Source organism: Flavobacterium fluvii, assembly GCF_900129545.1.
In the GTDB taxonomy this organism is placed as follows: Bacteria; Bacteroidota; Bacteroidia; order Flavobacteriales; family Flavobacteriaceae; genus Flavobacterium; species Flavobacterium fluvii.
Window position 1 is genome coordinate 1 of record NZ_FQWB01000001.1, and the last position, 57671, is coordinate 57671.

A 57671-nucleotide genomic window follows, 5' to 3' on the forward strand; every position below is an offset into this window, starting at 1 on the left:
ATCAGTTTGCCAGTGTTTATAAGAACTTCTGCGTCATTGCGGGTGCAAAAGTAGTCACTCTTTTCGATTAAACAATACCTTTTCCAATCTTTTTTAAAAGTATTTTTTAACCCTCTGGTTTTTCGGGTTTTACAACACCACTTTTTTGGATGTTTCTGGATTTACAATGGGACCTTTTGGAGATTTAGACCGTTTTGGGGCGTTTGGACCCAAATCAAACGCCGACAAAGACAAATTCACCAAGAAAAATCAGCCACCAAAACGGATTTTTCTTCTCCAAAATAGTCCTAAAAGACGATTCGATCACTATTGCACGCAGATTTTGCAGATTCTCGCAGATTGAAAAACCCAGAAAAGAAGCGAATTTTTATAAATTGGTTTCTTTTCTGGATTGCTTTTCGATGCTATGAGAAGAATGAACCGATTTCCTATATATACATTAAAGGAGAAACGTCTTTACAAAAACAACTGCCCTAGCCCCGATAGTAGTGAAAATCCTTGTGTGCCGGCTTTCGGCACAAAAGATTGCAACGGATAGCGGGAAATAGCTCCAGAAAAAATCTAATCGAAACGAATGGCTTTTACTGGAGATATTTTGGTTATTATATAGGAAGGAATTAATAACACCAAGAAACAAACCGTGATGGTAAGTAAATTCAAAAGCACAATATATCCCCAGTTAAGATAAACTGGCGCTTGGTTGACGTAATAATTCTCGGGATTGAGTTGGATGATTCCAAAATACTGTTGAAGTAGCAACAAGGAAATTCCGATTAGATTGCCCCAAAACAGTCCTCTTATTATAAGGTAGAGGGCGTTGTAGAGAAATGTTTTTCGGACTGACCAGTTGTTTGCACCCAATGCTTTTAATATTCCTATCATTTGGGTGCGTTCGAGAATGAGTACCAATAATGCGACTACCATATTAATAGTCGCTACCAGAATCATTACTGCCAATATAATGATGATATTGAAATCGAAGAGTTTGAGCCATTCGAAAATGTAACTGTATTTTTCGATTATGGTTTTGGTGTCTAATGTTGACGATGTTTGCTCATAGACTTTTTTGCCTATTGCTTCTATATTATTGAAATCGTTGACAAAAACTTCGAATGCTCCAACTTCGTTTGGCTTCCATTTGTTCATTCGTTGAATGTGACGAATGTCTCCTATTATATAGGTAGCGTCGAATTCCTGAAATCCAGAGTTGAACAGTCCCGTGATTTTGAATCTTCTACTATTGGGTAATTGGTTTTGATCTTCCTTTATAAAAAAGGTATTGAAGGAATCACCTACTTTTAGGTTTAACCTGTTTGCCAAAAACTGGGAAATGACTACTTCCTGATCGATTCCTTTTGAAAAATCCGGCAATTTTCCAGAAACGATGTACTCCTTTATATTATTCCATTGGTAATCTGTCCCGACTCCTTTGAAAATTATTCCTTCGAAAGCGGTTTCGGTTCTAATGATTCCGGCTTTGCTGGCAATGGCCTGAATATGGGTTACTTCAGGAACTGAATTGAATTTTGGGTAAAAATCCTGTTTTTTGGAAATAGGAACGAGTGTCACTTCGGATTGATTGTTATCGTAATTCGAAATAATAACGTGTCCATTGAAAGCTGAAACTTTCTCACGAATTTTTTGTTGCAGTCCAATTCCTGTTGCCACTGATACAATCATCATAATCATTCCGATGGCAATAGCAGAAATTGCAATTTTTATTATTGGTGCCGATATACTGCTTTTATAATGTTTAGCAGTTATGAGTCGTTTGGCTATGAAATATTCTAAATTCAATTTGGTATGGATTTGCTTCGCTTATGTCAAAAGTACAGTTTAAAGGCTAATTGGTAATTATCAAGCTATAGAATTTTATAAAATCAGGACAGTTTTAATTTTACAAAGGCATTTTCTTCTTCATTTCTTCTACAATATTAAAAGCTGCTGGGCAAATCGCAACGTTTTTCAAAGTCAAATCAGAAATTTGCTGAAACTTTTTTCTGTCGGTGTGTGGAAATTCACGACAGGCTTTTGGACGAACGTCATAAATAAAACAAGTATTGTCGTTATCCAAAAAAGTACAAGGCACACTTTGCAGTACATAATCTTTGTCCTCGTCTATTCGTAAATATTGGTCAATAAATTGTTGTGGCTTTTGTCGCAGGTGTTTTGAAACACGTTCAATGTCGGCAGAAGTAAATAATGGGCCTGTGGTTTTGCAACAATTGGCACATTGTAAACAATCTGTTTTCCTGAATTCAGCATCGTGCAAATCCTGCATTATGTAATCCAAGTTTTTTGGAGCCTTCTTTTTCAGCTTGTCGAAATACTTTTTGTTTTCGATATGCTTATCTTTGGCTTCTTTAGGAAGATTGTTTAAAATTTTGTCCATTTGTGGATTTGGTTATTCGTTTGTTCGAAAAATCAGACTGCAAATTTACTCAAATCAAATAAACAATTACCCAAATTAACATATCAACTAAAATGAAAGACCTTTTCGGAAAAGCCATACTCGATTTTCAAACCAATAATTCTCCCGAGGATTTAATTACCGAAACGTCCATTTCTGAAGCTGACGAAATGAGTGTTGGGTATCTTTTTCGAAGCTATGACGAAATGCCAAAACTAGAACAAAAAGCATTGCAATTGGCAAAAGGAAAAGTTCTTGATGTGGGTTGCGGAGCTGGAAGTCATAGTCTGACTTTGCAAAATGACCGTAATCTTGAGGTAACTTCGATAGATATTTCTCCAAATGCTATTCAAACTTGTAAGCTTCGGGGGTTGAAAAATGTCAAAGTTCAAAATATACTGACATTGGAAAATGAAAAATTCGATACCATTTTATTATTAATGAATGGTACCGGAATTTTTGGAACTTTGAAAGACACTCCTCTATTTCTCCAAAAACTAAAATCCTTATTGAATCCTGGAGGTCAAATCTTGATTGACAGTTCTGATATTATTTATATGTTTGACCAAGATGAAGACGGCGCATACGAAGTTCCTGCCAATGGTTATTACGGAGAACTGACTTTCACTGTGTCTTATAAAAACGAAACCGAAGAAACTTTCCCTTGGCTTTATCTTGATTATAATACTTTGCAAAATGCGGCTTTCGCCAATGGTTTACAATGTGAATTGATTCTGGAAGGAGAACATTACGATTATTTAGCGAGACTTTTTATTTAGAAAAAAGATGAAAGATGCTAGATGAAAGACATGAAAGTGGGGATTCTTATTGAATTTTATATTTCAATCAAATCCGTTGTCACAATTATATCTTGCAAAGCTCTGTATAAAATATCCAAATCTTCCTGAGAATTATAGGCGTTTATAGAATAGCGTATAAAATAATTTCCGTTCAGAGGCATTACCGGAATTTCGATTTTGTATTTATTGAAAAGTAATTCTTTTAATGCCAGAGGATTCGAAGTTTTCACAGGAACACTTGCCATTTGCACTAAAAATTCATCCGTAATTGGACAAATAGGTTTTGTATTAAGCAAATCGCAAAAACGCTGGTAATTATTCAAGACTATACTTCTACATTCTTTTGCTTTGGTTTTCCAATCATTTTCTTCAAGAAAGTCAATCACTTTTGGCGCACATAGAAATGCCGAAATATCTCTTGTGCCTTGAAATTCCTGATAATCTAAAAACTGGCTTTCTCCTGGACTAACACTTTCATAGCCCCAACCGACTATTAACGGATCCAACATTTCCTGAAAACTCTTTTTTACATACAGAAAAGAACTTCCTTTTGGAGCCAACATCCATTTGTGTAGCGTTCCAGTATAAAAATCAGGATTCAATTCCGTGATATTCAAATCCATTTGACCCGTAACGTGTGCTCCGTCAATAATGGTAATCAATCCCAATTCACGGGCTTTATCGCAAATTTCCTTTACAGGAAAAATCAAAGCCGTAGCACTTGAAATCTGGTTTAGGAATATAATTTTAGTTTTTGAAGTGTACCCGTTCCAGAATTCTTCCAATATTTGTTCTTTCGAAACTACTGGAAGTGAAATGTTTTGGCGAATGTATTTGGCTCCAGATCTTTTGCAATAGAAATTCCAGGTTCTGTCCATTGCTCCATATTCGTGATTTGTACTGAGAATCTCGTCACCTTCTTTCAAATCCAGACTTCGCATAATCGTATTGACTGCAAAAGTTGGATTGTGTGTAAAAAAGAAATCATTGGCATTGCAACCAATATACTTGGCCAAACTTTCTTTGGCTATTTTTAAATATGCTGCCTGTTTTTTTAAAATGAAATAAACGGGTTCATTTTCCAATTCCAATTGAAAACGTTGGTATTCCTCAAAAACTGGTTTTGGACAAGCACCAAAAGAACCGTGATTTAAAAAGGTAATGTTGGAATCGAGAAGGAATTGGGATTTCATTTAAAATTGATTTTTTGTAAATATAAAAAATCCCAAACAAAGTTTGGGATAAAAATTATCTAGAAGTTATATTAATTGGCAAACTAAAAGTACATTTAACAGGCTTTCCATCCAGTTCTGCGGGTTTCCATTTCGGACACATTTTCAAAACACGAATTGCTTCTCTTCCTGTTCCGTACCCTATATCTCTTAAAACTCTAATATCAACAAGACTTCCATCAACATCAACAGCAAAAGTCACATAAACTTTACCCGCCAATCCTTCTACTTTAGGGATTTGGTAATTTTTGGCAATAAATGCGTATATTCCATTCATTCCTCCTGGAAATTCAGGCTTCGATTCAATTGGGTTTTGTATCGAAATTGGCAAACTATAAGAACATCTAACTTTTCGACCATTTTGCACTCCCGGAATCCAATTTGGACATTTTGACAAAACTCTTATTGCTTCTTCTCCCGTGCCATAACCTATTTCTTTCAAAACTTTAATTTCTGTAACACTGCCGTCTTTTTCAATTATAAAGCTCACATAAATTTTGCCTTTTAATCCAGGAGTCGGAGGAGATTTGTAATTTTCGCCAATGAATTTATAAAACTCTTTAATTCCTCCAGGGAATTCGGGTTTTATTTCAATTCCGGCAGTATCATAAAGATTGTCGTTTGAAATAATTGGTGTTTCTTGGGCTGAAACTATCCGAATGACAAAAAAAGCTAATATTACGTATAGTAAGTTCTTCATATTTAAGGAATGTTCAAGTATTTATGCGTCTGCAACGATACTCTCCATTTTGGATTATTCATTACATAATCAACAATAAGCGGTGTCATTTCTTCTTTTTTGCTCCATTCGGGTTGGAGGAATAATATGGCGTTTTTATTGACTTTTTCGGCTTGTTCTTCGGCGAAAACAAAGTCGTGTTTGTTGTAAATAATCACTTTTAGTTCGTGGGCTTTGTCATAAACAGTTTGAGTCGGCAATTTGTTTTTCTTTGGCGAAAGACAAATCCAGTCCCATTGTCCGCTAAGTTCGTAAGCTCCCGAAGTTTCAATATGCACTTTCAGATTTTGATCTTTTAGCTTTTGTGTCAACAAAGTCATATCCCAAGTCAAAGGTTCGCCTCCTGTAACCACGACAGTATCGGCATATTTACTGGCATTGGCTACAATTAAATCAATACTTGTTGGCGGATGCAATTCGGCATTCCAGCTTTCCTTTACGTCACACCAATGGCAACCCACATCACAACCGCCAATTCTTATAAAATAAGCTGCTGTTCCTGTATGAAATCCTTCACCTTGAATAGTATAAAATTCCTCCATCAAGGGAAGCATTGCTCCTTTGTTAACTTCTAATTGTATTTCTTTTGATAACATTTCTTTAATTTAAAAGTGCAAAGATAGTGAATTTAAAACGTTGAGCTCTTCACATAAAAAAACCGATAGCTTTTTAAAACTATCGGTTTTGTATCTCAAATCAAATTCTGCTTATTTCAACAACTTCAATGATTCAGTTGCATAGCTATTTGTAGGATCTAAAGTAAGTGTTTTATTAAAATATTCCGCTGCTTTCACTTTATCTGTATTGGCATAACTGGCTGCAATAGTATTATAAGATTCTATAATTCTCTTTAATACTGTTGGTTTTGCCATTTCTTCAGGGCCTTTTTCAGCAACTTTAGCGACGTATTCTTCATAATATTTTATAGTCATCGGATCATTTCCCATCAAACTATTTGTTCTTCCTCTATAAAAATAGCCATCTAAATAGGTTGGAGAAGCCACTGTTACTTTTTCAAAAGCCAAATCCGCTTTTTGCAAAGCTGCTGCATCAGGAATTACGTCTTTTTTGTTATTGGCATAATAAACTGACAATCCGTAATAGATATTATCCTCTACATAATTCTTAAACTCGGGATCTGTCGTTCCAATTTCAAATATGGCGGCAGCCTCTTTGAATAATTTCAAAGTAAAGATTTTTTTACCAACCTCATTCAATTCTTCTATAATCGAAGGCTCCATTTCTACAGCTTTCTTAATGTCGGCCATACCTGAATCATACAAAACTGGATCAATTGACAATCCGTCAGCACTCAATCCTTTTTTAAATTTAGCTGTACCTAAATACAAATAGTCTTTTGAGATAACTTTATTATTTGGATTAGCAATAAAACTCTCCAATGATTTAATTGCAACTTCAGCATTTCCATTTTCATAAGCTGAATATCCTAAATAACGAAAGATTCTAGGATTTACCTTGTCCATCTCAATCATTTTATTGGCCTCGATTTCAAGAGCTTTATAATCTTTCACAAGAACAAGAAAGTCAGCGTGACGCATTCTAGAGTGCAATGACTGATCTGTAAGGCTTAAATATTTTTCATAATATTTAATGGCCGTTTGCATGTATTCCTCAGATTTCGAAGGCTTGTTTCTTCCCCATTTGTAATAGGTCTCAGCCATTTCTCTGTAAACCGGCCCGTAATTTGGGTTGATGGCAATAACCTCATTTAATGCTTTTATGGCTTCGTCATAAGATTTGGCTCCTTTCAACAAAACACCTAATTGCATTTTTGCTCTTAAAAGTGTAGGGTCAATTTGGAATGCATTTCTATAAGCCACATAAGCATCATTTTGATTCTTGTCACTATTATAAGCATCTCCTAGCGCTAATTGAACATTTGCATCATTAGGATTAATTTCTTTAGCTTTATTTAAGACTTCAATCGCTTTTTTGAAATTAGGTTTTGTAGAATAAGTATAAGCTCTACCAATAGCTATCAAACCTTCAACATCTTTCTTTTTCGCATCTTTAATGGCTAATGCGAAATTTGCTTCTGCACCAACTGTATTTCCTTTGTCCAAATCTATTACCCCTAAGCCAACATAATTCAGTTTAGCACCATCAGTACCTGCCAATCCCTTGTCATAAGCAATTTTTGCAGAATCTGTTTCTGATTGGATAAGATACACATTACCTAATAAAAAATTGGCTCTTCCATCTATTGGACTAGCTTTAAGTATCGACTTCAACATCGATTTTGCATTTTCATACTGCTCTCCATCAATCGCCTTTCTTGCTTGGGCTATATCTTGTGCATTACCAAAAGATACCGAAGCCATAAAAGCAACACTAAAAATTTTAAATTTATTCATCGATATTATATTAATTTTATTTTTTTTCATTACTAATTTCATTTCTAATAATAATTTTTCTTCCTGGAACCCTTGCAGGCATCAATCCTGATTTCAAAATAATTCTTTGTCCGATGTCCCCGGCAACGAATGAAGCAAACCCCATTCCTAATCCTGAATATCCTTGACCATTGATAATATACAAATCACGTGCCAAAGGATATTTTGCTTCAGCTATATTGTTTTGGCTTGGTGCATAATATTTTTTTCCTGAAATAGCTTTAACGCTCAACACATTTACTTTATCCACAAATGGCTGCATTTCCGGCATCGGTTGGGTCAACCAATTTAACCCCAAAACACCAATCATTCCTTTATTTTGGGCAACAAACTTAATTACCTCATCATTTGTTTTAAATGAATAAACCCCTTTTTCAGGAATTGATTTAATCCCTGCCAAACTATTCATGTAATGTACCGTACTTGAATTTGGGTCATCAAACACAAGTCCTTTAATCTTGGAACTTGTTTTGCCTTGCATAAACTCAACTACTTCTTTTAAATCAATCAAAGTGTCATTATTGCTTTTGTTTGAAATAAAGACAATTGCGTCGGTCGCAAATTTAGTGATTTTTGGAGTAATTTTTTTTTGCGAAAAGATTTTATTTTCCTCATCCGTCAAATTCCTTGTCAAAACAGCTATTCCCGACTTTGCATTAAATAAAGAAAGAACTATTTCTGATTCTGATTTTGAAACCAATTTGATTTTAGCATCATAACTACTTTCAAAAACATCTACCTGATCCTCCAAAATTGGAAATAATGTTTCATCAACAAAAACTGTCGCCGAGCCTTTTAATATGGATTCTTTATTTGCAATTTTCTGTCCTTTTTGATTACACATCACAAACAAGAAACTAACAAAAACAAGAACAAAAACCTTGTTCATTTTACGCATAACTAATCTTCATTTGAATTTAAAAATCTAAAAAACCTCAAGAAAGAATAAACAATCAAAACAATACCAAAAGCGACTCTATATTTAAACGCCATAATCAATGGAAAATTATTAGAAAAAATATTCTCCCAAAAAATAAACATAAGACCCAAACACAAATATAGAGAAAAAAACAAAATTCCTATAACGAGAAGAAATCGCTCTTTGGGCGATTTCTTCTGAAAATTATTTAACGAATTTTTTAACATTATTCCGTTTTTATTGCAATTGGCAAACTGTAAGTACATCTTACTTTTTTCCCGTTTTGCTCTCCTGGACTCCATTTTGGACAAGCTTTCAATACTCTAATAGCTTCTTTTCCAGTTCCGTAACCAATATCTCTAAGCACTTTGATATCCGTTAGCGAACCGTCTTTTTCAACCACAAAAGTAACATAAACTTTCCCATTAAGACCTTCTTCGTCAGGGAATTGGTAATTTTTCTCAACAAATTTATAAAACTTTTCGATTCCTCCTGGAAATTCGGGTTTTACCTCGATACCTGCAGTGTTATAAACCGTATTGTCTTCTTCCACAACAGCTTCAGTTCCATGTCCAGTAGGCATGTCAACAGTTAATTCTGCATCTGGATTTCCTTTGATGGCTTCTTTACCAATGTTTTTATCTTTAAGATCTTCAACCTTTGCAATCTCTTCAACTACATCCTCTGCTTTCGCCACTACCGGTTTCACAAATTTAACTTGATCTACTTTTGGTGCAGGTGGAGGAGGTGGTGGAAGATTTGGATCTTTCGGTTTTTCCTTTTTAGGAGGCATCTTCACAGTTCTAATCTTCGTATCTATGGTTACGTCCTCACTGCTATCTGGAATCATACGGATAAGTGTCGGTATGCTAACAAGAAAAGCAAAAACCAATGTTCCAATGATAAAAGATCTTACCGTGTTTTTGGTAATTGATCTCCTTAAATCATAAGCACCATACTTTTTATTACGTCCTTCGAAAACTATTTCAAGCCATTGATTTTTTAATAAATCTAATTTCATATTTCTTAATTATTAGGTTATTGGGTCATAAGAATGCTTCTTATTTTCCTTCTAACAATTTTAATTCCGCTGGTGAAAAATCGTTTACAATGGCATAAGTTGGCACTTCAACAATCCCCATTTCATCTAATATATCAACCAAGTTTCGGTAATTCGATTTTTTACCTGGTTTGATAATCACAATCATTCCTTTTTTAGGATCTCCAGTATATTTCAAAACAGATGCTTTTCTATTCAGCAATTCTTTACGAATACCCTCTTTACCATAAGTAAAATCTTTAGGCGTACCCCCAGCAACTGGAGTTTCCAACAAACCTACATAACGAACCAACTTGTTGTCTTTTCCCAACAAGATAGTCATGGTACGGTTTTCATCTACTTTTATGTCTACATTTTTATCATCATCTTTTTCTTTATCGGGCAATCCCAATTCCATCGCTTTTGGTTTAGACAAGGTGGTAGTCAACATAAAGAACGTAATCAGCAAGAAAGCCAAATCCACCATGGCAGTTAAATCTACCTTTGAATTTTGCTTTTTACTCCTTACTTTTTTATCCTTACCACCGCCACCGTCGCCTGTATTTAATTCAGCCATTTTAGTGTGTATTTTTTAATTAAAAATTCTTTCCTCTTAAGCCAGTAACTAAACTAAAGCTGTTAACTCCTTGGTCTTGCAAAATATCCATCACTTTTTTAATAGAAGGATATTCTTCTTTGGAATCTCCTTTTATGGCAATTTCCAATTCTTTGTCATTGATGTCTATATTAGCCTGACGAGCAATTTTAAGCCAGTCTGCTAATTGATTATCAAGCGAATCTTTTGGAATACCTGGTTGATCCGCTTTAATCCTATCAGCACTTTTCATTTCGATGATGCTTTTAAGACTTGCAATATCAACCCCAAAACCTTCCATTAATGAAAATTCAGTTTTGTTTTCATCTGTAAATTCTAAACCATATTTTTCAGCCATTTTTTCAAGAGTTTGAATACGAACTTCTTTCCCTTTTATGTCAAAAAATACTTTTCCTTTACCGATAGTCAAAGTAGCCAAATTTGACTCTGGCAACTTCGATTGTACAGTCGATGCAGGCATATCTACAGGCAGTGCTTCCGGTACTTTGGCCGTGGCGGTCAAAATAAAAAAAGTAAGCAAAAGAAAAGCCACATCACACATAGCCGTCATATCAATAGACGCTGCTTTTTTGGACGTTTTTACAGCCATTAATTTTAAATTTAAATCAATAAGAATACAAAGCGATTACACTTAAGTATAACGCATTATCCTTAAAAATTATTACTAATTATTTTTGAGTCCCTCTGAAGTGTCTGTAAGTATTCACGATTGTATTACCAGCCTCATCGATAGAATAAGTCAAAGTATCAATTTTTGAAGTAAACAAGTTGTAAACAATAATCGCCAAAGCAGAAGTAGAAATTCCTGTAGCTGTATTAATAAGTGCCTCAGAAATACCATTTGCCAACATCGCTTGGTCTGGAGTTCCTGAACTAGCCAATGCACCAAACGCTTTAATCATACCAGTTACAGTTCCCAACAATCCTGCAAGAGTTCCCAAAGAAACTAATGTAGAAAGAATAGTCATGTGTTTTTCCAACATTGGCATTTCAAGAGAAGTGGCCTCTTCAATTTCTTTATGGATAGTTTCTGCTGCAGCTTCGCTATCTAATCCTTCTTTTTTAACGTCTTGGTATTTAACCAAAGCTGATCTAATTGCATTAGCAACAGAACCTTGTTGTTTGTCACAAGCCACGATTGCTCCGTCGATATCACCAGTTTTGATGCTTTTTTGAACATCAGACATAAATTTGTCAAGATTTGCTTTACCTGCTGCTTTTGAAATTACTGCAAAACGCTCAAATGAAAATACAATCACCATTAATAATAATCCCATCAAAACTGGTACAATTGGACCTCCTTTGTATACCATTGCTAAATAATTTCCTGGAAGTGGATGACCAGTATTTACTCCTCCTTCAAAATTTGCTCCATCTCCCATAATGAATGTCCAGATCAACCACCCTGCAAAAATACAAGATACAATAATGATTGCTGAAATCACTCCTCCTAAACCTGAACCACTTTCTTTTTTAACATTTGCCATTTTCTTAATTTTTAATAATTTTAATAATTTATTTTTTTGTTATAAAAAACTTTGTTGAAGAGCAAATTTATATTTTTAGTTGAAATAAAAAAACTTTTTTTAATATTATTCCAATTAATTTAACTTTACTCAAAAAAAGTCAATTTCCCGTTTTTGCATTAAAATCAAAAACTTGACGTTAATCACAATTTTTACAATAAAAATAGCATTTTTAGGTTTTAAATAAAGTGTATTTTTAACACTTTTTAAAAAATAATTAAATTCAAATATTTTTATTTTCCCTAATATAAAAAGCCTACTTTTTAACAAAAACCACCTGTTTATAAGTGTAAAAAATAATATCTTGCAATACATTCTAATCCAAAACAATTATGAGCAGTAAAGAAGATTTCATAAAACAAATTAATGACGGCTATCTTTCAAAAGGAGAAAGTCTAATTCTTGGAAGCGCATTACTCGACGGCGATGTTTTGGGCGATGCCCAAATAAAAGTTCCCTTAAAAACCCTAAACCGTCACGGATTGATTGCAGGAGCAACCGGAACAGGAAAAACCAAAACCATCCAGGTGCTATCCGAACAACTATCATCATTTGGAATTCCAGTCTTGATGATGGACATCAAAGGAGATTTTAGCGGCATTGCCAAAGAAGGAGAAGAAAAATCATTTATCACGGAACGTCACGCCAAAATCAACATCCCATATAAAGTAGCCAGTTTTCCGGTAGAACTAATGACTTTATCCGAACAAAACGGTGTTCGTCTTCGTTCGACCGTTTCTGAATTTGGCCCGGTTCTTTTTTCAAGAATTCTCGATTTGAATGACACCCAAGCTGGCGTGATATCCGTAATTTTCAAATATTGCGACGACAACAAGATGCCCCTTCTGGATTTGAAAGACATCAAAAAAGTAATCAATTATATAACCGAGGAAGGAAAAGACGAAATCGAAGAAAGTTACGGCAAGATTTCAACTTCGACAACGGGGACAATTCTTAGAAAAATAATCGAACTCGAACAACAAGGAGCCGATTTATTTTTTGGAGAAATGTCTTTTGAAATAGATGATTTAATGCGCATTGACGAAAATGGTAAAGGATACGTCAACATCATCCGCTTGACGGATATACAAGACAAACCCAAACTGTTTTCGACATTTATGTTGAGTTTATTGGCCGAAATCTACAATCAAATGCCCGAAAAAGGAGATGCTGACCAACCCGAATTGGTTATTTTTATTGACGAAGCGCATTTAATTTTCAAGGAAGCCAGCAAAACCTTGTTGGAACAAATAGAAACCATCGTAAAACTGATTCGCTCCAAAGGCGTTGGAATTTATTTTATAACCCAAAATCCAATGGATGTCCCGAGTGGTGTTTTAGCACAATTAGGGTTGAAAATTCAGCATGCCTTGAGAGCTTTCACGGCCAATGACAGACAAGCCATCAAGCAAACGGCAGACAATTACCCTTCATCTGATTTTTATAAAACAGATGAATTATTGACCAGCCTCGGAATTGGCGAAGCATTGGTTACTGCCTTGAGTGAAAAAGGAACTCCAACTCCACTTGCCGCAACAATGCTCCGTACACCAATGAGCAGAATGGATGTTTTGACGGAAAGCGAAATTCAGGAAATCAACGGCAAATCGAAATTGGTTAAGAAATACAGTGAGCTTATTGACAGAGAAAGCGCTTACGAAATGCTCAACAAAAAAATTGCTGTTGTAGAACAGGAAGTTGCCCAACAACAGGAAGAAAAAGCGGCCGAAAAAGAAGAAAAGCAATCTGGAGAAACTACAGGTGCAGTAACTAAATCCGTCATAAAAGTGCTGACCAGCGCCACATTTATTCGAGGTGCTTTTAGTGTTTTAAGCAAATTGTTGAGAAAATAACTCCAATGGCAAAAATCAATTCCAATACTATTCGTTTTAAATGAAAGGATACGCAACAATAGGATTACTCATATTATCAAATGTATTCATGACCTTGGCTTGGTACGGGCATTTGAAATTCAAGGAACTCAAATGGTTTGAAAACGCCGGATTGATAACCATTGTCCTCATCAGTTGGAGTTTGGCATTATTTGAATATTGCTTTCAAGTTCCGGCAAACCGAATAGGTTACGAAGGCAATGGCGGCCCATTTTCCTTGCTACAACTCAAAGTGATTCAAGAAGTGATTACCTTGGTCATCTTCGTGGGTTTTTCGTTGTTGTATTTCAAGAATGAAACCTTCAGATGGAATCATTTTGTTGGGTTCGTATTTTTGGTCTTGGCCGTTTATTTTATATTCAAAAAATAAAAAATGAAAAAATATTTTATCCAAAAAGCTCCATTCGTCGTTCCAACAACAGATGGAAAACTAATCGAAGAACATCACGGAATTCCCACCACGAAAAATCCAGCTATTTCCATAGCACACATGATTGCGCCTCCGCATTGGAAAGAACCGTTTCAAACTCCGGAATTTGAAGAATACACTTATATCATTTCGGGTAAAAAACAATTCATTATCGAAGACGAAACCGTTATTCTCGAAGCAGGACAATCCATTAAAATAGAAAAAAACACTCGTGTACAATACTCCAATCCTTTTGAAGAACCTTGTGAATACATAGCCATTTGCACACCTGCTTTTGATTTCACGAAAGTGCATCGGGAAGAAGAATAAATTAACGATAAAACCATTTATTCCGGAAGGAAAACCAACTTTGCTGAAGTCTTGATGATTTCTTCCTTGTTCAATTTCATTTTCCTGAACTTTCCTGAATTGTACATTTCTGCTTGATCTTTATAATGTTTGCTAAATGGATTTCCGGATTGTCCAGTGGGCAAAATACTCATACTGTTTTCTATATCTGAAAAATCAATAACTCTTCGAGTTGAAGGCCCAGCAGTCACAGCATAGTTTCCATCATCGTTAAAACTAAACACCAAATTATTGATTACCTCGTTGGAACCCGGAACTTCAAAAGGGCCAACATTAAAAAGTCCTCTCAACGCTGCAACCTTCCCTAATGGATGCTGGTGTTCCAGAGAATGAACTTTATTCCAAGTCCATTTATTTATGTCTTTTCCAAGTTGCTTTTCAAGGGATGCAATTGCTTCGTGAAAAGAATTGGAAAGAATATCAGCCCTTGACTCTTTTTTGTTTTTTGTTGTCACATCATCCCACCAAATCGAGTTTTCATTTTTACTTTGCGGCTCAATAATTTGTTTAAAAAGATGAATACTTAAAAGCATTTTAAAATCCGTTTCTCCCAGCTCGTCTTGAAAAGTATTTTTCAAATAATCGTTAATCCATTTATTGTAAATAACCGGTGCCAAATCTTTTAAATCATTCGAACCCTTCCATTTTTTTAAAATAAAAATTGCCTTTTTTTCATTTTCCGAAAGCGTTTTTTGCTTTATTGTCGAAATCAAATTAGCCACAATAGTTGTTGCTGTCGCAGAGGTATTATCATTCATCATTTGCCCCACCTCTTCTTTTGTCCAGTTATTTTTTGGCTCCAACAATCTCAATATTCTCTTGGCTCTATCTTTCGGCAAATAATAGCCCGGATATAAATAACCATCAACTGCCTCGGGCTGGTTATTGGAAGAATAAATGTAATTCCAGGTTGGATTGATGGCGTGCGGATTCTTGGAGAAATCCAAAAATTCTTTTTTGTCGTCAATGCCGTTGGCACCATTTAAAATAAAATTTGGATTGACGGATTTGTCCAATTTATACAACTTTCCGGAGGTATTCCATGCGATATTCCCTTTGGCATCGCCGTACATTACATTCAATCCCGGCGCGGCGATCAAAGAAACTCCTTTTCGAAAATCCTCCAAATTTCTGGAATGCGAAAGCGAATAAACCGCTTCAAGCAAATGATTGGGCTGTTGGGTATAAATCCAAGACATCGCAACAGGTTTCGTGCCCTTGATTCCATCCAATAAATCATTCATTATTGGCCCGTGTTGGGTTTCTCGTATTTCTAAAACCAAGTCGGTCGAATCTTTAACTTTAATTGTTTTCTTTCTTATTTTATACTCCTGGAATCCGTTTGCCGTCTTGTATTGATTTTTATCTTCTGGATTGTCCTCTTCTTGAAACAAATCGACATCATCGTTCTCGAACATCGTCAATCCGTATGCATACTGGCGATTGTGTCCCAAAAGCGGAAATGGTGTTCCAGCCAAATAACAACCGTAAATCTCATAATCAGGCGTCACAATATGGGCTTCATACCATGTGCAGGGTTGCGAAAAACCTATGTGTGGATCATTGGCAAAAAGAACCTTTCCATTCTTGGTTTTCTGTGGCGCAATAACCCAACTGTTGCTGCCGATAAAAGCCGGAACAGGAGTGCTTTCTAGCAAACTGGTCAACGATTTGGAGATTTTGGCATACTCGATGGCTTTGCCGTCAAAGTTTTTGATTTGGGTAGTTCCCAATGAACCGTCCAAACCAAAATCTTTTAAATATTCCGCACCTAATTTGTCTCGAATTTCGGTCATCAACGGGTCTGTTTTCTGGGCCATTGCAAAACTAAAAGACATGTATCCAAAAATATTATAGACGTCTTTCAAGGTGAATTTGTCTTTCCTTAACCCCAACAATTGAAATTCTATTGGTGTTTTTCCTTCTTCCAAATATTGGTTTATGCCATCAATATAAGCCAAGGCCAGTTGATAAGGCTCCGAGTTTTTATCCAATTTAGCGATTGCTTTTTCGGAGTTTTCGTCAATACCCAAACCTGCGAAAAAAGAATCCACTTTTACTAATTTCGAGCCAAACATTTCCGACAATCTTCCCGGAGCAATACGGCGCATCAATTCCATTTGCCACAAACGCTCTTGGGCGTGCACATAACCCAAAGTTGTCATGGCCTCTTTCTGGGAATCCGCATAAATATGTGGAACACCGAAATCGTCAAAATAGACAGTGGTTTGTTTTTGAATATTCTTTAAATGTAGTTCTCCTTCATATTTTGGCTTTTGAGATAACACATAAACAACAGATCCGATGCCTAAAACAACAACCAACATAAGCAAAACAAGTAATGTGTTTTTTATTCCTTTTTTCATATTGGAAATAATTAAGTAATCTATTTTAAAAATCTAAATTTATTGTTTTAAATCTAATTTTCACAAATGTCCCTAACTAAAAAATCATCATTGAAAATATTCCCTTTTAGCAATGTTTTTTTTTATGAAGAAGTATTACTGAATCTTTGAAAAAATTCTAATATTAGATTGATTTTTGCACAAAAAAAGAGGGTTTGGAATATTGAATTCCAAACCCTCTTTGTCAAAAAAATATTTTTTTTATTATTTTTTGCTGCCATCAATTATGGCTCCTGTTCCGGCTCCAACTCCTGCACCTGCAAGCCCTCCAATTATAGCACCCTGTCCTTTTTTCTTGCTAATGATAGCTCCAGTTGCAGCTCCAACACCAGCTCCTATTACCGCACCTTTCGCCGCTCCACTCCATCCTTTCTTTTTAGCAGGAGTTGTAGTTGTATGGGTCGCAGGTTGATTTATCACGGTTACCTTTTGAGGAATCTCTTTTTCTTCTTTAATCTTTGTGATTTCCAATTGCATGGAATCAATTGTTTTCTGTTTAATGAATTCCGTTTGCATTGAATCTATAGTGGCCTTTTTGGCTTTATCGATATCTGCTTTTTGTTGATTTTGACAAGAAACAAATACTAGGGTCAAAAATATAATAGATAGTGTTTTCATAATTAAAAATTTTAAATTTAATACAAAGTAACACTTAAAAAGAACAATGAGAATTATATAATTTCGTAGTTCCTTTATATAATTTACAGAAAAATCAATTAGTATAGGACATAAAAAAATCTCGCCATTGCTGACGAGATTTTAGATTGCTTCATTCTTCGCAATGACTAGATGATCAACATCGCATCACCGTAAGAATAAAATTTATATTCTTCTTTGATGGCTTCTTCGTAAGCTTTCTTCATTAAATCGTGTCCACAGAAAGCAGAAATCATCATTAATAAAGTTGATTTCGGCGTATGAAAATTAGTAATCATACACGTAGCCACGCTGAAATCGTGTGGAGGGAAAATGAATTTATTCGTCCAACCGTCAAAAGGATTCAAGGTTCTTTGTGAGGAAACCGAGCTTTCTATAGCACGCATGGATGTAGTTCCCACAGCACAAATACGCTTTCTTTTTGCTTTGGCATCATTGACAACGTCACAGGCTTCTTGAGTAATTTTCAACTCTTCGGAATCCATTTTGTGTTTTGACAAATCTTCAACCTCAACCGGGTTAAAAGTTCCCAAACCAACGTGAAGCGTTACTTCGGCAAATTTCACTCCTTTGATTTCCAGTTTTTTCAACAAATGTTTAGAAAAGTGTAAACCAGCAGTTGGTGCCGCAACAGCTCCTTCCTCTTTGGCATAAATCGTTTGGTAACGATCGGCGTCTTCTGGAGTTACGTCTCTGCTGATGTATTTAGGAATTGGAGTTTCTCCAAGTTCTGTCAATTTATTTCTAAATTCTTCATACGAACCGTCATATAGAAAACGTAATGTTCTACCACGAGAGGTTGTATTGTCAATTACTTCGGCAACCAATGAATCGTCATCGCCAAAATACAATTTGTTTCCAATCCTGATTTTACGTGCTGGATCTACCAATACATCCCAAAGTCTTTGTTCTGCATTCAATTCCCTAAGCAAGAAAACTTCGATTCTAGCTCCAGTTTTTTCTTTATTCCCATACAAACGTGCTGGAAAAACTTTAGTGTTATTCAGAATCAGGACGTCACCTTCATCAAAATAATCGATAACATCTTTAAACGTTTTGTGTTCTATCGTTTGTTTTTTGCGATCAATAACCATTAAACGAGATTCGTCTCTGTTTTCTGCTGGAAATTCTGCAAGAAGTTCTTTTGGTAAATTGAATTGAAAATGTGATAATTTCATTTGAAAAAGTTATGGGTTATGGATTATCAATTACGAGTTTTGAGTTCATAATTTTAAATCGTGTGCAAATATACGATTGTGAGATAGGCGTTGTCAAGTGTTTCGAGGTTTATTTTTCTTTTCACCGCAAAGACGCCAAGTCACAAAGCTTTATATTTCAGAAATTTGAAAACCAAGATTTTCCAAATCGTTCCAAAAATCAGGGTACGATTTCGAAACCACTTCGGCATTTTCGACAATGATAGGCACTTTTAAAGCCAATGGTGCGAATGCCATTGCCATTCTGTGATCGTTATAAGTGGCAATTTTTACGTTCGAATTAATCTCCTTTGAAGCGACCAGAGTCAAACTATCATTCGTCACGGAAATATTGGCTCCCAATTTTGTCAATTCAATTCGAAGCGCTTCCAGCCTGTCGGTTTCTTTAATTTTCAACGTATGAAGTCCTGTCAAATGGCAACCAATTCCTAACCCAAGACAAGTCACCACAATAGTTTGGGCAATATCTGGGGTGTTGTTTAAATCAAAATTAACGGATTCGAAATTAAAGTTTGGGGTTTTAACCAAAGTAATTTTATTTTCTTCGAAATGGGTCTCCACTCCCATTTTTGAATAGATTTCGACCAAAGCCGAATCTCCTTGCAAACTAGTTTCTTTGTAACTGCTCAATGCAATGGAAGCTTCATTGGACAAAGCCGCCAAACTGAAAAAGTAGGATGCAGAACTCCAGTCGGATTCCACTGTCATCACTTTCGTTTCCACTTCCTGTTTTGGATATACTTTGATTACATTTCCTTCAAAACTGGTCTGAATATTCAAATCGTTCAGCAATGCCAAGGTCATTTTTATATAAGGGATAGAGGTAATTTCACCCACCAAAGTCAATTCGATACCGTTTTGCAGTTTCGGGGCAACCAGTAACAATGCCGAGATGTATTGACTGCTTACATTGGCAGGAATACTGACTTTATTTGCCGTAATTTTTTGTCCTTTGATTCGAATCGGTGGATACCCTTCTTCTTTTTCATAAGAGATTTGTGCTCCTAATTGTTGCAAGGCTTCAACCAAAACTTTTATGGGACGCTCGGTCATTCTTTGTGAACCCGTCAAAACTACTTCGCGACCTTCGTTCACGGCAAAATAGGCCGTAAGAAAACGCATTGCCGTTCCTGCGTGATGAATGTCAACTATTTCTTCTTTCCCTTTCAATGCTTTTTGCATTACCTCGCTGTCATCAGAATTGGAAGTATTGGCCAAAGTAATATTCGGAAACAAAGCCTGTAACAGTAACAGTCTATTGGTTTCGCTTTTGGAGCCGGTAACAGCAATTTGCGCTTGTAAATCAGATTGGGAAGTTTGTAACAGTAAATTCATTTTAGCTTGGTTGATGGGTAATTGGCGGCAAATTTATTTTAAAAAAAGGATGTACCAAAGCTTTCCCCTGACTTATAACATTATTTTAATTTATCGTTGTTTTTGTGACGGTCTTTATCGCGCACCGATTTCAAGTCCATTTTCTTGTCGAAAGCGGCTTGCAAATCAATTCCGGTTTGGTTGGCCAGACATAAAACCACGAAAACCACGTCGGCCAATTCCTCGCCAAGGTCTTTGTTCTTGTCGCTTTCTTTTTCGGATTGTTCGCCGTAACGACGGGCGATAATTCGAGCCACTTCACCTACTTCTTCCGTAAGTTGTGCCATATTGGTCAATTCGTTGAAATAGCGAACACCGTGTTCCTTGATCCAGGTATCAACGGCAAGTTGGGAGTTTTTTAAATCCATTTTATATCTTTTTTAAAACAATTTTCTCGTTTTGACTTACAATCATCTTATTAAAAAAATCTTTTAACATAATGTAATCAGTAACAGCAAAAACTGGTTTGTTTATTTCTTTTTCCAATTTAATCAATATTTTATCTTCCTTATTAATTACACTCATCGTGAACATTGCTTCTTTATTTTCTAATGCAATCTGCTTTGGTTCTGGCAATGATTCAACAATATATCCGTCTGGTAATTCTAAAGTAACATTATAAATATATCGATGAGGATATCCAAAATATATAGGCATTTCTCTTTCCTCCTGAATGAATGGATTTTTAATATCCGTAAAAAAAAGTATTGGGTTTAAATATATATTTTCTTGTATGACATCGAAAGAATTATTTGATGTAAAATTAAAATTTTCAACAACTGGTTCTGCTAAATTCTCCTTTTTGTTTTTAATCGAATAATCTTTAATTTCAATTTTGTTTAAATCATTTTCTAATCCTTCAATGTATATATCTTGAGGTTTATTTGCATTTATTTCTCTAAAATTAAAAGCAGAATAATCCGTCCTATTTACAGTGAGCTTTCCTTCAATTTTTCCTGAATCAGGTTTTATAGTTGCTTTTAAAGTATAATCGTCATCAGATATAATTGCAGGAATTAATTCAATTGCTTCGGAAAATCCATCTTCCCTGATAAGTCTTCCTTTCCAATTTAAAAGATTCAATGGTAAAATATTAGGAGTTGTAAACCTATTTGTTGCATCCAATAAAATTTTCTCTCCATTAATCTCAGCTGCGGCAATAACATAATTAAAACCAGTTCGATTTGGAAATATAGAAATGCCATTTTCAATTGTACTGACTAAAACTGGATTTACTTTAATTCCAACAGTTTTCAACATTGAAATCAGTATAAAATTTATTTCAGCAACATTACCCGTTCTTTCTTGATACGCCTTTTCAACTCCTTTATCTACATAATATCCCAATTCTTTGTTCCAATTCATTCTATTTTGAACAAACTTAAAAACTATGTTCAAACGCATTTTTGGATCACTTATGTCCTGAAGTAAAACCTTTAAATCTTCAGAGAAATAATCGTTCAGCTTAAGTTCATCACCAAAATTTTTATCTTTATAAATTGTCTTTGCAACTCCCTCCCAAGAGCTTGCATAGTCAACAACTGGACTGTTAGGAAACCTCCCTCTTTTCAACTCGTTTACTATGGACCCTGAATAATTACTTGTATTATCTACAAATTTTTCGTTTTTGAGGGCTGGAATATTTCGAGAATTGCACACTTTGTTAATTTGCTTAAATCCATAAGCATAACGTTTGCCACTATCTATTACTTCTACTTCAGTATCAATTTTGACATTACCTTTAAGCGATGAGCTGTAAATAAAAAATTCTGGTATTTCGGTTCTGTATTCAAAAAAATTAACAGGAATATCAAATTGAAAATCAAAATCCGGAAGCCGAACCACATTTTCTGATTCCAAGACATATTTAAACTCTATAACTGAACCCACTTTTACATTTGGCAAAGTAATAGTGGCTTGGTTCCAAAATTTATTTATTTTAGTGTTGAAAGCACCCTCACTATTTAATTTTGTTTTTACTATTTTTCCATTTTCAAGATTATAAGTTATGGCACTCGAAAATCGAACTTTATCATCATTTAAATTTTCATATCCAACATAATACGAAACTTTTTGATTTGCCCAACTCAAACCTTCTTTTTTATAAATTTTTATTCTGAATTCATATACATTAAAAGTCGAAAAACCTGAACCTTCTGCATATGAAAAATCAGTTTTGCCTTTTTTAAACAATATTGCAGCAACTGCACTTGTATCAATTGTATGGTTTTTTTCTTCCAATTCAGCAATTGAAACCTTTCCAAACTCAAAATTTTGAGCATTTACTTTTAAAAAGGAAATGGCAACCAACATAACAACAAATAATCTAATTTTCATCTGCTTATATTTTTTTGAGAACTATCTTCTCGTTCTGTTTATCAATCATTTGTTGGTAGAAATCTTTTAAAACAGGATAAAAATTTTCAGAAACAATTGCATTGTTTATTTCTTTTGTGATTACAATTTGAATTTTATTCTGCTCTGACAAAATATTAAAAGCAAACAATCCAACATTTTCCCCTGTTGAAATTTTCATCGCTTTTGGGATAGATTCCACAGCATAACCTTCAGGAATACTAATACTCACATTGAATTTTTCTTGTTTTGGCTATCCAAAACAAACTGGAAATTCTCTTTTCTCCTGAACAAAGGGATTCTGGGTTTGGGCGAGAAAAAGTTGTGGATTAATGTACATTTTATCGCCTATAATCTCGCATTGATTGTCGGTCGTAAATGTGAAATTTTCAATCACTGGCTTGGATAAATTTTTACTGTTTTCAATATTATAATTGCTAATCTGTATTCCAGACAAATCATTCTCAATTTTTTCTAGATAGTTATCCTTGTTTATTTCTGCATATTTTTCCCTGAATTTCAAGGCTTCATAATCCGTTCTTTGCACTACATATTTTCCCGACATCCCCCCATTTTTATCAATTGCAACCATCATACTTATCGCTTTTCTGGATTGAGAGTTAGGCACTAATTTAATTTCTTGCGAAGTACCGTCTTGTTTAACCATCCTTCCTGTCCAGTTTATGGTATTCAATGGTATAATGTTAAGTGTGGTATATTTATTGGTTGCATCAAGTAGTATTTGTTTTCCATCAATTTCTACGGCAGCAATTACATAATTAAAAATGGTTCTGTTAGGATATTGAGGAATACCGTGATCTATGGTGCTTAACAACACGGGATTCGCCTCTATTCCTGCAGAATTAAGCATAGCTATCAAAATAAAATTGATTTCTGCCGCATTTCCAGTTCCATCCAGGTAAGCTCGCTGAACACCTTTATCCGTTTGATATCCCTTTTTATTATTCCAATTCATTTTGTTCTGCACAAATTTAAAAATGGCGTCTACTTTATCGACTTTAGCACCTATATTCTCAATAATTTTTTGCAAATCTTGATCAAAATAAGCTCTTTCTTTGAGTTCATTTCCAAAATCTGGGCTCTCATAAATGGTTTTAACAACACCTGCCCAAGTCAAGGAATAATCTTTAACTGGCTCTTGATGAAATTGTGTTTTTTCCAACTCATGAAAAAGTGCGGAACGATAATTTTGAATATTATCAACAAATGGTTCTTCTTTTAAAGCAGGAATATTTTTAACAATATACTTCCTGTTTACTTTATCAAAAGTAACTTCATCTGTTATTGTTGGGCTGTTTTTATCAGTATAAATAAAAAATCCTCTAGCAATTTTTGATTCGGGTTTTATTTCTAAAGGGCCTTTTAAAAGGGCTTTGTAAACAAAAAAACAGGTGTTTCCGTGATATATTCAGAATAATTCACAGGTATCTCATGTTGAAAATTAAAGCTTGGAAATTCAATAATGTTTTCTGATTTTACAACATACTTGAATTCTATGACCGAACCAGATTTTACGTTTGGCATTGCAATAGCAGCTTCTTTCCAATATTTGTTTATTGATGTATTAAAAATCCCTTCACTATTTAGTTTCGTAATGACAACCTTTCCGTTTTCCATATTATACGTATAACAATTGGCAAATTCAACCTTGTCATCATTATAACGCTCATAGCCGACATAATATGACACTTTATAATTTGCCCACTGCAGCCCTTCTTTCTTATATATTTTAATTCTGAAAGTGTTTTCCGTATTGATGCAAAATCCGTTTTTAGCATCATAACTAAAAAAGGTTCTTGCTTTATTAAACAAGATTGCTGCTGCTGCAGTAGAATCAATTGGATTAACTTTTTCTTCTAATTCAGCAATGGAAACTTTTCCCAACTCAAACTTTTGGGCATTAACTTTCGAAAAAGAAGTGGCAACCAACAAAACAACAAATAATTTAATTTTCATGTTTTTATATTTTTTTGAGAACTATCTTGTCGTTTTGTTTGTCGGTCATTTGTTGATAGAAATCTTTTAAAACAGGATAAAAATCTGCTTGAACAATGGAAGTATTTATGTCTTTTGTAATTACAATTTGAATGCTGCTTCCCGTATTGGCAATTACATATTTAAAAGCCCCCACATTTTCTCCTGTGGCTATATTCAAGGGCTGTGGCATTGACTCCACGGCATATCCTTCTGGAATATTGATGTTGATGTTGTATTTTTCTTGTTTTGGATAACCAAAATCTACTGGATATTCCCTGACTTCCTGTTTGAAAGGATTTTCCTTGTCCACCAAGTACAACATTGGGGAAATATAAATTTTGCCGTCAATCACTTCAATATCTTTCGAATCTTTAAAAGCATAGGTTTCAATAATGGGTTTCGACAAATCCAGGTCGTTCTCCCTAACATAATCACTTATTTCTATGTTATTGTTGTTCGTTTCCAGTTTTTCTAAATAACTGTCTTTATTTGTTGCCAAATTTTCTTTTCTAAACCACAAGGCCTCGTGATTGGTAAGCTGCTTTCTTAATTTTCCTTCTGCAGAACCATCACTTTTCAAAACAATGCTCATATTTGTACCCTCTTTCGAAATCATTTTCGGCATTAGATCCACTTCAGTTGATGTACCATCTTTACGAATTAATCTCCCTATCCAATTTAAATCTCGAATTGGCAAAATATTGGGTTCCGAATATTTTTCGGTAGCATCCAACAATATAAATCCCTCCGGTGTTTCAACCGAAGCTATTACACAATTAAAAGCACTTCTGCTTGGAAAAAAAGTAATTCCATTATCCCGAGTACTCACTAAAACCGGATTTGCATTCAATCCCGCAAAACGCAACATTGCAGTAAGCATCAAATTGATTTCGGCCGTATTTCCTGTTTTATTTTTATACGCTGTTTTTACGCCGTCATTACAAGAATATCCTTTGTAATTATTCCATTTCACAGTGTTTTTTACATAATCAAATATTGCCGAAATTCGTTCGTTTTGTGAATTTTTTCCAGACAACAAAGCAGTGACATCTTGCTCAAAATAGCCTGTTTTATTCAATTCTGGCCCAAAATCATCATAATTGTAAATTGTTTTAACCACAGATTCCCAATCTGTTGAAAAATATTTCACGGGAGTATTTGGGAAATTTGTCATAGATAATTCGTGAGAAATACTAGAAGTATAATTATCCATATTGTTTACATAAGCCTCATCCTTTATGGCCGGTAAATCTTTGCCCAAATAAATGGTTCTAGTTTCTTGAAATTCTATCTTGTCTTGTGAAAATTCAGTCTTAGTAACACCCATTTGGCCTTCGATTCGTTCTTTACTGTTGATAGTAAATGAACCTCTACTTTTCTCAACAGTTCTACCAATCGTCAAATAACCTTTCTGGTTGCTTTTATATTCATAATATTCCGGTACAATGGTTATGAATTCCGAATAATTTACTGGAATGCTTGATTGGAAATACCAATCTCTCAAAAAACTGGTTATGGTTGTTTTTACGGTATATCCAAATTCGATGACCGAACCTTCCCTAACATTAGGCATTGTTATTTTTTTTTGACCCCAATATTTATTTATCTTTTCAATAAATTCTCCATCGCTTTTCAATTTGGTTTTTTCAATTTTTCCACCAACTAAATTATAAGTTACGGCATCCGAAAAAGAAACGTCTTCATCTAGTTGATTATCGAGATAATACCGAACTTCTTGATTTGCCCATTCATAACCTTCTTTCTTGTATATCTTGATTCTTGTTTTAACTTCGGTAAGAACCTGGAAACCATTATTTTCATCATATTTAAATTTAACTTCCCCTTTTTTAAACAATATCGCCGCGGGGGCAGAAGGATCTTTTGGATGTTCCTTTTCTTCCAGTTCAGCTACAGAAACTTTTCCGAGTCTGAAATCTTGGGCATTGGCATTCGAATAGAAAAATAAAAAAAATAAAATAATGGCCAGTAGGTTGGTTTTCATTGGTTTTTAGTTATTTGGTTAAAATTATTTTGGCATTGTCATTCCTGGAGATTTGTTCCATAAAAAGGCGGTATTCATCGTATTCAATGTTTTTATACAATCCTCTTTTCACTAATAAGGAACGTTTGTAAACGATATTGTTGTTGTCTTTTTTTATGATTTCGGTTTTGTATTCCCCGAATTTAGTGTTCAATTCGAAATTTTGCGGTAACGATTCGATTGAAAAACCAGTAGGCAGACTAATTGAAACTTCATCGACATCATAATAACCACGTTGAATTTCAAATGGATTTTTGCGATTTCTAATTCGCTTTACACTTCCCGTGTATTGATTATAAGCATTCACAACAAAAATCATTTTCCCGTTGGAAATTTTCCAGTAATTATCGGCAGAAATTTCCATGTCTTCAGTGAACCTAACCTTTTCCTTGTCGTTGGAAAATCTTGTTTTATCAATTTTCAAATTGCCTATATTGCCCCAATACTCTTTATAATATGCCTCCTGTTCTGTTGGAGGTGTAGTTACTATATGAAATTTACCGTATTGCGAACCTTCGGAAACCATTGAAATTGTTCCTGAAAATTTGCCGTTATCATCCAAGGAATACTTGCCTTTATTAACTTGGACATTATCCTTGTTTTCATATTTTTTTGTCCTGATAATCTCCCCTCCGTCTGGTTTTATGACCAAAACATCCCTGTCATCCGTGAAATTTGCCTGATACCCAAAAGGATCGTCTTGGCTGGTACATTCCAAAAACACATAATTTTCACCGTTTGGAATTGTCAAAATAATATGATTTCCTTGTTGTGAAACAAAATCTGACTCAATATTTTGTTTGTCTTTACTTCCATATAATTTCGTGTAATAGGACGGAACATCGACTGCATTTAACAGTGATTTGGTGTAATTGGACAATGCCTTGCAATCGCCATATCCCAAACGATCTACATCTTTTACAGGCATGGGTTTCCAACCACCAATTCCTTCCATAATAGCAACATATCTGGATTTTTCCTGAACGTATTTGTAAATGATTTTTGCTTTTTTGATTGGGTCTTTTTCATCCCCCACCAAGGTTTTCATTTTTGCTTTTGTTTCTTCTGGCAGTTCTTCCGTACCGGTTAAAATCTTGTCTGACCACCATTTTCCAAATTCTTTCCATGTTTTTGCGTTTCCATCAACTCCTTCAAGGTTAAAGAACTCCAATCCCATCATTACTCTCGGAAAAATTTTGCTGATGTTAGGACTGTAATCTTCTTCTTTTTGAGCCAGAATATTTGTCGCCAAATAAGACAATTGGGTTGAAGTGTCGGCAGTTGTTTTTATCTTAAAATTCGAAAAATTCAATTCTCTTTTCCTGAAACCAAGATTCTCGGGAAAACTCACGTTTAAAACACTTTTTTCTATGCTCAAAAGATAATCACTCAATGGAAACCATTGTGGAATAAAAGCCGTTGTCGATGTTTCTATTTCGCTCTCAAAGACTATTGTGTAGGGATACTGTGTAGCCGTATAATCTAAATACATGACGCGTCCATCCGAGAAAAGCGTTCCTCCGTCAACAGAGCTTTGGTCTTTGAAATCTTTCCTTTTTATTTTTTTTATTTCATTGCCAAAAGCGTCAAAAACCGTGGCCTGTATGTTCTTGATAACTCTTCTCTTGTCGTAACTTTCATAAGCATCAATAGCATTTTGTCCTTTTTCGTTCAGGACAGTAACCACCCTTTTCTCTTTGATATTCATACTGCGTTGGGAGGCAATTACAATATCAATTTGGTCCAAACGCACTATTGCATTGGCATTCTGTTTTAAACTATCAGGAATAAGCAAGCTGGAATATTCTGTTTTTTGAGCGGAAAGAAGTGTCGTAAAAAAGAAAAAAACTAGACCGAAATATTTAAAGTTCATCGAAATTAATTTAGTTCAGAAATGTAAGAAAAAGTCTGAATAAAAAAAAGTTAATTTCGATATTTATAATCAATTAATATTGCCTGATTTATGAACTAATTCATTTATAACATTATACAACTCTTCCGACTCGAAAGGTTTGGACAAATACTTGTCTATCCCTACGGAAGAACAAGATTCAACGACAGATCCTGTAACAACTGCTGTTAATGCAACAATTGGAATGTCTTTTTTTGTCTTGTCTTCCAAATTACGAATAATCGAAGTAGCCGTATATCCATCCATTATTGGCATCATTATATCCATCAAAATAATATCAAATTCTCCATGAATATGGGCCTCGACCGCTAAATTACCATTATCAACAGTAACACAATCAAAATCAAATTTTGAAAGTACTTTTTCTATCAAAACTTGATTAATACGATTATCTTCAGCCAGAAGAACTTTTATTCTTCCGACAGTATTAACAGGAACGTCCAATCTGTTTTTATTTACAATTGATTTTAAATCAACCGAATTAGAATTTACTTTCCTAAAAGCTAAGTTTACTATAAATTTTGTACCACGATCCAGTTTACTTTTTACCTGGATTTCACCATTCATGATATTGATGATTTTTTTGATTATAGTCAATCCTAATCCTGTACCACCATATTTTCTGGCAGTATCATTGCTCACTTGAATAAATGGATCAAAAATAGTGTCTAACTTATCCGAAGGAATTCCTATTCCAGAATCTTTGACCGTAACTTTTATATGGTGGAAATCTTCCGTTTCATTATCAAACTTAATTTTTAATCTAATTTTCCCTTTTATAGGAGTAAATTTAACGGCATTACTAATTAAGTTAAATAATATTTGAGAAACTCGAATGGAATCCCCGTTAAGTATTATGGGGACTTTTTTATCGATTGAAATTTTAAAATCAATCTCTTTTACCTGTATCTTGCTAGAAAAAGTATCATAAATAAGCTGGGTAAGTTTTGATAAATCGAAGGGTTTTTCATAGAGTGTAATTTGTCCCGATTCTATTTTTGCCAAATCCAAAATATCATTGATAATTACCAGAAGAATGTCTCCGGATATCTTTATATAATCTAATTGCTTTTTACTCTCATCATCTAAAGAAGTATTTTTCAACAATAAATCGGTAAAACCCAAAATACCATTAAGAGGCGTACGAATTTCATGACTCATACTTGACAAGAATTCATCTCTTGCCATAGCTAATTGTTCCGAACGCTCCTTTTCCTCGACTAATTTTTTGTTAATGGTTTCCAATGAATTTTTGGAAACCATAACTTCTTTTAATTCTTCAATATAGGTATTAAACCCCATACAAAAAACATCCAATTCGTCCTGTGCATCCGAAATAGGCAAATAATTAAAAAAATCTCCAGCATAACAATTTGAAATATGTTCAATGATTACATTGGTTCTTTTCTTTTTGGATTCCATCTTTTCAGCCAAAAAGAGCAATTCTTTATGCACATCCTCCAAACTATTACCATTTGTAAGCTGCTCCTGAAACTCATCTTCATTGATAGAACGAACCAAAACTAATATTTCTTCTAGTTTAGTCATTTTATACTCGTTTTATGATTTTAGTCTTTTCGCTCTTTCATTTTGTTGAGCCAATTTACGGCATCTGTTTCTGAAGAAAATATTTCGATAGGAATTTTTCGGTTTTTCATCCGATTAAAACCTTTAACCATAAATTTCATTAAATGGGAATTTACAATCATGGCGCAAGCATGCAAAAATTCCTCACCATTTTCATCGATGTATTTTTTGGCTTCATCAGATGTGTCTTTTAGGTTCCTGAGATCCATGCACCAATATTGACGTTGATTATTTGATATGCTGTGCCTTAATTCTATTGCACTCTTTGCATCCTCCAAAGTCATATTTGTAGGCTTTTTAAAAACGCTAAATAGTAGCCCATTATCAATCCAGAGTTTATAATTATCATTTTCAATCATTATCATTATTCAATAGTATTAACTTTCATTCTTTGCTTTAATTTCCATAAGCCATTCCATTGCTTTTTCATTGTCTGTGAAGGCCTGAAACGGAATTTTTGATTTTTTTAATTTTAGAAATGTATTAAATAAAAATTTTTGAATATGTGAATTTATAACTAAGGCACATGCAAATAAAAAATCTTGACCATGAATATCTGCATAATCCCTGCATTCTTTTGGGAATTCATTAGCTTCTTTAACATCGTAACACCAATATTGATTGACATTATTCGAAATAGCATGTCTCGTTTCTATTAATTTTTTTATTATATCCAAATCAAAATTCACTTCACGTTTGAATTTACTATACAAAATACCATCGACAATCCAAAACCGGATAAATTCATTCTCTAATTCTGTCATATATTATCCCTTTTTTATGTTCGACATTGATTCTATTAACTCCATGTTAAAAGTGTCATCTAATTTAATGAAAGCATGTAAGGAAATGGTATTTGCCCCATATTTTTGTTTTTCATAATCGGCAGAATATCCCAAAAACACCTTTTCTTTATTTAAATAATTGGCTCTTTTTACCAATTGAAAAATGGCTTGCTTATAAAGATTCATTGACTCAACATACTCGTAATTCAATCCCATAATTAATGGAGAATAATGCTTGTCTCCCCTGAATGACCATACGCAGCATATTGTCTCATCCCCTCCTTTTAATTTAATGTCCATAAATTCCCAATCTTCATATTTAGACAGTATTTGGGTTATCTTGGCCGGATATTTGAAATAATTAACTGCATGATTGTCTTTCTTGACATTTTGAAATAAATTATAATAATGTTCCGCTTCTTGACTCGTTATTGTATTTTTAAAAGTAATATCGAATTGATCTTCGTATTTTAAAACATATCTTTCAATATTTCTCTTATTATTTTTTGACGAAATCTGCTTAAGAAATTCGTCGTTTGTTTTCCAGCTTTGAATCGGGATTATATTAACATTGGGCATGTTTATTTTAACAAAGCCTTCATTTTCAAAATGTTCATTGTATTTAAAATCGGACTGAAAATCTCTTAAAAGAACCACTGTTGAATCAGTGGCTTTTTTTAATTTTTCGACCTCAATAAAAAACCCACTCAAAGCTTCACTCATCAAAGGATGTTTTTCATTAACAAACAAATGTTTCCCTTCCGTGAACAAAGAACCCATAGCCAATGTTTTTGAACATAAATAATATGGATCCTGCTCTCTTTGCTTTTCAATTTGCATGGAAATATTTTCCAATGACAACATGTCATCTTTATAAAGCGCACTTGTGAAAAATGTGGCCAATAGTATTTCATTCTTTTCATCTTTGATGATGACATAATGAAATCCCCAATTTTCTTCTACTTTATCATTATTGGAAAATATTTCTTCTATGCAACGCAAACCATTGTGGGAATAACTTCCATTATCCTTAAACAGATTATCCCATACTGTAACGTCTATTTCATCGATACTGGTATATATTTCTACAAAAATATTTTCAGATTCAACTGTTTTCACAGTGCTTCTCCCTTTAAAAGGAACATTGAATGTTTTATAAATCTTCTCTAAATCTTCATTTTCTTCATCTACGGCCTTATGAAAGTTTTTGCCTATCGAATTTACTAATTGATCAATATGTGCCTTTGTATTGTGTCTCGTGAGCGTGAATCGCAATCCTGTTTTATCATTTGGCACAACTGGAAACGTAGCCGTATTCACGTACAATCCATCAGCCAAAACACGCTGAACCAGATTTTGGGCTACCTTCACGGAACCCGTGCCTATAAAATAAATTGGCGTTTCGTTTGAAGAAGTGTTGGTCAAATTAAGTTCTTTTAATTTCGTGTTCAAATACTCCATCGAATCCTTCAACTCCTTTTGATAAGTGTGAATCTTGTCTGAAAGCAAAAGCTCTGCCGATCCAATGGCTGCGCCAACATTAGCTGGAGACAAAGGATGCGTGTAGGCAAGAATTCCTCCATAAATATTAACTTTTCTATGCATTTCTGCATCATTGAAAACGGCAATCCCTCCGATACATCCAAAACCTTTGGCCAAAGTACTCATTAAAATCACCCTTTCACTATACTTGAAGTGTTCGAACACACTTCCGCAGCCATTTTTACCTGTCCATCCCACGCCGTGGGCATCATCAAAATACAAATGAAGTTTTGGATATTTTTCCAACAAATAAAGAAGTTCTTTTTTATGGGGTAAATCACCGTACATGGAATAGACTCCATCGGCCATATACCAAATTTTCTCATATTGGTTATAGCCTCTTTTGATAAATTCTTCCAACATTTCCATGTTGTTATGACGGATCATTTTTACCATGGTACCCTGCAATTTTGCAAATTGACAAGGATATTGCACACTGTAATGTACTTGTTGGTCCAGAATAATTAAATCATTAGGTTGTATGATAGTCCCAACTACCGATTGATGGGCTACTGACGTCGAAGTAAATGTTATTACAGGATGATTATCAAAAATTTTACTAATTAAATTTTCTAATTCATCTTGATATGATGCTTTGACATAGGTTCTTGAAATAGAGAAATGGGAACCATATCTATCCAATAAATCACTACTTTTGGCCAAAATATGTGGATGCTTTTCCAATCCGAGATAACCACAGGTACCAAAATTGATTAATTCTTTATTGTTTATTTTTAAAAACTCTCCATTAAATTCTTCTTCCTGGGAAGAAAGATGCATTACTTTCTTTTTTTTTGCGGTTGTAGCTACATGATCAATTACATCATAAGTATTCGTGTGTTTTATTTTTGCCAAAATTTTAGGTTATTTAAGTTAATAGATTTGGGATCTTTGTTTCAAAAGTAGAAAAATAAACACAATTTAAAAATTTGAAAGCACTCCTAAAACCAAAAGCAACTGATAAACAACCAAATAAAATTTTAAAATAAAATACACCAAAGAATAGCCTTGTTAATACCGGGCAAGGTTATCCTTTATTTTTACTGTCGATGACAATTGTAACTGGACCATCATTCAAAAGCAATACTTTCATGTCGGCTCCAAAACTTCCTGTTTGTACTTTTTTGCCCAATTCCGTTTCTAATTGCTGAACGAAGTTTTCATAAATTGGAATGGCAATTTCTGGTTTTGCCGCTTTAATATAGGAAGGGCGGTTGCCTTTTTTGGTCAAGGCATGAAGCGTGAATTGGGAAACGACAATTACATCGCCGTCAACATCTTTTAACGAAAGATTCATCACCTCGTTTTCATCACCAAAAATGCGGAGATTTGCGATTTTTTGGCAAAGCCAATTGATGTCTTCTTGAGTGTCGGCATCTTCGATTCCCACTAAAACCAACAATCCTTTTTGGATGTCGGCCACAATCTTGGAATCGATGGTTACGGAAGCTGAGGAAACTCTTTGAATAACCGCTTTCATTTTAATTCTTTAAAATTAAATTTTGACATTGCTATTGACATTGAAATCATTATTTCCTCGTTTCATCACTTGCTTTTCGATCCTCGTCATAGGAATCGGTGCGGTAATTTTCGTCGTCTCCTTCGAGGATTTTGAGGTAACTATTGTAGCGTGACCAAGCGATTTCGTCTTTCTCCAAAGCTGCTTTGATGGCGCAATGAGGCTCTTCTTTGTGCAGGCAATTATTGAATTTACATTGGTCTTTCAACTTGAAAAATTCCGGAAAATAACCGCTGATTTCTTCTTTTTCCATATCGACAATCCCAAAACCCTTGATTCCCGGCGTGTCTATTATTCGAGCACCAAAAGACAAATCATACATTTCGGCAAAAGTCGTGGTATGCTGCCCTTGCTTGCTTGCTTCGGAAATAGTTTTGGTCTTTAAATGCAAAGAAGGCTCCAAAGCATTGACCAAAGTTGATTTTCCAACACCGGAATGACCAGAAAACATGCTCACTTTGCCAATCATCAGTTCTTTCAATTCTTCTATTCCTTTCATTTCTGTAGAAGAAGCTCGCAAACATTGATATCCAATTTCTTCATAAACGTGTTGCATATACAACTGTTCATCCAAAGTAGCATCGTCAAAAGTGTCTATTTTATTAAAAACCAATATCGTTTCTATGCCATAGGCTTCGGCGGTCACCAAAAAGCGGTCAATGAAATTGAAAGTCGTGGGCGGATTATTGATGGTAACCAAAAGAAAAACACGATCTATATTCGACGCAATAATGTGCATTTGGTGTGACAGATTCACCGATTTTCGGACGATATAATTCTTCCTTTCGTGAATTTTGTGAATGGTTCCCGTAACGGTATCCGAAGTTTCTTCGAGTTCATAATCCACGATATCGCCCACGGCAATAGGATTGGTACTTTTGATGCCTTTCAAACGGAATTTCCCTTTCATGCGGCATTCTATAAAATCGCCTTGATCGGATTTTACGGTGTACCAACTTCCTGTGGATTTATATACGGTTCCTGTCATGGAGGATTTTAGATTTCTGATTAACGATTTTAGATTTCTGATTTTTCAACCTAAATCCTTGCAAAGATAAAACTTTGTTTTAGGTTTAAAGTTTAAAGTTTTTGAAAATCCCATAAAAACAAAATCCCAAAACGAAATGCCTTGGGATTTTTGTTAAAATCTAAATTTTACAACTTCTGAAATCTGAAGTCTTCATTCTGAAATCTTTTTACGAATTCAATATTTTCTCTTGGTGTTCAATACTTTCTTGGTGGATTCCTTTGAATAATTTAATTATAAATTCTTCCGTCAATCCTTTCTTGGCTCCTTCAGCAACCATTTTTGCCTGGATTTCGTTCCAACGATTGTTTTGCAATACAGCCACGTTGTTTTCTTTTTTCACTTGACCAATTTCGTCGGCCACTTTCATTCTTTTTCCTAACAAATCCAATAAGTTGGCATCCAAAACGTCGATGTTTGCTCTCAATTTTGTCATTTTTTGGTCAAAATCATTGTCACCACTTACTTTTCTAATTTTCAAATCTTTCAAGATTTGTTTCAAAGCATCTGGTGTTACTTGTTGAGCAGCATCACTCCAAGCATTGTCTGGATCAATGTGTGTTTCGATAATCATACCGTCATAGTTCAAATCCAAAGCTTCTTGAGTCACTTCAAGAATCATGTTACGATTTCCCGTGATATGTGATGGATCGATGATTAATGGTAAATCAGGGAATTTATTTTGCAATTCGATGGCAATTTGCCATTCCGGAATGTTTCTGTATTTTGTTTTTTCGTATGTAGAAAAACCTCTGTGAATTACTCCTAATTTTTCGATTCCAGCAGCATACAAACGTTCAACACCACCCAACCATAAAGCCATGTCAGGATTTACAGGGTTTTTGATCAAAACGATTTTATCTGTTCCTTTTAAAGTATCGGCAATCTCTTGAACAGCAAATGGATTTGCAGTTGTACGAGCACCAACCCATAAAACATCAATATCATATTCCAAAGCCAATTTACAGTGTGCAGCAGTGGCAACTTCCGTTCCCATTAGCATTCCTGTTTCCGCTTTTGCTTTTTTCAACCATTTCAATCCAATTTCTCCAACACCTTCAAATCCTCCTGGACGAGTTCTTGGTTTCCAGATTCCAGCTCTAAAAACACTTACGTCAGAATCTTTCAATTCGTGAGCAATTTTCAAAACTTGCTCTTCTGTTTCAGCACTACAAGGTCCTGCTATCACTAATGGATGAGACAAATTGAATTCGTTCAACCAGTTTCTCATTTCTTTCTTGTTTTCCATCTTTTCTAAATTTACTTTTTTTATTATTTTATTGTGTTGTTCTTTTTATTGCAATTGCTATTGATTTTTTGCAATTGACTATTTTTTCATTCCGTTTAATATTTCCTTTATTTTATTCACGCTTTGCATTTCGTTGTAAATAGCGTCGTAATCATCATTCTCCAATAATTCTTTGAAATGGGATAAATTGGAAATGTATTCTTCCAATGTTTTCACCACTTGCTTTTTATTCTGTTTGAAAATCGGTGTCCACATTGCCGGGGAACTTTTGGCCAAACGAACCGTGCTTTCAAAACCGGAACCCGCCATGTCAAAAATATCCTGCTCGTGCTTCTCTTTATCAATAACTGTTTTACCAAGCATAAACGAACTGATGTGGGACAAATGCGACACATAAGCGATGTGCTTGTCGTGCGATTTTGGATCCATGTAACGAATTCTCATTCCTGCAGCATTGAACAGCCAAAGTGCTTTTTCCTGTAGCTTGAAAGCTGTTTTTTCTACTTCACAAATGATGTTGGTTTTTCCTTGAAACAACCCTTTTATCGCCGCCGATGGACCTGAAAATTCTGTTCCTGCAATAGGATGTGTCGCAATAAAATTTCTCCTTTTTGGATGATTTTCAACCGCTTCACAAATAGGGATTTTAGTGGAGCCCACATCAAAAACAATCGTATTATCCTGAACTATATCTAAAACTTTTGGCAAAAGCGTAAGTGCAACATCTACCGGAACTGAAACGATTACGAAATCAGCCTTGGCTAAATCCTCAAAAACAGCCCCTTCATCTACTACTCCAATCGCAATTGCTTCCTGCAAATGATTTTCATTATTATCAATTCCAAAAATCTTGGCATCAGGGTATAAAGCTTTTGCATCCAATGCAATGGAGCCTCCTATTAATCCAATTCCTATTACGTATATCTTCATTTGCTAAAATCTACCTATTGCTTCTTGCACTTTTTCCTCTTTTACACAAAGTGCAAATCGGATATATCCTTCACCATTGGAACCGAAAATTGTTCCCGGCGTGATGAAAATCGATTTCTCGTATAATATTTTATCAATGAAGTTCTCTGCCGATGTGATTCCTGCTGGTAATTTTGCCCAAACAAATAATCCAACACCTTCTTTGTAAACTTCACAACCCAGCTTTTCTGCCAATTGTTCCGTTAAAACTCGTCTTCTTTTATAAATAGCATTCATCGAATCAAACCAAGTCTTGTCACTTTTCAAGGCTTCAATCGCCCCTTTTTGAATTCCGAAGAACATTCCGCTGTCCATATTGCTTTTTACTTTCAAAACGGCATCAATACAAGCTGCATTTCCCAACACCATTCCCACTCGCCAACCTGCCATATTGAAGGTTTTTGACAAAGAATTTAATTCTAATGCCACATCTTTTGCCCCTTCCACTTGCAACAAACTCATCGGATTGTCATTCAAGACAAAACTATACGGATTGTCGTTAATCAACAATATGTTGTGTTTTTTGGCGAAAGCCACCAACTTTTCGAACAATTCCAGACTTCCTCTCGCTCCTGTTGGCATGTGCGGATAACCCAACCACATTAATTTCACTTTCGATAAATCCAATTTTTCCAAAGCTTCAAAATCAGGTTCCCAATTATTCACTTCTTTCAAATCATAATAAACCGGTACTGCCCCTACCAAATTCGTTACCGAAGTATAAGTTGGATAACCGGGATTTGGAATCAAAACCTGATCGCCTTCATTCAAAAATGCCAATGAGATATGCATAATTCCTTCCTTCGAACCCATCAAAGGTAAAATTTCGTTGTTTGGATTCAAGTCAACACCAAAGTTGTTTTTGTAGAAATCAGCCATACCACTTCTCAATTCTGGCAATCCTTGATAACTCTGATATCCATGTGAATTATCATCTTGCATTGCCGAAGAAACTGCATCAATAACAGCTTGTGAAGGCTTTAAATCTGGACTACCAATTCCCATATTGATAATTGGTTTTCCTTCAGAAGCCAGTTGTCTTACTTCTCTCAATTTTGAAGAGAAATAGTATTCTTCAACTATATCCAGACGTTTCGCTGTTGTAATCATGGTTTTGTATTTTTATATTCTCCCAACACTTTGAAATATTCCGCCATAATTTCCAACAAGGATTTTGCTTTGGCATAGTCTTCATACTTTTCGAAAGTAACGTCAACAAAAAATGAATATTTCCAAGGTGTTTCTATTTTTGGCAAAGATTGAATTTTGGTCAAATTCAATTTGCAATCGCTCATCACATTCAAAACTGCCGCCAAACTGCCTCGTTTGTGATCCAATTCGAATTTGATGGAAGCCCTGTTGATTTCGTCTTCAGCAACAAAATGATCTTCTTTGTTGATAATGACAAAACGGGTCATATTGTTGTTTATCGTTTGGATTTCCGGTGCCAAAATCTCCAAATTATACATTTCAGAAGCCGTTTTACTGGCAATAGCCGCAATTCCTTTCAACTGTTTTTCGTGAATTCTTCGTGCTGTTTCGGCTGTATCTTTATCTTCAACCAATTTAATGTTGGGATGTTTTTTCAAAAACTCCATACATTGCAACAAAGCCATCGGATGGGAATGCACTTCCAGTATATCTTCAATTTTCTGGCCTTTCAAAGCCATTAAATTCTGGTGAATGTCTAAATAATGTTCTCCAACAATGTGCAAATTATTTTTGTCAATCAAGGCATAATTAGGAATAATTGGTCCCGCAATGGAATTCTCGATTGCCATAACCGCCTGATCCGATTTGCCGGACAAAACGCTGTCAACCAATTCTTCAAAAGACAAGCATTCGTCCACTTCTATATTTTGATAGAAATAATCTTGCGCCACCTGATGATGGAAAGAGCCTTTTATACCTTGTATTGCAATTTTTGTTCTCATTTATACTCAAAAAAAAATCCTGATTTTCATCAGGATTGTATATTAGTTTTATTTGTTTCTTAAACTTTCAAATAACCATAAACAATCCTTACTTCCTAAAAAAGAAGTAGTAAGTATTGCTAAAATAAAAACGGTTATTAGACATTTTGATTCTGATTTTTAATAAATTCTTCGCAAATGTATAAATATTTTTTTTGCCGACCCAAAAAAAAGACCAATTTTATCCAACAAAAAAAGAATTATCTACAAAACCCCTTTTTCATTACAAAATAATTAAAAACAAAGTCATAAAATAACAATTAAGCAACTGCGTTCGACCAACTTTCAACTGTTGAAACTTTTAACGAAGTCTTTTTATCTATTGAAGATTAAAAAACAATAAATCAATACATTTTCTGTTTACTTTTGCTTCAAATAAATACGCCATGTCAATAGAGGTAAACAACATTTCGAAAAGTTACGGAATCCAAAAAGCATTGGACAACATTTCGTTTGCAGTCAATAAAGGAGAAATAGTTGGTTTCCTGGGTCCAAATGGTGCCGGAAAATCGACTTTGATGAAAATATTGACCACATATATTGCCGCCGATGAAGGTGCAGCTGCCGTAAATGGATTTGACGTGAACACCCAAGCCAAAGCCGTGCAGCAATCCATCGGCTATTTGCCGGAACACAATCCGTTGTATTTGGATTTGTACGTAAGAGAATATTTGGCTTTCAATGCCGATGTATATAAAGTAGCCAAATCTCGAATCGAAGAAGTAATTCAATTGACTGGTTTATCGAATGAAAGCCACAAGAAAATAGGACAATTATCCAAAGGCTATCGCCAACGTGTGGGACTCGCAAACGCTTTGTTGCACAATCCCGACGTCTTGATTCTGGACGAACCCACAACAGGTTTAGACCCAAACCAATTGGTCGAAATTAGAAACGTGATTAAAAACGTGGGAAAAGACAAAACCGTTTTTCTTTCGACACATATTATGCAGGAAGTGGAAGCGATTTGTGACCGTGTTATCATCATTGACAAAGGGAAAATTGTAGCCGACAAAAAACTGGACAACTTAATCTCTGCCAATAAGGAACAAGTAATCGAAGTCGAATTTGATTTGAAAGTAGAAGAAAGCCTTATAGAACAAATTCCGTATTTAAAATCATTCAAAAATACTCAGGGTTGCTCTTGGGAATTGACTTTTGTTTCCGATAAAGACATGCGCCCGACCGTCTTTGATTTTGCTTACGACAATGGATTGAAAACTTTACAACTCAATCAGAAGAACAAAAACCTGGAGACTGTATTTAGGGAAATGACAAAGTAAGTCGGCAGATTTCAGATAGCAGTCAAAGTTTACAAACAAAAAAAGCTCGTTTAAAATGATTTTAAACGAGCTTTTCTATTAACAAAAAAACAATACACTTATTTTTAAATGAAGTAATAAACAATTCAAAATAAAGAATATATTTACAAAAAATAACCCTTTTAAAAACCCCTTAAAATGAAAAACTTTTTATTACTAGCAGTTTTGTTTTTTTCAATACAATTAGGCTACGGACAAGAAAAAATAATACACCCCAATCAGAATTCTCTTTATAATTCGGCTGGAATAGACATAAAACCAGAATTCCCAGGAGGTCAGAAAGAATTCGACAAATACATTAGAAAAAACTACATCACCCCTCGTGAAGCAAAAGGAATAAAAGGAAAAGTATATGTAACTTTTATCATTGAAATAGATGGAAGCCTTACCGATATAAAAGTTTTACGAGATTTAGGCTTTGGCACAGGAAAAGAGGCAATTCGAGTTTTAGAACAAAGTCCAAAATGGATTCCAGGGCAACAGAAAGGACTAATAGTAAGAACAACTTATAGTTTACCAATCGCCATCAATTAGGGCAGAATAATTTTTCAAAATTATAAAATAAGCCGACGATTAGAACAAAAAAACCCGTTTAAATCAAATTAAACGGGTTTTTGAATTTTATTAAAAGTTCTATTAAAACACTTTTTTCGCGATATTATAGATATTATCTGATTTTCCCATTGAATAATAATGTACGCAAGGAACACCAAATTCAATTAATTCTTTAGATTGTTGCACGGCAAACTCCACTCCTATTTGACGAACGGCGGCATTGTCTTTGGCCTGTTCGATGGAATGAATCAAATCCTGGGGCATATCCAACCAAAAAACCTGAGGCAACAATTGCAAATGACGTTTCACCGCAACAGGTTTAATTCCAGGGATAATTGGCACAGTAATTCCAATGGCACGAGCAGCCTCGACAAACTTAAAATAGCGTTGGTTGTCAAAAAACATTTGCGTCACGATATAATCGGCACCAGCATCTACTTTTTCTTTCAGTCTTTTTAAATCGGCTTCCAAGCTTGGAGCTTCAATGTGTTTTTCAGGATACCCAGCAACACCTACGCAAAAATCAGGTGCGTTTTGCATTGGCAAAACATCGTGCAAAAACTGCCCCGCATTCATCGCCTTGATTTGTTTTACCAAATCTACAGCATACGCATTTCCACCTTTGGTTGGTTCAAAATATTTTTCGCCTTTCATTGGATCACCACGAAGTGCCACCAGGTTTTCTATTCCCAAATACTGGCAATCCACCAATAAATATTCGGTTTCTTCTTTGGTAAAACCACCGCATAAAACGTGAGGAATGGCATCCACGCCATATTTATGTTGAATGGAAGCACAAATCCCAACAGTTCCTGGACGCATACGGGTAATGCGACGGTCAAAAAGCCCGTCTTTTTCGATGTATACATATTCTTCTCTAGAAGTCGTAACATCAATAAAAGGCGGTTTAAACTCCATCAAAGGATCTATATTTACGTACAAATCATTGATATTGGTTCCTTTTTGGGGCGGAACAATTTCGAAAGAAAACAAAGGCTTCCCTTTTGCGTTTTCTATATGCTGCGTTACTTTCATTTAAAAATTGTATAATGTATTTTGTAAATTGTATAATGTATTTGTAGCTGTATTTTTCCTTTCAATATACATTCTACAATTTACAATATACAGAGATTTAATCTGCTATATTTGGGTTCAACCATTTCATTGCCATATCGGTTGAAATACTTCTTCGTTTGGCGTAATCAATTACCTGGTCTTCTTTTATTTTTCCAAGTCCGAAATATTTACTTTGAGGATTTCCGAAGTAATAACCCGAAACCGAAGAAGCCGGCCACATTGCCATACTTTCCGTCAAAGTTACTCCGATTTTATTTTCCACATCAAGTAATTTCCAAATCGTTGGTTTTTCTAAATGGTCAGGACAAGCTGGATAACCCGGTGCCGGACGAATACCTTTATAATTTTCTTTAATCAAATCTTCTTTTGACAAAGTTTCATCCGAATCATATCCCCAAGATTCTTTACGCACTTTTTCGTGTAAATATTCGGCAAAAGCTTCTGCAAAACGATCTGCTAATGCTTTCACCATAATCGAATTGTAATCGTCTAAATTATCACGGTATTCATCAGCCCATTCGTCCACACCAAAACCGGTGGTTACACAAAATGCTCCCATATAATCAGTTACTCCATTATCTTTCGGAGCAATAAAATCCGCTAAAGCGATATTCGGAGCGCCTTTTGTTTTTTGTGATTGCTGACGTAAAGTCAAGAATTTCTCTAATTCTTTTCCATTTTCGTCATACAATTGAATATCATCATCATTGATTTGATTGGCAGGGAAAATACCATAGATTCCTTTGGCTTGTAATTTCTTTTCTTTCAAAATCACTTCCAACATCGCTTGTGCATCTGCAAAAACAGAAGTAGCTTGTTCACCAACCACTTCATCCGTCAAAATTGCAGGATATTTTCCGTGCAATTCCCAAGTTTGAAAAAACGGTGTCCAATCGATATAAGGAACCAAAACATCCAAATCCACTTCTACAACTTGTTCCCCAATGATATTTGGTTTTACAGGAGTAAAATTAGCCCAATCCAATTGCAATTTATTTCTACGGGCATCTTCAATTGATAAGAAATTTTTATCTCTCGAACGACTCAAAAAAGTTTCTCTAAACGCATCGTATTCTGTTCGAATATCAGCGGTGTATTTTTCTCTATTATCGTCCAATAAATTTCCTGCCACCGTAACGGCTCTCGAAGCATCGTTTACGTGAATTACAGTTTCTCTGTATTGCGGGGCAATTTTCACGGCAGTATGCGCACGAGAAGTCGTAGCTCCACCAATCATTACCGGAATTTTCATTCCGCGTTTATCTAATTCTTTAGCGAGATACACCATTTCGTCCAATGACGGCGTGATTAATCCGCTCAGACCAATAATATCAACATCATTTTCAATAGCAGCTGCAATAATTTTTTCGGGAGAAACCATTACGCCAAGGTCAATAATTTCGTAATTGTTGCAAGCCAACACCACTGAAACAATATTTTTTCCAATATCGTGCACATCTCCTTTTACGGTTGCCATCAATATTTTTCCGTTTCCTTCTTTGTCTCCAACCTGTTTGGCAGCTTCAATAAATGGCAACAAATAAGCCACGGCTTTTTTCATAACCCTTGCTGATTTTACCACCTGTGGCAAAAACATTTTTCCTGAACCGAACAAATCTCCAACGACATTCATCCCCGTCATCAAGTTGATTTCGATTACTTCGATAGGCTTTGTAGCCGCCAAACGTGCTTCTTCTACATCTTCTTCAATAAAAGCATCCACTCCTTTTACTAACGAATAAGTGATTCTTTCCTGAACCGTTCCCAAACGCCATTCTTGTATTTCTTTTTCCGTGCTTTTTGGTCCGCCTTTTACATTCTCGGCAAAATCCAATAAACGTTCAGTAGCATCATCACGACGGTTTAGAATTACATCTTCAACGTGTTCCAATAAATCTTTTGGAATTTCGTCATAAATAGAAAGCATTTCCGGGTTTACAATTCCCATCGTCATTCCATTTTTAATGGCGTGATACAGGAAAACCGAGTGCATCGCTTCACGAACCGTATCATTTCCTCTAAACGAAAACGAAACGTTACTAACACCTCCGCTAATGTGGGCGTGTGGCAAATTTTCACGAACCCATTTGGTTCCTCTAAAGAAATCCAAAGCATTCAGGCGGTGTTCTTCCATTCCGGTTGCTACAGGAAAAATATTCAAATCGAAAATAATATCCTGTGGAGGAAAGCCCACTTTATTTACCAAAATATCATACGAACGTTGGCAAATCTCCACTCTTCGTTCAAAATTATCGGCTTGTCCTACTTCGTCAAAAGCCATAATAATAGCAGCTGCTCCGTAGCGTTTAATCAATTGGGCGTGATGAATAAATTGCTCTTCTCCTTCTTTCAAAGAAATCGAGTTCACCACAGATTTTCCCTGAACGACTTTCAAACCGGCTTCAATGATATGCCATTTCGAGCTGTCAATCATAATGGGCACGCGAGCAATATCCGGTTCGGCAGCAATCAGGTTTAGGAATTTCACCATCGCATATTCACCATCTAGCATTCCCTCATCCATATTAATATCGATGATTTGCGCTCCTCCTTCTACCTGCTCTTTGGCAATACTTAGTGCTTCGTCGTATTTTTCCTCTTTGATTAATCGAAGAAATTTTCTAGAACCTGTAACATTGGTTCTTTCTCCAATGTTTACAAATACACTTTCCGGCGTAATGATTAAGGGTTCCAATCCCGATAAAACTAAGTTTCTTCTTTTTTCTGCTTCTGCCATTTTTTTATTTTGTTTTGCCACGAATTCACGAATTATAAATATGTGTTTTCAAAATTCGTGAATTCGTGGCTATAATTTTGACGCGATGAATCACGTCTCTACGATTACATTGTTGCTGTTGATACCCTCGGTTTATAATCCTTGGCAATATCGGCAATCAATTTGATGTGTCCCGGAGTTGTTCCGCAACAACCACCAATGATATTGATTAAATTATCATCCAAATAAGAGCGTATTTGCGATTGCATTTCTTCCGGCGTTTCATCATATTCTCCAAAAGCATTTGGCAATCCTGCATTGGGATGCGCCGAAATATTGAACGATGTATTATGTGACAAGGTTTGCAAATAAGGCTTTAACAAATCGGCACCCAAAGCACAATTGAAACCCACGCTCAATAACGGAATATGTGAAACCGAAATCAGGAAAGCTTCTACCGTTTGTCCGGAAAGTGTTCTTCCTGAAGCATCGGTAATGGTTCCTGAAACCATAATTGGAATATCAACATTACGTTCTTCTTTCACTTGTTCGATAGCGAAAAGTGCTGCTTTGGCATTAAGAGTATCAAAAATAGTTTCTACTAAAAGCAAATCGCAACCTCCGTCCATTAAAGCTTCTACTTGTTGTTTGTAGGCAATACGCAAATCATCAAAAGTTACTGCTCTGTAACCCGGATCGTTCACGTCAGGTGACATACTCGCTGTTCTGTTTGTTGGCCCAATTGAACCGGCAACAAAACGAGGTTTGTCCGGATTTTTGGCTGTAAATTCATCGGCTACTTCACGGGCCAATTTTGCCGATTCGTAGTTGAGTTCGTAAACGTATTCTTCCAAGTGATAATCCGCCATTCCGATAGTTGTCCCTGAGAAGGTATTGGTTTCCACAATATCGGCTCCGGCTTCGAAATACAAGGCGTGCACTTCTTTGATAGCTTTGGGTTGTGTCAAGGACAACAAATCGTTGTTTCCTTTCAGTGAATGTGGAAAATCCTTGAAACGTTCTCCTCGGAAATCTTCTTCGGAAAAATTATAGCGTTGCAACATCGTTCCCATTGCTCCATCGAGTACGAGAATTCGTTTTTTTATTTCTTCTTGAATGTTTGGCATAACTTGTTTTTTGCCGCTAAGACGCCAAGGCGCAAAGCTTTTGTTTATTTTTTTAACCGCTAAGACACTAAGGCGCAAAGCTTTTTATTCTTTGTTTTTCCAAAAAATCACTAGTTTCGGCTGTTTAGCCCTGATGGGAGCGGCATCTCCCGATTTAGAAAAACAAGGCTTTTTTGCCGTAGTTTTTCTAAATCGGGAATATAGCGGACAGCAGGAACCCAAATTGACCGATAAATCCCAATGTTTCGCTCCTGATTCCTTCACAATTTTGGAACTGCAAAGTAAAGCAATAGCCTTACCACTTGCAAGTGATAAGGCTATTTTGATATTGATTGCAACCTGTATTCTAGGTAATAGCTTTCACCACTGCTTTTGGCGCTTCTTTACGAGTTCCGTCGAATCCATCAACTCCTGAAACGGTGGTGTATTTCATCACATATTTCTTTCCTGGATTGATGATTTGGTAGGCCGCTTGACACATTAATGTGGCTTCGTGGAATCCGCAAAGAATCAATTTCAGTTTTCCTGGATAGGTATTTACGTCACCAATGGCGAAAATTCCAGGAATATTCGTTTGATAATCCAAAGCATTGTTTACTTTGATGGCGTTTTTCTCGATTTCCAATCCCCAGTTGGCAATTGGACCTAATTTTGGCGTCAATCCAAAAAGTGGAATAAAATAATCCGTCGGAATATTTCTGTGTGCTCCTTCGATATCCACGTCAACAGATTCCAGATGCTCGGCACCATTCAAACCAACAACTTCTCCCGGAGTAATCATTTTGATTTTTCCGGCATTTTTCAATTCCTGTACTTTCTCCACTGAGTCCAAAGCACCACGGAATTCGTTTCTACGGTGAATCAAAGTCACTTCGGAAGCCACGTTGGACAAGAAAATACTCCAGTCCAAAGCCGAGTCTCCACCGCCTGATATTACGACCCTTTTATCCCTGAATTTCTCCGGGTTTTTGATGAAATATTTGATTCCCTTGTTTTCGTAAAATTCGATGTCTTCGATAAGTGGTTTTCTAGGCTCAAAACTTCCCAATCCACCTGCAATGGCAACTACCGGAGCGTGGAATCTTTTTCCTTTGTTTGAAGTAACTATAAAAGTTCCGTCTTCTTGTTTTTCTATGGTTTCGGCACGTTCTCCCAAGGTAAATCCTGGTTCGAACTGCTTGATTTGTTCCATTAAATTATCTACCAAATCACCCGCCAATACTTCAGGAAAACCTGGAATATCGTAGATTGGTTTTTTAGGGTATAATTCTGAAAGTTGTCCTCCTGCTTGTGGCAATGCGTCAAGAATATGACATTTTAATTTTAATAATCCTGCTTCGAATACTGCAAATAGACCTGTTGGTCCGGCTCCTATTATAAGGATATCTGTTTTAATCATTTTGTTTAATTTTTCCCCAGCTCGCTCTTTGCAAAGAAAAGAGATTGAGTTGGATTCGTTGATTTTGGTTTATATATTGTATTCTGTTTATTCTTTGTTCTTCAACGCTTCGGTAATCTCGTTCATGCGTTGTACTTTTTCTTCGAAATTTCCTTTCAGCGTTTTTCGGTATTCATTCAGGTTTTCGACCATTTTATTGACATCCTCCGGAATTACTTCTTCGAAAAACTCTCTTAATCGTTTGGCTGTTGTTGGCGATTTTCCATTGGTTGAAATGGCAATTTTCACGTTTCCTTTGGTCACGATTCCACCCAAATAATAATCACACAATGGCGGCGTGTCGGCGATGTTGCAAATCAAGTATCTTTTTCGAGACAGGTCATAAACCCTTTTATTGATTTCCAAATCATCGGTGCAAGCGATGACCATGTGCCGTTTTTTCAACATTTTTTTCTTGAACTTCGCTTGGGTCAATTTTACCGAAGGGTGTTTCTCGACCAATGCTTCCAATTCGGGCAAGAACTTTGTTGCCACTACCTCAACATTGGCATTGGGACTGGATTTCAACATAAAACTTAGTTTTTCCAAGCCCACGTTTCCACCACCCACAATGAGCACATTGATTTGGTGTAGTTTTAAAAAAACTGGATATAATTCGTTTTTCTCCATTATTCTCTTGCGCAAACTTTATTGAATGCCAATTCTTGGTAAAATCCTTTCAACTTGTTTCTTTCTCTAACAACTTCCCCTATCACGATAATGGCTGGCGAACTTAAATTGTTTTCCTTAACCACGTTCAAAATAGAATCTATGGTTCCAATGCCTATTTTTTCGTTTGGCATTGTGCCGTTTTGAATAATCGCAACCGGAGTTTCTCCTTTGGATTCTTTTTGAAAAAGCGACACTATCTGTTCCAATTTGCTCATTCCCATCAGAATCACGACCGTTGCCGATGATTGTGCTGCCAAGGCTACATCTTTGGACAAATTCCTGTCGGAAGTTGTTCCCGTGATGACCCAAAAACTTTCGGAAACACCTCTTTTGGTCAAAGAAATTCCTTGGTTTGCTGGAACTGCCATGGAAGAAGAAATCCCGGGAACCACAAATGTTGGAATTCCAAAACTTTCAACGAATTCTATTTCTTCGCTTCCACGACCAAAAATAAAAGAATCACCTCCTTTTAATCTTACCAAATTCCCATAAGTGAATGCGTTGTCCACAATCAGCTGATTGATTTGGTCTTGGGAATAGGCGTGACAGCCTTTTCTTTTACCCACAAATATTTTCAGGGATTTTTTCGGGGCGTAATCCAGTATTTCCTCATTGGCCAAAGCATCATATAAAACCACGTTCGCTTCAGCAAGTGCTTTTACCCCTTTCAGGGTAAGTAAATCTGGATCTCCAGGACCAGCACCTACTAAAGTTACTTTTGGTTTTATTGAATTATGCATTGGCTAAATCTTTTGCTCTATAGTTTTCAATATTTTCAAAAAAGGCAACACCTTCTTGAATGTATGCTTTAGCGAAAGCTTCAGAAGGCTCTTTTTTGTTGATTTGGTAAACCAAATCTTTGAAAGAAGAACTTAACTCAATTTTATTCGTTTCCACAAAAACCGTGTCGAATAAATCGATGATTCCTGCGTGAGTATTTGTTTTTTGTCCTTCGGCAAGCAATAAAGCTTTGGCTCCATTTACAAATCCTGCATAGGTCAAGTAAATAGAATCAGACCATTTTCCCTCTTGTAGAGCTTCGTGTGAAAAAGTCAATTTGTCTTTGGCTTCAAACAATAAAGTAGCCACCAAGTCAATAACCACACCCGCACATTCTCCAACTCCAACCGCTTTCACGTAATTGTCGGCATTTCCCCAATCCACGAAGTCTTCTTCGGTCAAGTTTGTCACATCAGAAAGTGGCAACAAGAAATCATAGAAATATTTCTCTCCTTTGGCATCATAATAGTTCAAGAACGATTGTCCATTGGCATTAGCCTCGAAATCATTCAAGATATAACGCAAAGCATCAGGTCCTCTACGACTTGGAATTTTAATTACTTTATCAGAAAATCTTCCTTTTCCGTCACCCAATATTCCACCACCCAACAATACTTGAAGTGCTGGCGCTACCAATTTTCCTGAATTGATTGACATTCCCTGAAAACCAATTTCAGACATATTGTGTTGCCCACAGGCATTCATGCAACCACTTATTTTTATGGAAATTCCCGTGTTGTCGGCATATTGTGGATATTCGGTTGCCAAAACTCTTTCCAGTTCCGTGGCAATTCCTGTACTGCTTGCTATACCCAAATTACAAGTATCTGTTCCTGGGCAAGCCGTAACGTCACCTATGGTATTGTATCCTAAAGTCACAAAATCCAATTTGGCCAACTCTTGGTAGAAAAATGCCAGATTTTCTTCTTTAATATTTCGGATAACGATATTTTGTCTTAATGAAAAACGCAATTCATTGGCACCATAATTTTTAATCAAATCAGCCAATACTCTTGCTTTGTCCGTATAAAAATCTCCCAAAGAAACTTTGATACCGATAGCAACATATCCAGCTTGTTTTTGTGCAATCACATTCGATTTTTTCCAAGCTTCAAAAGCTTCAACATCATCGATTGTCACTGATGGCACTGCCAACAAAGGTTCCGTGATTGGACCTTCAAAAGCGGCAGTTTCTATTTCGTAAGAATGAAAAGGCAACGCTTTTTTCTCTTCGTCAACCAAGCGCAAAAACTCGTCACGACCCAAATCTTTGATCAAGAATTTCAAACGTGCTTTCAAACGTTTTGCTCTTTCACCGTGACGGTCAAAAACCCTGATTACCCCTTCGGCAGTCGGGATAATTTGATTTACCGGCACAAATTCCGACAACAATTCGGCGTGGCTTGGTTGAGAACCTAAACCTCCACCCAACATGATTTTGAAACCTTTTTCGCCATTTACAATTTTTGGAATGAATCCTAAATCATGCAAGTAACTCAAGGCAGAATCTTTCTCGGAAGACGAGAATGATATTTTGAACTTACGTCCCATTTCTTGACAAATTGGGTTACGCAATAAATATTGGAACAACCCGTGTGCATAAGGAGTTATATCGAATGGTTCGTCTACATCTACACCAGCCAATTCACTTCCCGTGATATTACGCACCGTGTTTCCACAAGCTTCTCTCAAAGTGATATCGTCTTTGGCCAAATCTGCCCAAAGTTCAGGTGTTCTGTCCAAACTTACATAGTGAATTTGGATATCTTGACGTGTCGTGATGTGCAAACGTCCTGTAGAATATTTGTCTGATACTTCAGTGATTCTCTTCAATTGCTCACTAGATACTTTTCCATAAGGCAATTTAATACGAATCATTTGTACGCCTTCCTGACGTTGACCGTAAATACCGCGTGCCAAACGAAGACTGCGAAAACGCTCGTCGTCAATTTGTCCGTTACGGAAAGAATAAATCTTTTTCTCTAAATCGATAATCTCTTTTTGGACAATCGGATTTTCTATTTCGTCTCTAAAACTTTGCATCTTTTTTTAGTTTTTAGTTTATGGTTGTTGGTTTAATGATTATTAGTTGGCAGCGAACCATCAACTATTTTATAAATCCAACTCCTGCAGTTGTGTTGGTTGCGGCGTCAATCAAGATAAAAGCTCCATTTGATTTGTTGTCAGTATAAGCATCAAAATAAATGGCTTTGCTCAATTTAATGGTTACTTCTCCAATTTCGTTAATAGATAATTGCGTTGCTGGAGTAACTCCTGAATAATCTGTGGCAATCACGTTTTTCACGCTGTCAATTTTTGCCAAAACTCTATTGGTGTTGTGTTGCACAAAATATTTTGCACCAGCTACCAATTTCTTGCTGTCCATCCAACAAACCGTTGTCGTGATGTCTTTTTCTACTTTAGGAAGCTCATTTGATTTTACAATCATGTCGCCTCTAGTCACGTTAATATCATTAGCCAATTCGATAGTGATTGAAGAACCAACGCTCGCCTCGTCAAATTGTTGGTCAAAAAAGTGGATGTTGGTCACTTTCGATTCTGTCAAAGAAGGAAGAACCGTTACCGCATCTCCAACTTTGATATTGTTTCCGTATAATTTTCCGGCATATCCTCTAAAGTCGTGGTATTCTTCCGTTTTTGGACGAATTACAGTTTGAACCGGAAAACGAGCCTGTCCATTATCGTAAACATCTTTTGACTCTAAAGCTTCCAAATGCTGAAGGATGGTTTGTCCTGTATACCAAGGCATTTTTCCCAATGATTCCACCACATTATCTCCTGTCAAAGCACTCAAAGGAATATAACTTACGTTTTGTTCTTTGTAGGCGCTTTTTGCATTCAATGCTTGAAAATCGGCTTTGATTTTGTTGTACACTTCTTCCGAATAATCAACCAAATCCATTTTGTTTACTGCAACAATCACGTCTTTTACCCTCAATAAATTATTGATGAAAAAGTGACGGTACGTTTGCTCAATCACTCCTTTACGGGCATCGATCAAAATGATGGACACTTGTGAAGTAGAAGCTCCGGTAACCATGTTACGAGTATATTCTACGTGACCCGGAGTATCGGCAATGATGTAACTTTTTTTCGCTGTAGAAAAATAAATATGCGCAACGTCTATCGTGATTCCCTGCTCTCTTTCCGCAACCAAACCATCAGTTGCCAAAGAAAAATCCAAGTAATCGTATCCTTTTTGCTTGCTGCTTTTTTCTATTGCTTCAATTTTATCTGTAGTCAATGATTTGGTATCGTACAATAATCTTCCGATTAAAGTACTTTTTCCGTCATCTACACTTCCTGCTGTTGCTATTTTTAAAACTTCCATATTCTGAAATTGTATATTGTAATTTATTGTATAATGTATATTGTACTTTTGTAAAATTGTATCATGTTTAAGGTACTTTGTAAATTCAATCACAAAATACAGTTTTTACATTATACAATTTTTACGTTATACAATCTCCTAAAAGTATCCTTGTTGTTTTCTTTTTTCCATTGCAGCTTCCGAACGTTTGTCGTCGATTCTGGCTCCTCTTTCTGAAATGGTAGATTGTCTGATTTCACCAACTACTTCCGCAATTGTTGCAGCATACGAATCAACCGCAGCCGTACAACTCATGTCTCCAACTGTTCTGAAACGAACAATTCTTTCCTCAATAACCTCATCTTCTTCTTGGTAAACAAAAGGAGAATGTGACCAAATCATGCCGTCTCTCAAGAATACTTTACGTTTGTGTGAAAAGTAAATTGATGGAATTTCGATTTGTTCTTGTTCGATATAACTCCAAACATCCAATTCTGTCCAGTTTGAAATTGGGAAAACACGAACGTTTTGTCCATTTTCGATTTTTCCGTTCAATAAATCAAATAATTCAGGGCGTTGGTTTTTCTCGTCCCATTGTCCGAAATCATCACGAACAGAGAAAATACGTTCTTTGGCTCTTGCTTTTTCCTCGTCACGACGAGCACCACCAATACAAGCATCAAATTTGAATTCTTCGATAGCATCTAAAAGTGTAGTCGTTTGCAAACTGTTTCTACTTGAATATTTACCTGATTCTTCAACAACTTTACCTGAATCGATAGCATCTTGTACATTTCTAACGATTAATTCCAAACCTAATTCGGCAACTAATCTGTCCCTGAATTCGATAGTTTCTGGAAAATTGTGCCCTGTGTCCACGTGCAACAATGGAAAAGGAATTTTGGCTGGAAAAAATGCTTTTTGCGCCAAACGCACCAATGTAATGGAATCTTTTCCCCCAGAGAAAAGCAACACAGGCTTGTCAAATTGAGAAATTACTTCCCTGAATATGTAAATCGCTTCGCTTTCTAAAGCATTTGTTTTTAAAACTGAACTTATCATTCTTTTGGTATTTAATTATTCATTTATTTGCCATCAATCGATTCAACAAATAAACCGTTAAACTCTTTATTTTTGGTGTAAACCACATTCTTTATGGCTGGATTCCCAAGACCATCTCCCCGCTCTAATATCTTCGCCCGGAGCAATTGCCCTGGTACAAGGCGCACAACCAATACTTACAAATCCTTGTTTGTGTAAAGCATTTTGTGGCACGTTATTGTCATCAATGTATTTTTGAACTTCTTCCAATGTCCATTTCAACAATGGATTGAATTTGATGATGTCAAAATTAGCATCGTATTCAAACAAATCTAAACTATGTCTATTCTCCGATTGTTCGGCTCTCAACCCCGTAATCCAAACCGCATTTCCTTTCAAGGCTTTCGTCAACGGTACTACTTTTCGAATAAAACAACATTCTTTTCTATTCTCAACCGATTCATAAAAACTGTTTGGTCCTTTCTCCTGAAGTAATTTCTCTACCGAAGCCGCTTCTGGAAAATAAACTTTAATTTCCTTTTTATATTTTTTCACTGTCTTGTGAAAAACATCGTAAGTTTCCTGAAACAATCTGCCTGTATCCAATGTAAAAATGGTAATTGGCAAATCATTTTTTGCAATCAAAGCCGTAATCACTTGGTCTTCCTGTCCGAAAGAAGTCGAAAAAACTACTTTGTCTTTATATTCATTAGCCAAAAAAGCCAAAGTTTCCTCAATGGAGAAACCGGCTGTTTTTTCTAATAAAGTATTTACAATTGTCGCACTCATTATTTTATTTTTTATGCCTATTCATTTATAACAATCCTCCCAAATATTTAAAAACACCCAATGTTCTTAAACTCAATATGATAATCAATATTCCAACAAAAATCATCATTGGTTTTCTTTGAATTTTATTAACCAAATAGGCCGCAATTGGCGCTGCAATCACACCTCCCAAAATCAATCCGATTATTACTTGCCAACCTTGAATTCCTCCAAAAATCATGAAGGTAATACCACTTGCAAATGACACTGCAAACTCGGCAGCATTCACGGAACCAATGGTGTAACGAGGGTTTCTTCCACGTCCCAACAATGTTGAAGTAACGATTGGTCCCCAACCACCGCCGCCTACAGAATCCATAAAGCCGCCAAAGGTAGCCAGAAATCCTAGTTTTTTTGTCTTCTTTTTTGTTATATTTCTACGTAATGCCTTTGTAATAATGACAACTGCCAAGACCATCATATAAATTGCAATAAAAGGCTTTATAAAATCACCGTCTATCACATCCGCCAATAAATAAGCTCCTGTAACGGAACCTATTACTCCAGGAATCAAAAGGTTTTTCAATAATTTTTTATTAATGTTTCCAAATCTATGATGAGAAATAGCAGAAGCTCCAGTGGTAAACATCTCGGCTACGTGCACTCCCGTACTGCTTATTGCCGGCGGAATTCCATAAGCCAACAAGAAAGAGCTAGATGTCGCCCCGTATCCCATTCCCAATGTTCCATCCACTAATTGCGCAAAGATGCCTATCGCAAAAAAGATCAAAAACTCTTGATTAAAACCACCAACAAATCCGTCCCAAGTAAATTCATCGTAATGATTAAACACCAATGTAGACAATAAACCTATCAACAAAACAACGGGAATAATAACCCACAATCTTTCTTTTAAACTCACTCCTGATTTCAAATCAACGTTATTTTCTTTCAAAACTGTATCCATATTTTTTTTAATGCTTTTGGTTCTGCAAATCTATTACCCTATCGGTTTAGTAGGTTAGTTTGCAAAAGTAATACATATTTCTATATTACGAAATAATAATCTGAAAAATGTTTGTTAAAATGCGATGTCGGCGAGCGTATTATTCTCCAAAATCATCAAGGTATTGTCCCGAACTTCCATCATTAGCCTGCGAACAGCACAAATAGTTTCATCATTACAATCATCGCAAGGCTCATAAAAATTATGGCTTGCACAAGGCAGCAAGGCGATTGGCCCTTCGAGAATACGATAGACTTTTGCCATATTGATGTCTTTAGGCTCTTTGATAAGGTAGTAGCCACCGCCTTTCCCTTTTTTGGCTCCCAAAAAACCGGAATGACGCAAGAGTAATAAAATACTTTCTAAAAACTTGATCGAAATATGTTCTGCTTTTGCTATTTCAGAAATCTGCACAGGCGTTTGGTCTTCCCGGCGAGCCAAAAAGGTCAAAGCTTTAATTCCGTATTTTGTTTTTTTTGAGAGCATTATGATTTATGATTGTAGATTAACGATATCAGATTTTTTGATTGAAAAAATGAAGATTAACGATTGTGGATGTATGAACTAAATCTGCAATCAAAAATCGTTAATCTTCAATCTGAAATCTTTAAGAAAGCGCCTGCTCTAAATCAGCAATAACATCTTTCACGGTTTCCAATCCTACGGAAACACGCACCAAACCATCAGTAATTCCTACTGCCAATTTTTCCTCAACAGACAATTTGCTGTGAGTTGTAGAAGCGGGATGCGTCACGATAGTTTTGGCATCTCCAATGTTGGCCGAAAGCGAACATAATTTTATTTTATCCAAAAATGCTCGACCAGCTTCAATACCACCCTTGATTTCAAAAGCAATAATGTTGCCTCCCAAAAGCATTTGTTTTTTGGCTATTTCATATTTTGGATGCGATTTCAAGAACGGATATTTCACGCTATTCACGTTCGGATGATTTTCTAAAAACTCGGCCACTTTCAAAGCATTTTCGCAATGTCTTTCCACGCGAATTACCAAAGTCTCCAAACTTTTGGACAATACCCAAGCATTAAACGGCGATAAAGCAGGTCCCGTATTTCTGGCAAACAAATAAATCTGGCGAATCAATGCAGCATCTCCAACAGTAATTCCTCCCAAAACACGTCCTTGTCCGTCCATCAATTTGGTAGCCGAATGAACTACTAAATGTGCTCCGTGCTTAATTGGCTGCTGGATGTATGGCGTTGCAAAACAGTTGTCGATTATCAAAATCAAATTGTGCTTTTTGGCAATTGCTCCCAATAATTCTAAATCAATTACGTCAACACCAGGATTAGTCGGCGTTTCGGCGTACAAAATTTTTGTATTCGGTTTGATAAAGCTTTCTATCGTTTCCGGCTGATTGATATCAAAATAAGATGTTTCAATATTCCACTTTGGGAAATAAGTCATAAACAATGCATGAGTAGAACCAAAAACACTTCCTGCAGAAACGATATGATCTCCTGAACTCAACAAAGCCGCAAAAGTGGAATAAATCGCCGCCATTCCGGTGGCAAAAGCATAACCTGCTTCGGCTCCTTCCATTTTACAAACCTTTTCCACAAATTCTGTAGTATTCGGGTTGCTAAAACGAGTATAAATATTACGTTCTTTCTCTTCCGTAAAAGAAGCTCTCATGTCTTCTGCATCCTCAAATACAAAACTGGAGGACAAATACAAAGGCGTGGAATGTTCCTGATATTGAGATCTTTCTAAATGGGTGCGTATCGCTTCGGTTTCAAAACCAAATTCTTGTTCGTTCATTTTAATTAATTTATGGTTGATAGCTTGTGGTTGTTGATTTTAGATTTTGGCTAATTCCACCCCGTTCAAAACTACTTTATAATGTATCGTTGCCGTTGGTTCCACTGTTTTAGAAACCGAGCAATATTTTTCGAATGATAATTGTGCCGCTTTAGCCGCTTTGTCTTCTTTGATGTTTCCTTCCAATGAAAAAACCACATGGATATCTTTGAATGGTTTTGCTTCTCCAACCTGCACACGCTCGCCCTCTACTTCTGCTTTGAAAGAAGTGATTTCCTGACGTTGTTTTTTCAAGATCGAAATCATGTCAATTCCACTGCAACCTGCAACACCCATCAATACCAATTCCATTGGACTTGGTCCCATGTCATTTCCTCCAAAATCAGGACGCGCATCTACATTTACAATATGTCCACGTTCGTTTTTTAATTGAAAGTGGAAGTTTTCGTTTACTCTGTCTAATGTTATTTTCATAATACTATTTATTTATGGAACGCGGATGAAACAGATTTCAAACGCGGATTTTTACTTTTTTTTAATCTTGATTCTGCAATCTCAAAAAACTATCCTTTTTCAGAAAGCCTCAAAATATCACCAAAAACACCTCTCGCAGTTACTGCCGATCCAGCTCCTGCTCCCTGAATTACGATTGGTCGGTCGCCATAAGATTCTGTGTAAATTTCGAAGAAAGAATCAGAACCTTTCAACCCGCCCAAAGCAGTATCTGAAGGTACGGAAACTAATTTCACTTCCAGATTTCCTTTGTCGTTTTGCAAATCCCCCGACAATTCACCGATGTATCTCAAAACGTGATTTGGCTGTTGTTCCGCTTTTATTTTGTTGTAAATCGGATCGAATTCTTTTAATTTATTCAAGAAATCAGCAACACTGCCTTCACGCAAATGTTCCGGAATCAGGTTTTGAATATTTATTTCTTCGAATTCATTTTGCAAATCCAATTCTCTCGCCAAAATTAACAATTTTCTGCCAACATCGTTTCCGCATAAATCTTCTCTCGGATCCGGTTCGGTATAACCGTTATCGATGGCTTCTTTCAAAATTTCGCTGAACGGAACGTCTTTG

Annotated in this window: 54 protein-coding genes (1 of these 54 running past the window's edge); 6 read left to right on the forward strand and 48 right to left on the reverse strand. The window is 35.7% G+C overall.

Features of this window, described 5'->3' with window-relative positions; all coding sequences use genetic code 11:
- Nucleotides 1–561 precede the first annotated feature (561 nt).
- The gene (locus BUC16_RS00005; RefSeq protein ID WP_073366985.1) at nucleotides 562–1797 is read right to left on the reverse strand and encodes an ABC transporter permease; all 1236 of its coding nucleotides are present in this window, start codon (nucleotides 1795–1797) and stop codon (nucleotides 562–564) included.
- Between the two features lie 100 nt (nucleotides 1798–1897).
- Nucleotides 1898–2392 carry a YkgJ family cysteine cluster protein gene (locus tag BUC16_RS00010; protein WP_073366986.1) on the reverse strand — a complete coding sequence of 165 codons (495 nt, stop codon included), beginning with the start codon at nucleotides 2390–2392 and terminating at the stop codon, nucleotides 1898–1900.
- 92 nt (nucleotides 2393–2484) lie between these two features.
- Here BUC16_RS00010 and BUC16_RS00015 point away from each other — a divergent pair, with 92 nt between their 5' ends.
- Nucleotides 2485–3189, forward strand: coding sequence for a class I SAM-dependent methyltransferase (locus tag BUC16_RS00015; protein ID WP_073366988.1), 705 nt, complete (start codon nucleotides 2485–2487; stop codon nucleotides 3187–3189).
- Between the two features lie 56 nt (nucleotides 3190–3245).
- On the opposite strand, the gene BUC16_RS00020 is transcribed toward BUC16_RS00015, so the two are convergent.
- The 9 genes from BUC16_RS00020 to BUC16_RS00065 form a co-directional block, all read right to left on the reverse strand.
- Nucleotides 3246–4403, reverse strand: a complete 1158-nt coding sequence (locus tag BUC16_RS00020) for an aminotransferase class V-fold PLP-dependent enzyme (protein ID WP_073366990.1) — start codon at nucleotides 4401–4403, stop codon at nucleotides 3246–3248.
- A gap of 55 nt (nucleotides 4404–4458) precedes the next feature.
- Nucleotides 4459–5142: an energy transducer TonB gene (locus BUC16_RS00025; RefSeq protein WP_073366992.1), complete on the reverse strand. Its 684-nt coding sequence runs from the start codon at nucleotides 5140–5142 to the stop codon at nucleotides 4459–4461.
- Between the two features lie 2 nt (nucleotides 5143–5144).
- The gene (locus BUC16_RS00030) at nucleotides 5145–5777 is read right to left on the reverse strand and encodes a 7-carboxy-7-deazaguanine synthase QueE (protein WP_073366993.1); all 633 of its coding nucleotides are present in this window, start codon (nucleotides 5775–5777) and stop codon (nucleotides 5145–5147) included.
- 111 nt (nucleotides 5778–5888) lie between these two features.
- Nucleotides 5889–7556: a tetratricopeptide repeat protein gene (locus BUC16_RS00035; protein WP_073368591.1), complete on the reverse strand. Its 1668-nt coding sequence runs from the start codon at nucleotides 7554–7556 to the stop codon at nucleotides 5889–5891.
- A 16-nt stretch (nucleotides 7557–7572) separates the two neighbouring features.
- Entirely contained in the window at nucleotides 7573–8493 is a 921-nt protein-coding gene (locus tag BUC16_RS00040; protein ID WP_073366995.1) for a PstS family phosphate ABC transporter substrate-binding protein, read from the reverse strand.
- Between the two features lie 247 nt (nucleotides 8494–8740).
- Nucleotides 8741–9535 carry an energy transducer TonB gene (locus tag BUC16_RS00050; protein WP_073366998.1) on the reverse strand — a complete coding sequence of 265 codons (795 nt, stop codon included), beginning with the start codon at nucleotides 9533–9535 and terminating at the stop codon, nucleotides 8741–8743.
- A gap of 40 nt (nucleotides 9536–9575) precedes the next feature.
- On the reverse strand, nucleotides 9576–10130 hold the full coding sequence (locus BUC16_RS00055) for an ExbD/TolR family protein (protein ID WP_073366999.1): 555 nt from the start codon (nucleotides 10128–10130) through the stop codon (nucleotides 9576–9578).
- Between the two features lie 19 nt (nucleotides 10131–10149).
- Nucleotides 10150–10758, reverse strand: coding sequence for an ExbD/TolR family protein (locus BUC16_RS00060; protein WP_073367001.1), 609 nt, complete (start codon nucleotides 10756–10758; stop codon nucleotides 10150–10152).
- 79 nt (nucleotides 10759–10837) lie between these two features.
- Complete coding sequence (locus BUC16_RS00065; protein ID WP_073367002.1) at nucleotides 10838–11656, reverse strand: MotA/TolQ/ExbB proton channel family protein; 819 nt, start codon at nucleotides 11654–11656, stop codon at nucleotides 10838–10840.
- A 371-nt stretch (nucleotides 11657–12027) separates the two neighbouring features.
- On the opposite strand from BUC16_RS00065, the gene BUC16_RS00075 reads away from it, so the two are divergent.
- From BUC16_RS00075 to BUC16_RS00085, 3 genes are read left to right on the forward strand one after another with little or no spacing between them, the layout of a single operon-like run.
- Nucleotides 12028–13548, forward strand: a complete 1521-nt coding sequence (locus BUC16_RS00075) for a helicase HerA-like domain-containing protein (RefSeq protein WP_073367005.1) — start codon at nucleotides 12028–12030, stop codon at nucleotides 13546–13548.
- 40 nt (nucleotides 13549–13588) lie between these two features.
- Nucleotides 13589–13957: a DMT family protein gene (locus BUC16_RS00080; RefSeq protein ID WP_073367007.1), complete on the forward strand. Its 369-nt coding sequence runs from the start codon at nucleotides 13589–13591 to the stop codon at nucleotides 13955–13957.
- Nucleotides 13958–13960: 3 nt separating this feature from the next.
- On the forward strand, nucleotides 13961–14326 hold the full coding sequence (locus tag BUC16_RS00085; protein ID WP_073367008.1) for a cupin domain-containing protein: 366 nt from the start codon (nucleotides 13961–13963) through the stop codon (nucleotides 14324–14326).
- 17 nt (nucleotides 14327–14343) lie between these two features.
- On the opposite strand, the gene BUC16_RS00090 is transcribed toward BUC16_RS00085, so the two are convergent.
- The 21 genes from BUC16_RS00090 to BUC16_RS00180 all read right to left on the reverse strand — a co-directional run bounded on the left by BUC16_RS00090 (nucleotide 14344) and on the right by BUC16_RS00180 (nucleotide 38936).
- Nucleotides 14344–16731, reverse strand: a complete 2388-nt coding sequence (locus BUC16_RS00090) for a penicillin acylase family protein (RefSeq protein WP_073367010.1) — start codon at nucleotides 16729–16731, stop codon at nucleotides 14344–14346.
- 243 nt (nucleotides 16732–16974) lie between these two features.
- Complete coding sequence (locus BUC16_RS00095) at nucleotides 16975–17388, reverse strand: YMGG-like glycine zipper-containing protein (RefSeq protein WP_073367012.1); 414 nt, start codon at nucleotides 17386–17388, stop codon at nucleotides 16975–16977.
- A gap of 167 nt (nucleotides 17389–17555) precedes the next feature.
- The gene (gene queA, locus BUC16_RS00100) at nucleotides 17556–18605 is read right to left on the reverse strand and encodes a tRNA preQ1(34) S-adenosylmethionine ribosyltransferase-isomerase QueA (RefSeq protein ID WP_073367014.1); all 1050 of its coding nucleotides are present in this window, start codon (nucleotides 18603–18605) and stop codon (nucleotides 17556–17558) included.
- A 150-nt stretch (nucleotides 18606–18755) separates the two neighbouring features.
- Nucleotides 18756–19979 (reverse strand): 3-phosphoshikimate 1-carboxyvinyltransferase, encoded by a 1224-nt coding sequence (gene aroA / locus BUC16_RS00105; protein ID WP_073367015.1) that lies wholly within the window; start codon nucleotides 19977–19979, stop codon nucleotides 18756–18758.
- Between the two features lie 80 nt (nucleotides 19980–20059).
- Nucleotides 20060–20386: a nucleotide pyrophosphohydrolase gene (locus BUC16_RS00110; protein ID WP_073367017.1), complete on the reverse strand. Its 327-nt coding sequence runs from the start codon at nucleotides 20384–20386 to the stop codon at nucleotides 20060–20062.
- 1 nt (nucleotide 20387) lies between these two features.
- Nucleotides 20388–22355, reverse strand: a complete 1968-nt coding sequence (locus BUC16_RS00115) for a DUF3858 domain-containing protein (protein ID WP_073367018.1) — start codon at nucleotides 22353–22355, stop codon at nucleotides 20388–20390.
- A gap of 4 nt (nucleotides 22356–22359) precedes the next feature.
- Nucleotides 22360–22605, reverse strand: a complete 246-nt coding sequence (locus BUC16_RS17825; protein WP_244534309.1) for a DUF3858 domain-containing protein — start codon at nucleotides 22603–22605, stop codon at nucleotides 22360–22362.
- Nucleotides 22606–22626: 21 nt separating this feature from the next.
- Entirely contained in the window at nucleotides 22627–23556 is a 930-nt protein-coding gene (locus BUC16_RS17830) for a transglutaminase domain-containing protein (RefSeq protein WP_244534310.1), read from the reverse strand.
- A 200-nt stretch (nucleotides 23557–23756) separates the two neighbouring features.
- Nucleotides 23757–24350: a DUF3857 domain-containing protein gene (locus BUC16_RS17835; protein WP_244534311.1), complete on the reverse strand. Its 594-nt coding sequence runs from the start codon at nucleotides 24348–24350 to the stop codon at nucleotides 23757–23759.
- Nucleotides 24351–24354: 4 nt separating this feature from the next.
- Nucleotides 24355–26373 carry a DUF3858 domain-containing protein gene (locus BUC16_RS00125; RefSeq protein ID WP_073367019.1) on the reverse strand — a complete coding sequence of 673 codons (2019 nt, stop codon included), beginning with the start codon at nucleotides 26371–26373 and terminating at the stop codon, nucleotides 24355–24357.
- 10 nt (nucleotides 26374–26383) lie between these two features.
- Nucleotides 26384–28285: a DUF3858 domain-containing protein gene (locus BUC16_RS00130; RefSeq protein ID WP_073367021.1), complete on the reverse strand. Its 1902-nt coding sequence runs from the start codon at nucleotides 28283–28285 to the stop codon at nucleotides 26384–26386.
- 69 nt (nucleotides 28286–28354) lie between these two features.
- Entirely contained in the window at nucleotides 28355–29872 is a 1518-nt protein-coding gene (locus BUC16_RS00135) for an ATP-binding protein (RefSeq protein WP_073367022.1), read from the reverse strand.
- A 20-nt stretch (nucleotides 29873–29892) separates the two neighbouring features.
- Entirely contained in the window at nucleotides 29893–30276 is a 384-nt protein-coding gene (locus BUC16_RS00140) for a DUF7793 family protein (RefSeq protein ID WP_073367024.1), read from the reverse strand.
- 12 nt (nucleotides 30277–30288) lie between these two features.
- The gene (locus BUC16_RS00145; protein WP_073367025.1) at nucleotides 30289–30675 is read right to left on the reverse strand and encodes a DUF7793 family protein; all 387 of its coding nucleotides are present in this window, start codon (nucleotides 30673–30675) and stop codon (nucleotides 30289–30291) included.
- A gap of 3 nt (nucleotides 30676–30678) precedes the next feature.
- A complete protein-coding gene (locus BUC16_RS00150; RefSeq protein ID WP_073367027.1) occupies nucleotides 30679–33093 on the reverse strand; it encodes an aminotransferase class I/II-fold pyridoxal phosphate-dependent enzyme in 2415 nt (804 codons plus the stop codon).
- Between the two features lie 172 nt (nucleotides 33094–33265).
- Nucleotides 33266–33718 (reverse strand): D-aminoacyl-tRNA deacylase, encoded by a 453-nt coding sequence (gene dtd / locus BUC16_RS00155; protein WP_073367028.1) that lies wholly within the window; start codon nucleotides 33716–33718, stop codon nucleotides 33266–33268.
- Between the two features lie 49 nt (nucleotides 33719–33767).
- The gene (rsgA, locus tag BUC16_RS00160; RefSeq protein WP_073367030.1) at nucleotides 33768–34745 is read right to left on the reverse strand and encodes a ribosome small subunit-dependent GTPase A; all 978 of its coding nucleotides are present in this window, start codon (nucleotides 34743–34745) and stop codon (nucleotides 33768–33770) included.
- 208 nt (nucleotides 34746–34953) lie between these two features.
- Nucleotides 34954–36033, reverse strand: a complete 1080-nt coding sequence (locus BUC16_RS00165; protein WP_073367031.1) for a bifunctional 3-deoxy-7-phosphoheptulonate synthase/chorismate mutase type II — start codon at nucleotides 36031–36033, stop codon at nucleotides 34954–34956.
- A gap of 78 nt (nucleotides 36034–36111) precedes the next feature.
- Nucleotides 36112–36963, reverse strand: coding sequence for a prephenate dehydrogenase (locus BUC16_RS00170; RefSeq protein WP_073367033.1), 852 nt, complete (start codon nucleotides 36961–36963; stop codon nucleotides 36112–36114).
- 3 nt (nucleotides 36964–36966) lie between these two features.
- On the reverse strand, nucleotides 36967–38112 hold the full coding sequence (locus tag BUC16_RS00175) for a pyridoxal phosphate-dependent aminotransferase (protein ID WP_073367034.1): 1146 nt from the start codon (nucleotides 38110–38112) through the stop codon (nucleotides 36967–36969).
- Nucleotides 38109–38936 (reverse strand): prephenate dehydratase, encoded by an 828-nt coding sequence (locus BUC16_RS00180; protein ID WP_073367036.1) that lies wholly within the window; start codon nucleotides 38934–38936, stop codon nucleotides 38109–38111. The genes BUC16_RS00175 and BUC16_RS00180 overlap by 4 nt, the downstream gene beginning before the upstream one ends.
- A 425-nt stretch (nucleotides 38937–39361) precedes the next feature.
- On the opposite strand from BUC16_RS00180, the gene gldA reads away from it, so the two are divergent.
- Both gldA and BUC16_RS00190 read left to right on the forward strand, forming a co-directional pair.
- Nucleotides 39362–40258, forward strand: coding sequence for a gliding motility-associated ABC transporter ATP-binding subunit GldA (gene gldA, locus BUC16_RS00185; RefSeq protein WP_073367037.1), 897 nt, complete (start codon nucleotides 39362–39364; stop codon nucleotides 40256–40258).
- A gap of 177 nt (nucleotides 40259–40435) precedes the next feature.
- Nucleotides 40436–40831 carry an energy transducer TonB gene (locus BUC16_RS00190; protein WP_073367039.1) on the forward strand — a complete coding sequence of 132 codons (396 nt, stop codon included), beginning with the start codon at nucleotides 40436–40438 and terminating at the stop codon, nucleotides 40829–40831.
- A gap of 102 nt (nucleotides 40832–40933) precedes the next feature.
- Here BUC16_RS00190 and metF read toward each other — a convergent pair whose 3' ends face one another.
- The 16 genes from metF to thrA all read right to left on the reverse strand — a co-directional run.
- The gene (gene metF, locus BUC16_RS00195) at nucleotides 40934–41887 is read right to left on the reverse strand and encodes a methylenetetrahydrofolate reductase [NAD(P)H] (protein WP_073367040.1); all 954 of its coding nucleotides are present in this window, start codon (nucleotides 41885–41887) and stop codon (nucleotides 40934–40936) included.
- A 97-nt stretch (nucleotides 41888–41984) separates the two neighbouring features.
- Complete coding sequence (gene metH, locus BUC16_RS00200) at nucleotides 41985–44666, reverse strand: methionine synthase (protein ID WP_073368593.1); 2682 nt, start codon at nucleotides 44664–44666, stop codon at nucleotides 41985–41987.
- Between the two features lie 104 nt (nucleotides 44667–44770).
- On the reverse strand, nucleotides 44771–45772 hold the full coding sequence (locus BUC16_RS00205) for a homocysteine S-methyltransferase family protein (RefSeq protein WP_073367042.1): 1002 nt from the start codon (nucleotides 45770–45772) through the stop codon (nucleotides 44771–44773).
- A gap of 84 nt (nucleotides 45773–45856) precedes the next feature.
- Nucleotides 45857–46036 carry a hypothetical protein gene (locus BUC16_RS00210; RefSeq protein ID WP_073367043.1) on the reverse strand — a complete coding sequence of 60 codons (180 nt, stop codon included), beginning with the start codon at nucleotides 46034–46036 and terminating at the stop codon, nucleotides 45857–45859.
- 82 nt (nucleotides 46037–46118) lie between these two features.
- Nucleotides 46119–47171, reverse strand: coding sequence for an NAD(P)/FAD-dependent oxidoreductase (locus tag BUC16_RS00215; protein ID WP_073367045.1), 1053 nt, complete (start codon nucleotides 47169–47171; stop codon nucleotides 46119–46121).
- Nucleotides 47172–47258: 87 nt separating this feature from the next.
- The gene (locus BUC16_RS00220; RefSeq protein WP_073367046.1) at nucleotides 47259–47840 is read right to left on the reverse strand and encodes a precorrin-2 dehydrogenase/sirohydrochlorin ferrochelatase family protein; all 582 of its coding nucleotides are present in this window, start codon (nucleotides 47838–47840) and stop codon (nucleotides 47259–47261) included.
- Nucleotides 47840–48622 (reverse strand): uroporphyrinogen-III C-methyltransferase, encoded by a 783-nt coding sequence (cobA, locus tag BUC16_RS00225; protein WP_073367048.1) that lies wholly within the window; start codon nucleotides 48620–48622, stop codon nucleotides 47840–47842. The genes BUC16_RS00220 and cobA overlap by 1 nt, the downstream gene beginning before the upstream one ends.
- Nucleotides 48615–50705, reverse strand: a complete 2091-nt coding sequence (locus BUC16_RS00230) for a ferredoxin-like domain-containing protein (RefSeq protein WP_073367049.1) — start codon at nucleotides 50703–50705, stop codon at nucleotides 48615–48617. The genes cobA and BUC16_RS00230 overlap by 8 nt, the downstream gene beginning before the upstream one ends.
- A 64-nt stretch (nucleotides 50706–50769) precedes the next feature.
- Entirely contained in the window at nucleotides 50770–52014 is a 1245-nt protein-coding gene (locus BUC16_RS00235) for a sulfate adenylyltransferase subunit 1 (RefSeq protein WP_073367051.1), read from the reverse strand.
- Nucleotides 52015–52152: 138 nt separating this feature from the next.
- Complete coding sequence (gene cysD, locus BUC16_RS00240; RefSeq protein ID WP_073368595.1) at nucleotides 52153–53052, reverse strand: sulfate adenylyltransferase subunit CysD; 900 nt, start codon at nucleotides 53050–53052, stop codon at nucleotides 52153–52155.
- A 69-nt stretch (nucleotides 53053–53121) separates the two neighbouring features.
- On the reverse strand, nucleotides 53122–53823 hold the full coding sequence (locus BUC16_RS00245; RefSeq protein WP_073367053.1) for a phosphoadenylyl-sulfate reductase: 702 nt from the start codon (nucleotides 53821–53823) through the stop codon (nucleotides 53122–53124).
- Nucleotides 53824–53848: 25 nt separating this feature from the next.
- A complete protein-coding gene (locus BUC16_RS00250) occupies nucleotides 53849–54769 on the reverse strand; it encodes a sulfite exporter TauE/SafE family protein (RefSeq protein ID WP_073367054.1) in 921 nt (306 codons plus the stop codon).
- A 114-nt stretch (nucleotides 54770–54883) separates the two neighbouring features.
- Nucleotides 54884–55294: an RrF2 family transcriptional regulator gene (locus tag BUC16_RS00255; RefSeq protein WP_073367056.1), complete on the reverse strand. Its 411-nt coding sequence runs from the start codon at nucleotides 55292–55294 to the stop codon at nucleotides 54884–54886.
- A 121-nt stretch (nucleotides 55295–55415) separates the two neighbouring features.
- On the reverse strand, nucleotides 55416–56588 hold the full coding sequence (locus BUC16_RS00260; RefSeq protein ID WP_073367057.1) for a trans-sulfuration enzyme family protein: 1173 nt from the start codon (nucleotides 56586–56588) through the stop codon (nucleotides 55416–55418).
- A 39-nt stretch (nucleotides 56589–56627) separates the two neighbouring features.
- A complete protein-coding gene (locus tag BUC16_RS00265; protein ID WP_073367059.1) occupies nucleotides 56628–57062 on the reverse strand; it encodes an OsmC family protein in 435 nt (144 codons plus the stop codon).
- Between the two features lie 89 nt (nucleotides 57063–57151).
- A protein-coding gene (gene thrA / locus BUC16_RS00270) for a bifunctional aspartate kinase/homoserine dehydrogenase I (protein ID WP_073367060.1) crosses the window boundary here: on the reverse strand, nucleotides 57152–57671 show its 3' end. It continues 1892 nt past the right edge of the window; 520 of the gene's 2412 nt are visible here — the last part of the coding sequence; the start codon falls outside the window, past its right edge; its stop codon occupies nucleotides 57152–57154.

Bases quoted from the DNA above. Each gene is read 5' to 3' on its own strand.
- BUC16_RS00080 (WP_073367007.1), top strand. From the start codon at position 13,589: ATGAAAGGATACGCAACAATAGGATTACTCATATTATCAAATGTATTC.
- BUC16_RS00175 (WP_073367034.1), bottom strand. From the start codon at position 38,112: ATGATTACAACAGCGAAACGTCTGGATATAGTTGAAGAATACTATTTC.
- BUC16_RS00190 (WP_073367039.1), top strand. From the start codon at position 40,436: ATGAAAAACTTTTTATTACTAGCAGTTTTGTTTTTTTCAATACAATTA.
- BUC16_RS00180 (WP_073367036.1), bottom strand. From the start codon at position 38,936: ATGAGAACAAAAATTGCAATACAAGGTATAAAAGGCTCTTTCCATCAT.
- BUC16_RS00050 (WP_073366998.1), bottom strand. From the start codon at position 9,535: ATGAAATTAGATTTATTAAAAAATCAATGGCTTGAAATAGTTTTCGAA.
- BUC16_RS00115 (WP_073367018.1), bottom strand. From the start codon at position 22,355: ATGAAAATTAGATTATTTGTTGTTATGTTGGTTGCCATTTCCTTTTTA.
- BUC16_RS00260 (WP_073367057.1), bottom strand. From the start codon at position 56,588: ATGAACGAACAAGAATTTGGTTTTGAAACCGAAGCGATACGCACCCAT.
- BUC16_RS17835 (WP_244534311.1), bottom strand. From the start codon at position 24,350: ATGAAAATTAAATTATTTGTTGTTTTGTTGGTTGCCACTTCTTTTTCG.
- BUC16_RS00170 (WP_073367033.1), bottom strand. From the start codon at position 36,963: ATGAAGATATACGTAATAGGAATTGGATTAATAGGAGGCTCCATTGCA.
- BUC16_RS00065 (WP_073367002.1), bottom strand. From the start codon at position 11,656: ATGGCAAATGTTAAAAAAGAAAGTGGTTCAGGTTTAGGAGGAGTGATT.
- BUC16_RS00215 (WP_073367045.1), bottom strand. From the start codon at position 47,171: ATGATTAAAACAGATATCCTTATAATAGGAGCCGGACCAACAGGTCTA.
- BUC16_RS00055 (WP_073366999.1), bottom strand. From the start codon at position 10,130: ATGGCTGAATTAAATACAGGCGACGGTGGCGGTGGTAAGGATAAAAAA.
- BUC16_RS00165 (WP_073367031.1), bottom strand. From the start codon at position 36,033: ATGGAAAACAAGAAAGAAATGAGAAACTGGTTGAACGAATTCAATTTG.
- metF (WP_073367040.1), bottom strand. From the start codon at position 41,887: ATGAAAGTAACGCAGCATATAGAAAACGCAAAAGGGAAGCCTTTGTTT.
- BUC16_RS00035 (WP_073368591.1), bottom strand. From the start codon at position 7,556: ATGAATAAATTTAAAATTTTTAGTGTTGCTTTTATGGCTTCGGTATCT.
- queA (WP_073367014.1), bottom strand. From the start codon at position 18,605: ATGAAATTATCACATTTTCAATTCAATTTACCAAAAGAACTTCTTGCA.
- BUC16_RS00255 (WP_073367056.1), bottom strand. From the start codon at position 55,294: ATGCTCTCAAAAAAAACAAAATACGGAATTAAAGCTTTGACCTTTTTG.
- BUC16_RS00110 (WP_073367017.1), bottom strand. From the start codon at position 20,386: ATGGATTTAAAAAACTCCCAACTTGCCGTTGATACCTGGATCAAGGAA.
- BUC16_RS00075 (WP_073367005.1), top strand. From the start codon at position 12,028: ATGAGCAGTAAAGAAGATTTCATAAAACAAATTAATGACGGCTATCTT.
- BUC16_RS00125 (WP_073367019.1), bottom strand. From the start codon at position 26,373: ATGAAAACCAACCTACTGGCCATTATTTTATTTTTTTTATTTTTCTAT.
- BUC16_RS00020 (WP_073366990.1), bottom strand. From the start codon at position 4,403: ATGAAATCCCAATTCCTTCTCGATTCCAACATTACCTTTTTAAATCAC.
- BUC16_RS00265 (WP_073367059.1), bottom strand. From the start codon at position 57,062: ATGAAAATAACATTAGACAGAGTAAACGAAAACTTCCACTTTCAATTA.
- BUC16_RS00145 (WP_073367025.1), bottom strand. From the start codon at position 30,675: ATGACAGAATTAGAGAATGAATTTATCCGGTTTTGGATTGTCGATGGT.
- aroA (WP_073367015.1), bottom strand. From the start codon at position 19,979: ATGAATTTACTGTTACAAACTTCCCAATCTGATTTACAAGCGCAAATT.
- BUC16_RS00220 (WP_073367046.1), bottom strand. From the start codon at position 47,840: ATGGAGAAAAACGAATTATATCCAGTTTTTTTAAAACTACACCAAATC.
- BUC16_RS00095 (WP_073367012.1), bottom strand. From the start codon at position 17,388: ATGAAAACACTATCTATTATATTTTTGACCCTAGTATTTGTTTCTTGT.
- BUC16_RS00025 (WP_073366992.1), bottom strand. From the start codon at position 5,142: ATGAAGAACTTACTATACGTAATATTAGCTTTTTTTGTCATTCGGATA.
- BUC16_RS00085 (WP_073367008.1), top strand. From the start codon at position 13,961: ATGAAAAAATATTTTATCCAAAAAGCTCCATTCGTCGTTCCAACAACA.
- BUC16_RS00010 (WP_073366986.1), bottom strand. From the start codon at position 2,392: ATGGACAAAATTTTAAACAATCTTCCTAAAGAAGCCAAAGATAAGCAT.
- BUC16_RS00135 (WP_073367022.1), bottom strand. From the start codon at position 29,872: ATGACTAAACTAGAAGAAATATTAGTTTTGGTTCGTTCTATCAATGAA.
- gldA (WP_073367037.1), top strand. From the start codon at position 39,362: ATGTCAATAGAGGTAAACAACATTTCGAAAAGTTACGGAATCCAAAAA.
- BUC16_RS00230 (WP_073367049.1), bottom strand. From the start codon at position 50,705: ATGCAAAGTTTTAGAGACGAAATAGAAAATCCGATTGTCCAAAAAGAG.
- BUC16_RS00040 (WP_073366995.1), bottom strand. From the start codon at position 8,493: ATGCGTAAAATGAACAAGGTTTTTGTTCTTGTTTTTGTTAGTTTCTTG.
- dtd (WP_073367028.1), bottom strand. From the start codon at position 33,718: ATGAAAGCGGTTATTCAAAGAGTTTCCTCAGCTTCCGTAACCATCGAT.
- BUC16_RS00060 (WP_073367001.1), bottom strand. From the start codon at position 10,758: ATGGCTGTAAAAACGTCCAAAAAAGCAGCGTCTATTGATATGACGGCT.
- BUC16_RS00015 (WP_073366988.1), top strand. From the start codon at position 2,485: ATGAAAGACCTTTTCGGAAAAGCCATACTCGATTTTCAAACCAATAAT.
- BUC16_RS00140 (WP_073367024.1), bottom strand. From the start codon at position 30,276: ATGATAATGATTGAAAATGATAATTATAAACTCTGGATTGATAATGGG.
- BUC16_RS00205 (WP_073367042.1), bottom strand. From the start codon at position 45,772: ATGCCAAACATTCAAGAAGAAATAAAAAAACGAATTCTCGTACTCGAT.
- BUC16_RS00030 (WP_073366993.1), bottom strand. From the start codon at position 5,777: ATGTTATCAAAAGAAATACAATTAGAAGTTAACAAAGGAGCAATGCTT.
- rsgA (WP_073367030.1), bottom strand. From the start codon at position 34,745: ATGACAGGAACCGTATATAAATCCACAGGAAGTTGGTACACCGTAAAA.
- BUC16_RS00250 (WP_073367054.1), bottom strand. From the start codon at position 54,769: ATGGATACAGTTTTGAAAGAAAATAACGTTGATTTGAAATCAGGAGTG.
- BUC16_RS00245 (WP_073367053.1), bottom strand. From the start codon at position 53,823: ATGAGTGCGACAATTGTAAATACTTTATTAGAAAAAACAGCCGGTTTC.
- BUC16_RS00090 (WP_073367010.1), bottom strand. From the start codon at position 16,731: ATGAAAAAAGGAATAAAAAACACATTACTTGTTTTGCTTATGTTGGTT.
- BUC16_RS00235 (WP_073367051.1), bottom strand. From the start codon at position 52,014: ATGGAAGTTTTAAAAATAGCAACAGCAGGAAGTGTAGATGACGGAAAA.
- cobA (WP_073367048.1), bottom strand. From the start codon at position 48,622: ATGCATAATTCAATAAAACCAAAAGTAACTTTAGTAGGTGCTGGTCCT.
- BUC16_RS00130 (WP_073367021.1), bottom strand. From the start codon at position 28,285: ATGAACTTTAAATATTTCGGTCTAGTTTTTTTCTTTTTTACGACACTT.
- metH (WP_073368593.1), bottom strand. From the start codon at position 44,666: ATGGCAGAAGCAGAAAAAAGAAGAAACTTAGTTTTATCGGGATTGGAA.